This is a genomic window from Thalassospira sp. GB04J01, from assembly GCF_000751115.1.
GTDB lineage: Bacteria > Pseudomonadota > Alphaproteobacteria > Rhodospirillales > Thalassospiraceae > Thalassospira > Thalassospira lucentensis.
Genome location: NZ_CCDX020000009.1, coordinates 57672 through 114996 on the forward strand (window position 1 = coordinate 57672; position 57325 = coordinate 114996).

At 51.6% G+C, this 57325-nt stretch carries 58 protein-coding genes, 1 tRNA gene and 1 pseudogene (2 of these 60 only partly in view); 45 read left to right on the forward strand and 15 right to left on the reverse strand.

Annotated elements, in window-relative coordinates; translation table 11 throughout:
- Window positions 1-832 carry the 5' portion of a polysaccharide deacetylase family protein gene (locus AMM48_RS07455; RefSeq protein ID WP_102783552.1) on the reverse strand. The gene continues 380 nt to the left of window position 1, outside the view, so only the first 832 of its 1212 coding nucleotides appear in the window; its start codon is at window positions 830-832; the stop codon falls past the left edge of the window.
- A gap of 247 nt (window positions 833-1079) precedes the next feature.
- Here AMM48_RS07455 and AMM48_RS07460 point away from each other — a divergent pair, with 247 nt between their 5' ends.
- A complete protein-coding gene (locus AMM48_RS07460; protein ID WP_101301344.1) occupies window positions 1080-1661 on the forward strand; it encodes a malonic semialdehyde reductase in 582 nt (193 codons plus the stop codon).
- Window positions 1662-1878: 217 nt separating this feature from the next.
- On the forward strand, window positions 1879-3288 hold the full coding sequence (locus tag AMM48_RS07465) for an ATP-binding protein (protein WP_102783553.1): 1410 nt from the start codon (window positions 1879-1881) through the stop codon (window positions 3286-3288).
- A 71-nt stretch (window positions 3289-3359) separates the two neighbouring features.
- On the opposite strand, the gene hslU is transcribed toward AMM48_RS07465, so the two are convergent.
- Both hslU and hslV read right to left on the reverse strand, forming a co-directional pair.
- Window positions 3360-4670, reverse strand: a complete 1311-nt coding sequence (hslU, locus tag AMM48_RS07470; protein WP_022733708.1) for an ATP-dependent protease ATPase subunit HslU — start codon at window positions 4668-4670, stop codon at window positions 3360-3362.
- A gap of 61 nt (window positions 4671-4731) precedes the next feature.
- Window positions 4732-5286, reverse strand: coding sequence for an ATP-dependent protease subunit HslV (gene hslV / locus AMM48_RS07475; RefSeq protein WP_022733707.1), 555 nt, complete (start codon window positions 5284-5286; stop codon window positions 4732-4734).
- Between the two features lie 207 nt (window positions 5287-5493).
- Here hslV and ade point away from each other — a divergent pair, with 207 nt between their 5' ends.
- Window positions 5494-7224 carry an adenine deaminase gene (gene ade, locus AMM48_RS07480; protein ID WP_102783554.1) on the forward strand — a complete coding sequence of 577 codons (1731 nt, stop codon included), beginning with the start codon at window positions 5494-5496 and terminating at the stop codon, window positions 7222-7224.
- 39 nt (window positions 7225-7263) lie between these two features.
- On the opposite strand, the gene AMM48_RS07485 is transcribed toward ade, so the two are convergent.
- Window positions 7264-8397 carry an XRE family transcriptional regulator gene (locus tag AMM48_RS07485; protein WP_102783555.1) on the reverse strand — a complete coding sequence of 378 codons (1134 nt, stop codon included), beginning with the start codon at window positions 8395-8397 and terminating at the stop codon, window positions 7264-7266.
- Window positions 8351-9019, reverse strand: a complete 669-nt coding sequence (locus tag AMM48_RS07490) for a hypothetical protein (RefSeq protein WP_146030390.1) — start codon at window positions 9017-9019, stop codon at window positions 8351-8353. The genes AMM48_RS07485 and AMM48_RS07490 overlap by 47 nt, the downstream gene beginning before the upstream one ends.
- Window positions 9020-9266: 247 nt before the next feature.
- Here AMM48_RS07490 and hisB point away from each other — a divergent pair, with 247 nt between their 5' ends.
- The 9 genes from hisB to AMM48_RS07535 all read left to right on the forward strand — a co-directional run bounded on the left by hisB (window position 9267) and on the right by AMM48_RS07535 (window position 14583).
- Entirely contained in the window at window positions 9267-9866 is a 600-nt protein-coding gene (gene hisB / locus AMM48_RS07495) for an imidazoleglycerol-phosphate dehydratase HisB (protein ID WP_102783557.1), read from the forward strand.
- 81 nt (window positions 9867-9947) lie between these two features.
- On the forward strand, window positions 9948-10415 hold the full coding sequence (locus tag AMM48_RS07500; protein WP_102783558.1) for a DUF2628 domain-containing protein: 468 nt from the start codon (window positions 9948-9950) through the stop codon (window positions 10413-10415).
- Window positions 10412-11062, forward strand: coding sequence for an imidazole glycerol phosphate synthase subunit HisH (gene hisH / locus AMM48_RS07505; protein WP_102783559.1), 651 nt, complete (start codon window positions 10412-10414; stop codon window positions 11060-11062). The genes AMM48_RS07500 and hisH overlap by 4 nt, the downstream gene beginning before the upstream one ends.
- Window positions 11050-11613 (forward strand): GNAT family N-acetyltransferase, encoded by a 564-nt coding sequence (locus AMM48_RS07510; RefSeq protein ID WP_102783560.1) that lies wholly within the window; start codon window positions 11050-11052, stop codon window positions 11611-11613. Before hisH ends, AMM48_RS07510 begins: the two co-directional genes overlap by 13 nt.
- A complete protein-coding gene (gene hisA / locus AMM48_RS07515; protein WP_102783561.1) occupies window positions 11610-12338 on the forward strand; it encodes a 1-(5-phosphoribosyl)-5-[(5-phosphoribosylamino)methylideneamino]imidazole-4-carboxamide isomerase in 729 nt (242 codons plus the stop codon). Before AMM48_RS07510 ends, hisA begins: the two co-directional genes overlap by 4 nt.
- Before the next feature lie 22 nt (window positions 12339-12360).
- Window positions 12361-13122: an imidazole glycerol phosphate synthase subunit HisF gene (hisF, locus tag AMM48_RS07520; protein WP_102783562.1), complete on the forward strand. Its 762-nt coding sequence runs from the start codon at window positions 12361-12363 to the stop codon at window positions 13120-13122.
- Between the two features lie 3 nt (window positions 13123-13125).
- Window positions 13126-13461, forward strand: a complete 336-nt coding sequence (locus AMM48_RS07525; protein ID WP_102783563.1) for a phosphoribosyl-ATP diphosphatase — start codon at window positions 13126-13128, stop codon at window positions 13459-13461.
- A gap of 189 nt (window positions 13462-13650) precedes the next feature.
- Entirely contained in the window at window positions 13651-14022 is a 372-nt protein-coding gene (locus AMM48_RS07530) for a histidine triad nucleotide-binding protein (protein ID WP_102783564.1), read from the forward strand.
- A gap of 84 nt (window positions 14023-14106) precedes the next feature.
- Window positions 14107-14583 (forward strand): DUF6314 family protein, encoded by a 477-nt coding sequence (locus AMM48_RS07535; RefSeq protein WP_244271159.1) that lies wholly within the window; start codon window positions 14107-14109, stop codon window positions 14581-14583.
- Between the two features lie 31 nt (window positions 14584-14614).
- On the opposite strand, the gene AMM48_RS07540 is transcribed toward AMM48_RS07535, so the two are convergent.
- On the reverse strand, window positions 14615-15553 hold the full coding sequence (locus AMM48_RS07540; protein ID WP_102783565.1) for a LysR substrate-binding domain-containing protein: 939 nt from the start codon (window positions 15551-15553) through the stop codon (window positions 14615-14617).
- Window positions 15554-15663: 110 nt separating this feature from the next.
- On the opposite strand from AMM48_RS07540, the gene AMM48_RS07545 reads away from it, so the two are divergent.
- The 3 genes from AMM48_RS07545 (at window position 15664) to AMM48_RS07555 (ending at window position 17800) form a co-directional block, all read left to right on the forward strand.
- The gene (locus AMM48_RS07545) at window positions 15664-16083 is read left to right on the forward strand and encodes a VOC family protein (protein ID WP_022733694.1); all 420 of its coding nucleotides are present in this window, start codon (window positions 15664-15666) and stop codon (window positions 16081-16083) included.
- A gap of 172 nt (window positions 16084-16255) precedes the next feature.
- The gene (locus AMM48_RS07550; RefSeq protein WP_102783566.1) at window positions 16256-17203 is read left to right on the forward strand and encodes a glyoxylate/hydroxypyruvate reductase A; all 948 of its coding nucleotides are present in this window, start codon (window positions 16256-16258) and stop codon (window positions 17201-17203) included.
- 87 nt (window positions 17204-17290) lie between these two features.
- Entirely contained in the window at window positions 17291-17800 is a 510-nt protein-coding gene (locus AMM48_RS07555) for an SRPBCC domain-containing protein (RefSeq protein ID WP_102783567.1), read from the forward strand.
- 10 nt (window positions 17801-17810) lie between these two features.
- Here the strand turns inward: AMM48_RS07555 and AMM48_RS07560 are convergent, their stop codons facing one another.
- Window positions 17811-18710 (reverse strand): LysR family transcriptional regulator, encoded by a 900-nt coding sequence (locus AMM48_RS07560; protein WP_102783568.1) that lies wholly within the window; start codon window positions 18708-18710, stop codon window positions 17811-17813.
- A 124-nt stretch (window positions 18711-18834) separates the two neighbouring features.
- Between AMM48_RS07560 and AMM48_RS07565 the strand changes: the two genes are divergently transcribed.
- The 11 genes from AMM48_RS07565 (at window position 18835) to AMM48_RS07620 (ending at window position 28786) form a co-directional block, all read left to right on the forward strand.
- Window positions 18835-19575, forward strand: coding sequence for an SDR family oxidoreductase (locus AMM48_RS07565; protein ID WP_102783569.1), 741 nt, complete (start codon window positions 18835-18837; stop codon window positions 19573-19575).
- A gap of 281 nt (window positions 19576-19856) precedes the next feature.
- Window positions 19857-20360, forward strand: coding sequence for a GNAT family N-acetyltransferase (locus AMM48_RS07575; RefSeq protein ID WP_102783571.1), 504 nt, complete (start codon window positions 19857-19859; stop codon window positions 20358-20360).
- 110 nt (window positions 20361-20470) lie between these two features.
- Window positions 20471-20764, forward strand: a complete 294-nt coding sequence (locus AMM48_RS07580; protein ID WP_101301375.1) for a phosphoribosylpyrophosphate synthetase — start codon at window positions 20471-20473, stop codon at window positions 20762-20764.
- 68 nt (window positions 20765-20832) lie between these two features.
- A complete protein-coding gene (locus tag AMM48_RS07585) occupies window positions 20833-21138 on the forward strand; it encodes a phosphoribosylpyrophosphate synthetase (RefSeq protein ID WP_102783572.1) in 306 nt (101 codons plus the stop codon).
- Window positions 21139-21287: 149 nt separating this feature from the next.
- The gene (locus AMM48_RS07590; protein ID WP_102783573.1) at window positions 21288-21875 is read left to right on the forward strand and encodes an rRNA adenine N-6-methyltransferase family protein; all 588 of its coding nucleotides are present in this window, start codon (window positions 21288-21290) and stop codon (window positions 21873-21875) included.
- Window positions 21876-22051: 176 nt separating this feature from the next.
- Window positions 22052-23266: an ROK family transcriptional regulator gene (locus AMM48_RS07595; protein WP_102783574.1), complete on the forward strand. Its 1215-nt coding sequence runs from the start codon at window positions 22052-22054 to the stop codon at window positions 23264-23266.
- Window positions 23263-24537: a M20 family metallopeptidase gene (locus AMM48_RS07600; RefSeq protein ID WP_102783575.1), complete on the forward strand. Its 1275-nt coding sequence runs from the start codon at window positions 23263-23265 to the stop codon at window positions 24535-24537. Before AMM48_RS07595 ends, AMM48_RS07600 begins: the two co-directional genes overlap by 4 nt.
- 87 nt (window positions 24538-24624) lie before the next feature.
- Window positions 24625-25686: a substrate-binding domain-containing protein gene (locus AMM48_RS07605; RefSeq protein ID WP_102783576.1), complete on the forward strand. Its 1062-nt coding sequence runs from the start codon at window positions 24625-24627 to the stop codon at window positions 25684-25686.
- Between the two features lie 112 nt (window positions 25687-25798).
- Complete coding sequence (locus AMM48_RS07610; RefSeq protein ID WP_102783577.1) at window positions 25799-26800, forward strand: ABC transporter permease; 1002 nt, start codon at window positions 25799-25801, stop codon at window positions 26798-26800.
- A gap of 23 nt (window positions 26801-26823) precedes the next feature.
- On the forward strand, window positions 26824-28023 hold the full coding sequence (locus AMM48_RS07615) for an alanine racemase (RefSeq protein WP_102783578.1): 1200 nt from the start codon (window positions 26824-26826) through the stop codon (window positions 28021-28023).
- Window positions 28024-28033: 10 nt separating this feature from the next.
- Window positions 28034-28786: an ATP-binding cassette domain-containing protein gene (locus AMM48_RS07620; protein ID WP_102783579.1), complete on the forward strand. Its 753-nt coding sequence runs from the start codon at window positions 28034-28036 to the stop codon at window positions 28784-28786.
- A gap of 73 nt (window positions 28787-28859) precedes the next feature.
- Here the strand turns inward: AMM48_RS07620 and AMM48_RS07625 are convergent, their stop codons facing one another.
- Together AMM48_RS07625 and AMM48_RS07630 are read right to left on the reverse strand one after the other, a co-directional pair.
- Window positions 28860-29432: a putative glycolipid-binding domain-containing protein gene (locus tag AMM48_RS07625; RefSeq protein ID WP_102783580.1), complete on the reverse strand. Its 573-nt coding sequence runs from the start codon at window positions 29430-29432 to the stop codon at window positions 28860-28862.
- An 85-nt stretch (window positions 29433-29517) separates the two neighbouring features.
- Window positions 29518-30171 (reverse strand): annotated as a pseudogene (locus AMM48_RS07630) (ATP-binding protein); the annotation flags it as partial.
- A 30-nt stretch (window positions 30172-30201) separates the two neighbouring features.
- On the opposite strand from AMM48_RS07630, the gene AMM48_RS07635 reads away from it, so the two are divergent.
- The 3 genes from AMM48_RS07635 (at window position 30202) to AMM48_RS07645 (ending at window position 33772) form a co-directional block, all read left to right on the forward strand.
- Window positions 30202-31005: a TnsA endonuclease N-terminal domain-containing protein gene (locus AMM48_RS07635; protein ID WP_102783581.1), complete on the forward strand. Its 804-nt coding sequence runs from the start codon at window positions 30202-30204 to the stop codon at window positions 31003-31005.
- A 1022-nt stretch (window positions 31006-32027) separates the two neighbouring features.
- Window positions 32028-32867 carry a Mu transposase C-terminal domain-containing protein gene (locus AMM48_RS22360; RefSeq protein ID WP_244271160.1) on the forward strand — a complete coding sequence of 280 codons (840 nt, stop codon included), beginning with the start codon at window positions 32028-32030 and terminating at the stop codon, window positions 32865-32867.
- Window positions 32864-33772: a TniB family NTP-binding protein gene (locus AMM48_RS07645; RefSeq protein ID WP_071240281.1), complete on the forward strand. Its 909-nt coding sequence runs from the start codon at window positions 32864-32866 to the stop codon at window positions 33770-33772. The genes AMM48_RS22360 and AMM48_RS07645 overlap by 4 nt, the downstream gene beginning before the upstream one ends.
- Window positions 33773-36661: 2889 nt before the next feature.
- On the opposite strand, the gene AMM48_RS07660 is transcribed toward AMM48_RS07645, so the two are convergent.
- Window positions 36662-37411, reverse strand: a complete 750-nt coding sequence (locus tag AMM48_RS07660; protein ID WP_071240279.1) for a tyrosine-type recombinase/integrase — start codon at window positions 37409-37411, stop codon at window positions 36662-36664.
- A gap of 644 nt (window positions 37412-38055) precedes the next feature.
- Here AMM48_RS07660 and AMM48_RS07665 point away from each other — a divergent pair.
- Together AMM48_RS07665 and AMM48_RS22075 are read left to right on the forward strand one after the other, a co-directional pair.
- Window positions 38056-38409 (forward strand): DUF2513 domain-containing protein, encoded by a 354-nt coding sequence (locus AMM48_RS07665; protein ID WP_071240278.1) that lies wholly within the window; start codon window positions 38056-38058, stop codon window positions 38407-38409.
- Between the two features lie 16 nt (window positions 38410-38425).
- Window positions 38426-38605: a hypothetical protein gene (locus AMM48_RS22075; protein ID WP_139192125.1), complete on the forward strand. Its 180-nt coding sequence runs from the start codon at window positions 38426-38428 to the stop codon at window positions 38603-38605.
- 147 nt (window positions 38606-38752) lie between these two features.
- On the opposite strand, the gene AMM48_RS07670 is transcribed toward AMM48_RS22075, so the two are convergent.
- The 5 genes from AMM48_RS07670 to AMM48_RS07695 form a co-directional block, all read right to left on the reverse strand.
- A complete protein-coding gene (locus AMM48_RS07670) occupies window positions 38753-39340 on the reverse strand; it encodes a hypothetical protein (RefSeq protein ID WP_071240277.1) in 588 nt (195 codons plus the stop codon).
- 10 nt (window positions 39341-39350) lie between these two features.
- Window positions 39351-40091, reverse strand: coding sequence for a hypothetical protein (locus tag AMM48_RS07675; RefSeq protein WP_139192124.1), 741 nt, complete (start codon window positions 40089-40091; stop codon window positions 39351-39353).
- Window positions 40092-40524: 433 nt separating this feature from the next.
- Window positions 40525-41934 carry a ThiF family adenylyltransferase gene (locus AMM48_RS07685; RefSeq protein WP_071240275.1) on the reverse strand — a complete coding sequence of 470 codons (1410 nt, stop codon included), beginning with the start codon at window positions 41932-41934 and terminating at the stop codon, window positions 40525-40527.
- The gene (locus AMM48_RS07690; RefSeq protein WP_071240274.1) at window positions 41931-42311 is read right to left on the reverse strand and encodes an E2/UBC family protein; all 381 of its coding nucleotides are present in this window, start codon (window positions 42309-42311) and stop codon (window positions 41931-41933) included. Before AMM48_RS07690 ends, AMM48_RS07685 begins: the two co-directional genes overlap by 4 nt.
- Window positions 42311-42838 carry a multiubiquitin domain-containing protein gene (locus tag AMM48_RS07695; protein ID WP_083379368.1) on the reverse strand — a complete coding sequence of 176 codons (528 nt, stop codon included), beginning with the start codon at window positions 42836-42838 and terminating at the stop codon, window positions 42311-42313. Before AMM48_RS07695 ends, AMM48_RS07690 begins: the two co-directional genes overlap by 1 nt.
- Window positions 42839-42994: 156 nt before the next feature.
- On the opposite strand from AMM48_RS07695, the gene AMM48_RS07700 reads away from it, so the two are divergent.
- The 14 genes from AMM48_RS07700 to AMM48_RS07765 form a co-directional block, all read left to right on the forward strand.
- Entirely contained in the window at window positions 42995-43384 is a 390-nt protein-coding gene (locus AMM48_RS07700; RefSeq protein WP_071240273.1) for an antitoxin Xre/MbcA/ParS toxin-binding domain-containing protein, read from the forward strand.
- Complete coding sequence (locus AMM48_RS07705; RefSeq protein WP_071240272.1) at window positions 43365-44135, forward strand: RES family NAD+ phosphorylase; 771 nt, start codon at window positions 43365-43367, stop codon at window positions 44133-44135. The genes AMM48_RS07700 and AMM48_RS07705 overlap by 20 nt, the downstream gene beginning before the upstream one ends.
- Before the next feature lie 311 nt (window positions 44136-44446).
- The gene (locus tag AMM48_RS07710) at window positions 44447-44707 is read left to right on the forward strand and encodes a hypothetical protein (RefSeq protein ID WP_139192123.1); all 261 of its coding nucleotides are present in this window, start codon (window positions 44447-44449) and stop codon (window positions 44705-44707) included.
- A gap of 295 nt (window positions 44708-45002) precedes the next feature.
- The gene (locus tag AMM48_RS07715; protein ID WP_083379367.1) at window positions 45003-47258 is read left to right on the forward strand and encodes a DUF87 domain-containing protein; all 2256 of its coding nucleotides are present in this window, start codon (window positions 45003-45005) and stop codon (window positions 47256-47258) included.
- Window positions 47259-47362: 104 nt separating this feature from the next.
- Entirely contained in the window at window positions 47363-48619 is a 1257-nt protein-coding gene (locus AMM48_RS07720; protein WP_139192122.1) for an MBL fold metallo-hydrolase, read from the forward strand.
- Between the two features lie 911 nt (window positions 48620-49530).
- On the forward strand, window positions 49531-50166 hold the full coding sequence (locus tag AMM48_RS07725; RefSeq protein ID WP_102783582.1) for a TnsA endonuclease N-terminal domain-containing protein: 636 nt from the start codon (window positions 49531-49533) through the stop codon (window positions 50164-50166).
- Window positions 50163-52211 carry a Mu transposase C-terminal domain-containing protein gene (locus AMM48_RS07730; RefSeq protein ID WP_071240267.1) on the forward strand — a complete coding sequence of 683 codons (2049 nt, stop codon included), beginning with the start codon at window positions 50163-50165 and terminating at the stop codon, window positions 52209-52211. Before AMM48_RS07725 ends, AMM48_RS07730 begins: the two co-directional genes overlap by 4 nt.
- Window positions 52204-53166, forward strand: coding sequence for a TniB family NTP-binding protein (locus AMM48_RS07735; protein WP_071240266.1), 963 nt, complete (start codon window positions 52204-52206; stop codon window positions 53164-53166). Before AMM48_RS07730 ends, AMM48_RS07735 begins: the two co-directional genes overlap by 8 nt.
- A complete protein-coding gene (locus tag AMM48_RS07740) occupies window positions 53153-54754 on the forward strand; it encodes a TniQ family protein (RefSeq protein WP_083379365.1) in 1602 nt (533 codons plus the stop codon). Before AMM48_RS07735 ends, AMM48_RS07740 begins: the two co-directional genes overlap by 14 nt.
- 19 nt (window positions 54755-54773) lie before the next feature.
- Window positions 54774-55685 carry a hypothetical protein gene (locus AMM48_RS07745; RefSeq protein WP_139192121.1) on the forward strand — a complete coding sequence of 304 codons (912 nt, stop codon included), beginning with the start codon at window positions 54774-54776 and terminating at the stop codon, window positions 55683-55685.
- A gap of 78 nt (window positions 55686-55763) precedes the next feature.
- Window positions 55764-56123, forward strand: coding sequence for a hypothetical protein (locus AMM48_RS07750; protein ID WP_146030391.1), 360 nt, complete (start codon window positions 55764-55766; stop codon window positions 56121-56123).
- Window positions 56124-56361: 238 nt separating this feature from the next.
- Window positions 56362-56733 (forward strand): MbcA/ParS/Xre antitoxin family protein, encoded by a 372-nt coding sequence (locus AMM48_RS07755; RefSeq protein ID WP_083379364.1) that lies wholly within the window; start codon window positions 56362-56364, stop codon window positions 56731-56733.
- 146 nt (window positions 56734-56879) lie between these two features.
- Window positions 56880-56956, forward strand: a tRNA-Ile gene (locus AMM48_RS07760).
- Window positions 56957-57218: 262 nt separating this feature from the next.
- Window positions 57219-57325, forward strand: the beginning of a protein-coding gene (locus AMM48_RS07765) for a thiamine pyrophosphate-binding protein (RefSeq protein ID WP_071240262.1). Its footprint extends 1684 nt past the window's final position; the window shows 107 of its 1791 coding nt (coding positions 1-107); its start codon is at window positions 57219-57221; the stop codon falls past the right edge of the window.

Below are 57325 nucleotides of genomic sequence, written 5' to 3' on the forward strand. Positions count from 1 at the left end.
ACGCGGACTTGTACCCGGCGTCCGTGACCGCCTTGATCACGTCATCATTTGCCTCGCCGTAAGGATAAGCAAAGATTTCCGGGACAAAGCCGAGTTCTTCTTTAAATCGTTCTGCCGAATGGGCAAGTTCGGCTTTGACTTCATCAATCGGAAGGTCGGGCAGGTGGGAATGATGCTGGCTATGCCCGCCAATTGTCACCCCGTCGCGCACCATTTCGCGCACCATGTCCCAGGTCATATAATTGGAATAACCTGCGTCGATCTGCTCGCTTGAAACAAACACGGTAAATGGCATGTTGTTTTTACGAAAAACCGGCCATGCCAGCTCATAGACAGAACGATAGGCATCATCAATCGTGATCCCGATTGTCCGGTCGGGCAATCCGCCGCCGCCTTGAAGTGCGGCCACAATCTCGGGCACGCCCAGCACGGTGTAATTACCGTTGGTCAGTTCCTTGATCTGGGCATCGAACTGCTCGGTGGTGATGTTGGTCGACGGGTAATCATTTTCGCCAAAGCGATGATACATGAAAACCACGGCCGATTTCGCATCCCCGGTCGGTGTTCTGGCCGCCATTGCGTCATTGGTCGTTGTCGCCGCGGCATCATTTACATCGGCATTCGCCTGATCGGTGGTCACGGTGTCGGTTGGTACCGACTCCGTGCTAGAATTTGTTGTCTGATCGTCAGCTGATTGCGCCAGTACATGACCGGCACCAAATGTCAGTCCGACGGCGAATGAAAGACCAACTACCACACTGCGCAGCATGGACATGGAAGTCATCCGTGTCGACGCGGTGGCCAATGCGTGCCCTTTGGCGTCAAATGTCATTTCTATTTCCAGTATTCTGCGAACCACTCCTCGTGGCGGACACCTGGTTCATGGCACCTCGCCCCAACATTGTGACCTCCGGCCACAGGAAGCGTCCCGTTTTTCGAGATCATCTTTCATATGAAAATACCAGTGAACCACTTGTTTTTCCACATTTCATATGGATAGGGCATGCACGGTTGCGAATTGTCCCTGTATGCTTAACTTTATGAAAGAGTCCTAACCCCCATCCAAATTGAGAGGTTCCATGCTTGATTCCACTGCACTTGATCTTCTGTTTCACGGCGCGCGCACCCATACCCAATGGCTGGACCGCGATGTTGATACCGACCTTCTCAAACAGGCGTGGGATCTGGCCGTGATGGGACCAACCAGTGCCAATTGCGAACCGATGCGGATCAGTTTTGTAAAATCCCCCGACGCCAAGGCACGGCTTAAACCCTGCCTTGCTGCCGGTAATGTTGATAAAACCATGGCCGCACCGGTCACCGCCATCATTGCCCATGACATGGAATTTTATGAAAAACTGCCCGATCTGTTCCCCCATACCGATGCCCGGTCATGGTTTGCCGGAAAGGATGACGCGATTAAAACAACGGCGTTTCGCAATGGTTCGCTTCAGGCAGGCTATTTCATTCTGGCTCTGCGTGGTCTTGGGCTTGATTGCGGCCCCATGTCGGGCTTTGACAATGCAAAACTGGATACGGAATTTTTTGCCAATACCCCGGTTAAAAGCAATTTCCTGATCAATATCGGTTACGGCGATGCAGCCAAACTGCATGAGCGCAGCCCGCGTCTAAGCTTCGATCAGGGTGCTCGTATCCTTTAAGGACACAGCGACACGTCACATAGCGCAATCGTTGCCATCCGTTCCTGCGTCTGCGGTCTTTTTTCAGGATCGCAGACGTTTTTTTTCAATTGCTTCATGACCTTGAAAACTGTCATCAAACTTTTATTTGATCTTTACCAGCGTATAACCATTTTAGGTCCACTTTTAGACCTGCGTACAGTAACAGGTCATCATACCTTCTCAACAGGAGCGTCAATTGGGTTTTAGCCAATTGTTACTTACGGCTTTGGCCGTTGCCTTTCCAGCAGGCATTGTATTCGTCGTCCTTGCGGCGATGGAACTGCTTGGCTGGGGCACGGCGGTCGTCGCCGCGACGCTTTCCTGGTTGGGAATTGCTGCGATACTGCGCATCTATTTTGGCGATTTGCGCCGGGTTGCGCGCTACGCCACCGATCTGCGCGACCGGTTCCGGGGAACACCGCCACAGCATCTTTCCTTTAGCGCGGCGTCTGAACTCTCATCGCTTTATACCCAGATCGCCAGTGCGTTTCGCGAACGTATTTCACATCTGGAAACCCAGACCAGCACCGATGCCGAAATCCTTGATCACCTGCCCAATCCGGTGGTGATGGTCAACCGGCACCGGGTTGTCACCGGGTTCAATCAGGCTGCACGGGGATTGTTTCACAACCTTGAAACAGGGCGCGATCTGACGCGTTTTATCCGTGATCCGATCCTTCTGGACGCGTTTGATGATGTCGCCAACGAACGCGAAACCATGAAACATGCCGAGTTCATTCTCGCCAGCGATGCGCACCGTCATTTTGATGTGCTGACCGCACGCCTGCCCGCGGCAACCGGCGACCGAAACTTTGTTCTCAGCTTTTCCGATCTGACCGAGCTTCGCAAACTTGAACAGATGCGTGCCGATTTCGCCACCGATGCCGGTCATGAACTGCGCACCCCGCTTTCGGTACTGCTGGGCTTTATCGAAACGCTTGAAGGTCCGGCCAAAGATGATCCGGATGCGCTGGCACAATTCCTGCCGGTGATGCGCGATCAGGGACTGCGCATGCAGCATCTGATCGAAGACTTGCTGTCGCTGGCGCGGATTGAGTTGAACGAACATACCCCGCCGTCCGAGGATTGCGACGTTGGTAAAATCATTGGCAAGGTTGCTGAAACCTTGGCGATGAAGGCCGATGCCAAGGGCATGAAGATCCGCGTTGATCATGCGCTTGATAACACCGAAATCGTTGGCGACGAAAAGGAACTGACACAGGTGTTTATCAATCTGGTCGAAAACGCCATCAAATACGGTCATCCCGATACCGATGTCGAAGTTTCGATTACCTTGGCCAAAACGCCCCCCGGTGCGCTGGCCCGGTTCCGCCATGACCGTATCATGGCCGTCGCCATCCGCGACCATTCCGACGGCATCGCACGCGAACACCTGCCGCGCCTGACCGAACGGTTTTACCGGGTTGATACCGCTCGCTCACGCGCCGTTGGCGGAACGGGCCTTGGTCTGGCCATTGTTAAACATCTGGTACAACGCCACCGCGGCACCATGATCATCGACAGCGAACAGGGCGTTGGGTCGATCTTTACCGTCTATCTGCCCGCCAAGGCCGACAACAATATCCGCAAATTGCACAGCGCCTGACCCGTTCAGACAAAAAGGCCAGCACCGAAATGCTGGCCTTTTGGCAATCTGCGTCGAAGATATCGTTTCGGTTACAGAATAAATTTCGAAAGATCGGTATCTTTCGACAGCTCTTCGACCTGCTCACGAACATAGGCGCCATCGACTTTGAACGTCTCGCCCGCCCGGTCGGTTGCGGTAAAGCTGATGTCATCCAACAGCTTTTCCAGAACCGTATGCAGACGACGTGCGCCGATATTTTCGACCGCCTCATTCACACTGGCTGAAATGCGGGCAATTTCATCAATCGCATCATCGCTAAAGTCCAATGTGACATCTTCGGTCTTCATCAATGCAATATACTGCTTGATCAGGGAAGCTTCCGGCTCCATCAGAATGCGGCGGAAATCGCCTTCGGTAAGCGCTTTGAGCTCCACCCGGATCGGCAAACGGCCCTGCAATTCCGGCAGAAGGTCCGATGGTTTGGCCAGATGGAACGCGCCCGAACAGATAAACAGGATATGGTCAGTTTTGACCGTGCCGTGTTTGGTTGAAACGTTGGTTCCTTCGATCAGCGGCAGCAAATCACGTTGCACCCCTTCGCGCGATACATCGCCGCCACGTTCCGACCGCGCGGTGATTTTATCGATCTCGTCGAGGAACACGATGCCGTTCTGCTCGACATTATCAATCGCCTCGGCAGTAACCTTGTCATTATCAAGCAGCTTGTCGCCTTCTTCATCAATCAGGCGCTCAAAGGCTTCTGTGACAGTCATGCGTTTGGGCTTGGTATTGCCGCCAAAGGCTTTACCGAACATGTCATTTAAGTTCATCATGCCCATCTGGGCACCGGGCATGCCCGGAATATCGATGGTCGGCATCGAGGACGAACTGCTTTCCTGAACGTTGATTTCGATTTCCTTGTCCTGCAACTCGCCTTCACGCAGCATCTTGCGGAATTTCTGGCGAGTATCAGCCGATGCGTTTTCCCCTACCAGCCCATCAAGAATACGTTCCTCGGCCTGCATTTCAGCCTTGGCCCGGACCTTTTTGCGCATGGCCTCACGGGTCAGATCAAGCGACACCTCGACCAGATCACGCACGATCTGTTCAACATCACGCCCGACATAGCCGACTTCGGTGAATTTGGTGGCTTCGATCTTGATGAACGGCGCATCGGCAAGCTTTGCCAGACGGCGCGCAATTTCGGTTTTACCCACCCCGGTCGGGCCGATCATCAGGATGTTTTTGGGCAGAACTTCATTGCGCATGGTGTCGTCAAGCTGCTGACGACGCCAGCGATTGCGCATCGCAATGGCAACCGCGCGTTTGGCTTCTTTCTGACCGATAATGTGGCGATCCAGTTCGGAAACCGTCTCGCGCGGGCTGTAATTCTGGGTCATTTTGGTGTTCCGTTTTGTTATTGCGACGGATGCGTGATCAGGGCCCGAAACGGCACCCTGCCTATTTCGCATCCTCGATTTTTTCGAGCGTGACGCTGCCATTGGTATAGACGCAAATCTCACCGGCAATCTTCATGGCTTTGCGGGCGATTTCCTCGGCTGTCATGTCCTGATCCATCAGGGCACGGGCGGCAGACAAGGCATAATTTCCACCCGATCCGATGGCGATAATGCCGTCTTCAGGTTCCAGAACATCACCCTGACCAGTCAAAACCAGCGAAATGTCGCGATCAGCAACCGCCATCATGGCTTCAAGCTTGCGCAAATAGCGATCTGTGCGCCAATCCTTGGCCAGTTCAACACAGGCACGCATGGTTTGGCCCGGATGACGGTCCAGTTTGGCTTCAAGACGCTCAAGCAGGGTAAAGGCATCTGCCGTCGCCCCGGCGAAACCGACAATGATGTCACCTTTCTGGCCGATCCGGCGGACCTTGCGGGCATTGCCCTTGATCACGGTCTGGCCCAGCGACACCTGACCGTCACCAGCCACCACGACTTCATTCCCCTTGCGCACAGACAGGATCGTCGTGCCGTGCCAGCTTTGTTGTTCGCTCATGAATTATCCTTGAATATCATCCAATGCTTCGACCAAGAGTTAGCACGCACAACCGCCCGGTCAAGGGCCAAGGCCGATCATAGGGTTTTGTCGAATGGCAAATACTGTTTCAACGCCAAGACCCATAAAAAATTCAAAGCACATGCAGCCAACTTGCTTTACCCTTTACCCATAAAAGAATTTCAAAGAACCCAAGGACCAAACCCCATGAGCAGCACCGATCTGACCCAAACCCATCTTGGCAAATGCATCCTCGCCGGACAGGGCAAAATCAAAGCTGATCTGGTCCTGCGCAACATCGGGTTGCTCGATGTCATCACCGGTAACGTCACTGTGACCGACATCGCAATTGTCGGCGACCGCATCGTCGGTACCCATGACAGTTATGCTGGCGAGACCGAGATCGACTGCACCGGAAAATTCGCCGTTCCGGGCTTTATCGATACCCATCTGCATATCGAAAGCTCATTGGTCACCCCGCTTGAATTTGATCGCTGTGTCTTGCCCCACGGTGTGACCACGGTTCTGTGTGACCCGCACGAAATCGCCAATGTTCTGGGGGCAGACGGGATTAAGTACTTCCTTGAATGTGCTGAACAGTCGGTGATGGACATCCGGGTCAACCTGTCATCCTGCGTTCCGGCCACCGCCTTTGAAACTGCAGGCGCACGGCTTGAAATCGAAGACCTGTTGCCGTTTCGCGACCACCCCAAGGTCGTCGGTCTGGCGGAAATGATGAATTACCCCGGTGTGCTCAACCTTGATCCGGGCATCATGGCCAAGCTCGAAGCGTTTCAGGATGGGCATATTGACGGCCATGCGCCGCTGGTGCGCGGTCTTAATTTGAACGGCTATATGGCCGCTGGCATTCGCACCGACCATGAAGCCACCTCAGCTGACGAAGCCCGTGAAAAACTCGCCAAGGGCATGGCAATCCTGATCCGTGAAGGGTCCGTCTCCAAGGACCTCGAAGCACTGGCTGAGATTTTGGACGAAAACAGCTCAAGCTTCGTCGCCCTGTGCACCGATGACCGCAATCCGCTTGATATCGGCGAAGAAGGCCATCTTGATAGTCTGGTGCGCCGCCTGATCGGGCATCTGAAAGCCCGCAATTGCCCGATCCATCATGCCTATCGCGCGGCATCCCATTCCGCCGCGCGCATTTTTGGTCTGCGCGATCGCGGTTTGATCGGGCCGGGCTGGCGGGCCGATATCGCCATTCTCAATGATCTTGATACCTGCGATGTTAGCGCTGTCATCGCCGCGGGCCGCCTCGTCACCAACGATCTGTTTGCCAAGCGCAAAACCATAGACCCAGTCGGCCTGTCATCAATGAAGGCCACCCCGGTCGATGCCTCTGCCTTTGCCTGCGACCCCAAACCGGGCCAAAACCAGACCCCGGTGATTAAAGTCAAACCGGGCTTGATCCTGACCTTCCGCGACGAAGCCACCCTTGAAATTGGCGAAAATGGCCTCAAACCCGATCTGGATAACGATGTGATCAAGGTTGCTGTCGTCGAACGCCACGGCATCAATGGCAATATTGGCAGAAGTTTCGTGCGCGGCTTTGGCCTTAAACGCGGCGCGATTGCCTCCTCGGTCGGGCATGACAGCCACAACATCACTGTGGTCGGTGCAAATGATGCTGACATGGCGGCTGCGGTCAATCGCCTGATTGAAATGGGCGGCGGCTTTGCCGTTGCCGATAACGGCAAAGTCACGGCTGAACTGCCGTTGCCGGTCGCAGGCCTGATGAGCCTCGAGCCGTTTGAGACGGTTGAAAAAGACCTGATTACGCTGCGCGCCGCAGCAAAGGATCTGGGATGCGTTTTGCCCGAACCGTTCCTTCAGGTCGCGTTCCTGGCCCTTCCGGTCATTCCGCACCTGAAAATGACCGATCGCGGCCTATTTGATGTCGATAAGTTTGATTTTGTTTGAAAATATGTGGGGCCGAAACAGTTCTCGGCCCCACATATTTTAATTACTGCTCACGACTAAGCGGAGCTTCGGTTTCTTTGGTTCGCCAGGTTCAACCAACCCATGCATCCTTGCGAATTCTGCAGGAAGAGTCTTAAAAGCTTCCGCAAGTTCCTCAAGCGAGTACCCCAAGCTCTGCATATGCATTTCAATCAAATCCGCACGCAGTCTAGGCATACTAAACTCTATATCAAAATCTTCCGGTTCACGCGTACGATAACCATAGAAGCTCATCTTTTTCCAAAGTGAGACAGCCTCATCACCGGTCAAGGTTCCTAAACTTTTGCCTCTGTAAATCAAAGCAGACATGGCTGCTCCCCACTTCTGCTTGAGCGAGCCAAGGTATGGTAAGGTTAGCTTCTTTCTCAAATCTGGCAGAATTCCTGAGCGGGGCATCAAAAGCTCTGCAGCAAATTCATTTGCCTCTTTTTCCATTTCTTCTGAAGGATATGGATGCAAAATCACATGTCCATATTCATGGGCGAGACTAAACCGCAGACGATCAGCAGGACGGTTATTATTAAGTAAGATTACCGGTTGCATACCCACAGGACGTAACGTCATCCCATCAATATCAGCATCACCAAAATCGCTCAGGACAACAATTACACCCGTAGCCTCAACGTATTTGGCAAGCTCCATAATCGGTCCTGAACCAAGCTGCCAAGATTGACGTACTTTCTCTGCGGCTTCGGACGCACAACTGACCGCCTCGGCGAAATCTCCTGCACCGTTTCGATCACCTACGATCTCGAACTGCAGGAGTTTAAATTGCGGCTCAAGTTCAATTGCATCCAACATACGGCGCAGTTGCATAACATAATGGTTAGCCATTGCGACAACTGCGTCTTGATCCTTTACGGAAACAGAAGCTTTCTTTCTAAAAGCGGCACCATGTAAGCTAATTGGGCGACGATAGAGCGGCTCCTGCTCAAAGAAAAATGCGGTTGGGAATCCCAAAACACGCGCTATCGATTGGATTTCCTCCATTGACAGCGCGTCTCTTGTGCCATTTTCAATACGTGAAATCGCAGCTTGCGGTACACGTGCTTCATTGGCCAACTCGGTTTGGGTTATTCGCCTTCTCTTACGAGCTAGGAGCAGCATTCCTCCGTTTATTTGCTTTACGGGCATGTGTATTAGCCTCTCCCAAGGCGTGTTCTCTAATCCTTAAGGCAGCACCAACTTCTGGCAAAATTTGCGGCTGGATAGGTGCAGCTTTCCTGACATCAATTTCATCTGGTTTAAACAACTGAATGCTTCGGCGGTCAACACCATCTGAAAACACTAAATGCAAGCGCTCAACTGCGGTGCTAATGCCGTTCAAATGATAAGCAAGAAAGAGCAGCACTTTTTGTGGGGCAATAACATCAAAACCATCGAACCTCGGTTCATCCGTAACATCCTCTGACGCATATTGGTGTGTCTTTTTGCGAGTACCGCCTCGCGGACCAGCAAAGTGCAACTCCAAACACACTGAGTGCTCTTGACCTCCGACTTGGACCTTCGTCTCAATCTTGTTGCCTGGACCGACAACATCTTTGATCAAATTGAAGCCATCAAGCCCGAGCCCAGAGGCATCGAACGCACTCGGTAAAGCCGAATGAAGTGCATTGCCAACTGCAGCTCGATCATCGAGATCAAAATGTTCAGTTTGAGCCAATCCTCGCAATGTGCCCTTAAACTGCTCAACCAAACTCCAGAGCGGTACTTCAAGGCTTTCTGCAAGAATTCTAAGCGTGCTTTGTCGATCCACTACATCACCTAACACCATTAAATTCTGTACTGCGATTATTAACAAATAACTTAAGAATAAAAATATGTCAAATTTTATTCAAAAAATATTCAAAGGGTGGATATTGCTTCGTCACCCGAACAGGTCCAACACTCATCGTCCCTGATCTTGGAGAAAATAGACAACTTCCTAAAGCTGGTATTTACGCCACTTTATTGCTACATACGTCCCAACATATGCATCAATATCTGCAGGAAAGGAGCTTTGCATGCGCAAGGCCCGCGTTGAGCGTAATACAAACGAAACCCAGATCACGGTTGAGCTGAACCTTGACGGTACCGGCGTTTATGACGTCGAAACTGGCGTTGGCTTCCTTGATCACATGCTCGAACAGCTTTCACGCCACAGCCTGATGGACCTTAAGGTCCGGGCCAAGGGCGACCTGCATATTGATTTCCATCACACCACCGAAGATGCCGGGATCGCAATCGGCGAAGCCTTTGCCAAGGCACTTGGCGACAAAAAGGGCATCAACCGGTATGGCAGCTGCCTGTTGCCGATGGATGAGGCGCTGACCCGTGTCGCGCTTGATATTTCAAGCCGCCCGTATCTGATCTGGAATGTCGATTTTAACCGCGACAAGATCGGCGATATGGATACCGAGCTGTTCCGCGAATGGTTCCAGGGCTTTGCCCAGGCCGGCGGCATTACGCTGCATGTCGAGAACCTGTATGGCGAGAACAACCACCATATCATCGAAAGTGCCTTTAAGGCGCTGGCACGGTCGCTGCGTGTGGCGATTGAAATTGATCCGCGCAAATCCGATGCCATTCCGTCGACCAAGGGCACACTTGGTGGATCACTTTGATCTGACGTGATCTGATCACATAAAGATCGGGAGTATACCGGTGGGACATTGGTGCCACCGGGACCAGAAAATCGGTTTTCGATGCAGGTTTACACAGTCCATATCCATCCCGGCGATGCCGACCCGATGGAAAACGCCATCCTGATCCGCGAAGGGTTCAATTTCTGGGCCTTTCTGCTGTCGGGACTTTGGGCGTTGTATCATCGCCTTTGGCTTGGCTTTTTCGCAATTGTCGCGGTGTCGTTGGCGTCCGGCCTCTTGGTCCGGCTGTTTAACGGCGGGCCGGAAATGGACTTTGCGCTGGCCCTTCTGACCGGCATCGGCTTTGGCCTGATTGGCAATGACCTTAAGCGCCGCAAGCTTGCCGCCAAGGGCTGGAAAATGGTCGATATCGTGGCCGGTAAAACCTACTCTGATGCCGAATATCGCTGCTTTGCCAATCTTGGCAGCCAACGGATCAGAACAGCCCACCTTGGCACCACGCAATTGGCATCACCGCCGCAAACTGTTGTCTCCACCCCCTCAACCGGGAGCCCTTCCTACCCATGAGTGTTGCGATTATTGATTACGGCTCAGGCAATTTGCGTTCGGCTGCCAAGGCATTTGAGCGCGCCGCCCGTGAAACCGGATTTTCCGACGATATCATTGTCACCAATGACCCCGAAAAAGTCCGCAGCGCCAGCCATATCGTGCTTCCGGGTGTTGGCGCCTATGCCGACTGCCGGGCCGGGCTTGATGCGGTGACCGGCATGGTCGATGTGCTGAGCGAACAGGTGATTAAGGGCGGCAAGCCGTTCTTTGGCATCTGTGTTGGCATGCAGTTGATGTCGTCTGTCGGGCGCGAATTTGTCACCACCGATGGCCTTGACTGGATCAAGGGCGAAGTGGTTGCGATTGAGCCAAACGACCCGACCCTTAAAATCCCGCATATGGGCTGGAACGAGCTGGTGCTTGATCCGGCGGGCAAGGCACACCCGGTGATGAACGGCATTTCCGATGGCGATCATGCCTATTTCGTGCACAGCTATCACATGCATGTCGCCAACCCGGCCGAACGGCTGGCATCGGTATCTTATGGCGGCGACCTGACCGCAATGATTGGACGTGACAATATGGTCGGCACCCAGTTCCACCCGGAAAAAAGCCAGCAAACCGGGCTTACTATCATTGGGAATTTCCTGGGATGGAAACCATGATCGCACCAAGTGATACCATTCAGGATGGCGTCATGGCCGAACATGTCACCCAGCTTTCGGCGGGGGATCTGTCCGACATCGTTGATGCCTGCACGCAAGCAATCGTTGAAGGCGGCGGCTTTGGCTGGCTCACCCCACCAGATCGCCCGGATATGGAAAAATACTGGCGTGGCGTTTTGCTGATGCCCGGGCGCAACTTGTTTGTTTCGCGCGTTGATGGCGTGATTTCCGGCGCGGCACAACTGATCGAAACCCCGGCCAACCTCGAAGCACAACGCCATTCTGCCCAGATTTCCGGCCATTTCGTTGCCCCATGGGCACGCGGGCGCGGCAATGGTAAGGCGATTGTGCGCGGCATCGAATATTTCGCCCGCGAAGCAGGCTATAGTGTGCTGAAACTTGACCTTCGCGAAACCCAGACTGCCGCCATCGCACTTTATAATGGGCTGGGATACGTCCGTTGGGGGATCAATCCCTATTACGCGATGATCGACGGCAAGATGGTCGAAGGCTATTACTACACCAAGAAAATACAGGACACCGAGCAGTGAATCTTTATCCCGCAATTGACCTCAAAGACGGTGCCTGTGTTCGCCTTTTGCGCGGCGACATGGACAACGCGACCGTGTTTAACGATAACCCCGGTGCACAGGCCGGTGAATTTGTCGCCGCCGGGTGTCACTGGGTCCATATTGTTGATCTGAACGGCGCCTTTGCCGGGGAGCCGGTCAATGGCGCAGCAGTTGATTCGATCTTGGCCGCCGTTGATGGCAAAGCCCAAACCCAGTTGGGTGGGGGTATCCGCACCATGGAAACCGTTGATTACTGGCTGAACAAGGGCATTACCCGCGTTATCCTTGGCACCGTGGCGCTCCGCAATCCTGATTTCGTCAAGCAAGCCTGTGCCAAATGGCCGGGCCGGGTGGCTGTCGGCATTGATGCGCGCGATGGCTATGTCGCGGTCGAAGGCTGGGCTGAAACATCCGAAGTCACCGCCCTTGAACTGGCGCAAAAGTTTGAAGATTGCGGTGTTGCCGCCATCATCTTTACCGACATCGACCGCGATGGTGCGATGGGCGGCCCGAACATTGAGTCCACCGTGGCATTGGCATCGGCCATCTCGACCCCGGTGATTGTGTCGGGCGGGGTATCGTCGCTTGATGATTTGATTGCGGTCAAGGCCCATACCGATGCCGGTATTGATGGCGCGATTTCCGGACGTGCCCTTTATGATGGGCGCATTAACCTTACCGCGGCCATTGCGGCCTTGTCCTAACGATACACACAGGAAACCGACCATGCTGAAAACCCGTGTCATTCCCTGTCTTGATGTTAAGGACGGCCGCGTTGTCAAAGGTGTCAATTTCGTTGATCTGATTGATGCCGGCGATCCGGTCGAACAGGCGCGTATTTACGATGCCGAGGGTGCCGACGAGCTGTGCTTCCTTGATATCACCGCATCAAGTGACAACCGCGACACCATTTTTGACGTGGTCGCGCGCACCGCAGAAGCCTGCTTTATGCCCGTCACCGTCGGCGGCGGGGTACGGTCGCTTGACGATATTCGCAAATTGCTTCTGGCCGGGGCCGATAAAGTTTCGATCAATACAGCAGCGGTCAAAAACCCCGATTTCGTGCGCGAAGCGGCGCGCAAGTTCGGATCGCAATGCATTGTCGTTTCGATTGATGCCAAATCAACTGGCCCGGACAAATTTGAAATCTTTACCCATGGCGGGCGCGAACCAACCGGGATCGACGCCGTTTCGTTTGCAAAACAAATGACCGAATATGGCGCGGGCGAACTTCTGGTCACCTCGATGGACCGCGATGGCACCCAGTCGGGCTTTAACATTCCGCTGACCAAAACCATTGCCGATTCTGTCCATGTGCCGGTGATTGCATCGGGCGGGGTCGGGACCCTTGATCATATGGTCGAAGGGGTTCGTGACGCCCACGCATCGGCGGTTTTGGCCGCCTCGATCTTCCATTTTGGCACCTATCGCATCCGCGAGGTCAAAGACCACATGAAGGCGGCGGGCATCCCCGTGCGTGAGGAGTAGAAAATGCCAAACCCGCAAGATCAACACATCCTTGATGCGCTTTATGCCACCGTGGCCGCGCGCAAGGGTGCCGATCCCGACACCAGCTACACCGCCAAGCTGTTTGCCAAGGGCACGGCCAAAATTGCGCAGAAAGTCGGTGAAGAAGGCGTTGAAACCGTGATCGCCGCCTTGGCCGAAACCCCGGAAAAAGTCGCGTCCGAAAGTGCCGATCTTCTCTATCACCTGATGGTGCTCTGGGCCGATCAGGGTGTGAAACCGCAAGATGTCTGGAACATTCTGGCCGAACGTCAGGGCATCTCGGGTATTGCCGAGAAAGCCGCACGCGCCGACGACTAAACGTAGTCAACAGAACCCGTCATGCCCGCGCAGGCGGGCATCCACAGCCTACCGCACAATGGATTTCGGGCCGCCCGAAACGATGGGCATGGGAAAATGGTCGTACTTTCTGAAAATCCAAATTGCACCCAAAGCAAAGCCTGTTCAATATGGCAGCCATAACCCAAATCTAGCGATCAGGAGCCCCAAATGGCCGTCAAACCCTATGACCCGGAAAACATCTTTGCCAAAATCCTGCGCGGCGACATCCCGTGCAGCAAGGTCTTTGAAGACGACCATGTGCTGGCGTTCAACGACATCGCGCCACAGGCCCCAACCCATGTTCTGGTAATCCCCAAAGGCGCATACACGTCCTATGATGATTTTGCCACCAATGCATCGGATGCCGAAATCATCGCCTATACCCGCGCGATTGGTAAAATCTCGGCCGCGGCCGGTGTGGTTGAGGACGGCTACCGCCTGATTGCCAACACCCGCGAACACGGCCGCCAGGACGTCCCGCACCTGCATGTCCATATCCTTGGCGGCGAAAAATTACCCCTGATGCTGCCCAAAGCATAAACACCTGAAAAATCATGTAAAAGGCAGGGCACCGCTGCGCGACCCTGCCTTTTTTATCCCTGCAACAAAACGTATTTTCCAACCATGACCGCATCCACCCCGACAGCATCTGAAATCTTTGCTGCCCTGACCGGCGGCTGGACGCTTGAGCGCGATCTGGGGGATGTCGGCCGGTTTGTCGGGGATGTTACCTTCCATATGGCCGAGCCGGGTAAACCCAATGTCCTGCGCTATCGCGAGGAAGGGTTTCTGACGCGCACCGATGGTCAGCGGTTTGATGGCTACCGCGAATATGATTTCGTGCTACACAAAGACCCGGCCGCGATTGAGCTTCTGTTTCGCGACCCGATTGGATTTGGCAATCGCTATGTGATGCTGCACTTTGGCGAAGATGCCGACGAAGGACTTTGCGCACGCGACATTCATCCGTGCGGGGATGATTTTTATCATCACTGCATGATCTGGCTTGATGCCAATCATTTCGAAACAAAAATAAAAATCACAGGCCCGAAGAAAGACCATTTGCTGCACAGCATCTATCGCCGTAAATCTGGCACCTGATCTCGCAATAAATGCACCTATTCCCAATTGGTTAGGGCGATCCGAGGGCACCGGCCCCCATCGCAGCTTCGCGCAAGACCCAATCGCGAAAGGCCCTGACTTCTGGCCGGTCGGTCCGGTTTTCCGGCGTGATCAGGTAGTAGGCACCATCACTTTGCAAGGTCGCGTGACAGACGATTTCAAGCCCACCCTCGGCAAGCGGCCCTTCGATCAGGACACGCGGCAAAAGCGCCAAGCCCATGCCCGCCTTGGCGGCCTCAATCAGCATAAAGAAATGCTCAAACCCCGGTCCTGGCGCCCCGGTGATGGCAACCCGATGCGCCAATCCCCAATCGTGCCACGCCTTGGGCCGGGTGGTATGGACCAACCGTGGATGATCGGCAATCAGGGCTGTAAGGTCGTCTTTCCGATCCGGCGCGACATATCCCGGTTTGGCGACAACCACCTGAATTTCATCAAGAATCTTGTCGGATTTCAGCCCCGGCCACGTCCCATTGCCAAAATACAGCCCAACATCCAAAAGCCGACTGCCAAGTTCGGGACTGCGGTCAGGGGTGGCGAAATTAAGCGCCAGGGTTTCGATCACCGGGCGAATATCCGGATATTCGTTTTGAAAGCGGTTTAATCGCGGGATCAGCCATGCACTGGCAATGGTATGCAGCGCGCCGATCACCAATTTACGTTCCCCCGTCCCATGGGTGACCAGATCAAGGGTCGCGGCCTCAATCTCATCCAGCGCCCTTCGCAATGTCGGTAAATAGGCCCGTCCGGCGTCGCGCAAAGTAAGTTTCGGCCCATTACGATCAAACAGCGCCATGCCAAGGCTGGCTTCAAGGTTGGCAACCTGTTGGCTGACCGCCCCGGCTGTCACCGATAATTCATGCGCCGCCCGGGCAAAACTGCCCAACCGGGCAGCAGCCTCAAACGCGCGCAGCGCATTAAGTGGCGGGGTGGTCGGGCGCAGCGCCATAGCAATAGATTTCCTGATGCTAAATGCAGAACTTCTGATTTTACCGGCAGTATTATGCTGGTTTAGACTGGTTCAAACAACACAGCATTAGATAATCTTAGGAGAACCCCATGTCCTTACCCCCGTTCCATCTGGCCTTCCCGATCAAATCCATCGCCGACACCCGCGCATTTTACATTGATATACTGGGCTGTGACGAAGGTCGCTCGACCGAGGCGTGGATTGATTTTGATTTCTTTGGTCATCAGCTGTCCGCCCATGTCCGGTCTGAGGCCGGGCAAAACGCCGGGTCGGGCACGGTCGATGGCGATGCGGTACCAATCCCGCATTTTGGCGCGGTTCTGGAATGGGACGTCTGGCATGGTCTGGCCGAACGCCTGAAAAATGCCGGGGTGACATTCCTGCTGGAACCGAAAATCCGTTTTGCCGGTGAACCGGGCGAGCAGGGGACGTTTTTTGTTGAGGACCCGGCTGGAAATGGCGTGGAATTCAAGACATTCCGCGATCCGGCAATGATCTTTGCCCATTGATCGGGGCTTTAGGGGCAATCTCCCCACGTCCAAAGATTGACCAATGGCCTTCACTGCTGCCATCAATAGACGCGCCAGAAAATGCACAGGAACGCTTTGCGATCTGGCGCGTTTATACTGATGGACCCATAAACCGGCACCCTCATTTGTCACCGCATCAGGAGAAAGCCCTATGCCAACCAATACTGCCGCGCCCAATATCCTTATTTCCGCCGCGGGCGAAGACGCCGATTGGAAAAAGGCGCTGGTTGAACGGCTGCCTGATGCCAATATCGTCACGGGCGACGACAATTACGATCCCGCAACGATTGACTTTGCCCTGTTCTGGAAACAGCCACAGGGACTGATCAAAAACCTGACCAACCTTAAAGCGATCTTTTCGCTGGGGGCCGGGGTCGATCATGTTGTGTCATCGCCCAGCCTGCCGGAAAACATCCCGGTCATCCGGCTTGAAGATGCGGGGATGGCCGATCAGATGGTGCAATATCATCTGTATGCAGCCCTTCATTTCATGCGTGATTTTGATGTCTATAGCGCCCAGCAGGCCACAGCCATCTGGAAACAGCATGACGTCGCACGTATTTCAAAATGCCAGGTTGGTGTCATGGGGCTGGGCGCCCTGGGTGCGGCCGTTGCCACCGCGCTTTCCAACCTTGGCTTTACCGTTTCAGGTTGGAGCCGCTCGATGAAGGCGATCGAGGGCATCACCACCTTTGCCGGTGAGGATGCCTTTGACGAATTTCTGGGCGAGGCCGATATTCTGATCTGCCTTCTGCCGCGCACGCCTGAAACCGAAGGGTTGCTTAACAGCGAAACCCTGTCGCATCTGCCAAAGGGGGCTGCGATCATTAATGCCGCACGCGGTGCGATGATCAATGAGGCCGACTTGCTGCGTGCGATTGATACCGGGCATCTGCGCGGTGCGTTTTTGGATGTTGCCGTTACCGAACCGCTGCCCGAAAGTCACCCGTTCTGGGATCATCCGAAAATCCGTATCACCCCGCATATTGCCGCGGCCACCCGGGTTGAGGAATCGGCCGATCAGATTGCGCAAAACATTGATCGCATGGCACGTGGTGAAACGCCAACCGGCCTTGTCGATCGTCAAAGCGGCTACTAAACGCGCGGATAGATGAATTGACTTGCCGGGCGGTGTGCTTTCTGGGAAGAAACAGCACTCCGCCCGTTTTGTTTAATAGGACACCCCATGTCGGCCAAAACCTTTGTCGCCCTTCGTGTTGATTGCGATGCCCAGACGGCTTTTGACATGTTCACCAACGACATTGATCTTTGGTGGAAGCAAGGCCCGCGCAACCGGCTGATTGGCAATCGCCCCGGCGTCATGCAATTTGACGAACGCGATAATGGCACGCGGTTTTTACAGGAAGTCGATAAACGTCGCCCCGATTTCGTGGTCGAGGCGGGCAAAGTGATCCATTGGGACCCGGCCAAACGGCTGGCATTTGAATGGCGATGGCCAACAGCAGACCGCAAAGAGCCCGTCACCCATGTTGATATCCGCTTTGCGCAATCTGGTGACGCTACACGCCTGACCCTGACCCATAGCGGGCTTGAGGCATTATCCGCGGCCCACCCGGCGCGCAATGGCCTGAATGACAACCGATTCAAACCGATGATGACCCATTACTGGCAAGCCCATCTGGTTTCATTGCGAAACCGGATCAAACAGCTTTCCATCGATAAAGACCCGGCGTAATCTTTGTGGGTTAGATATCCGCCTCGGCCAGAATATTGGCCACCCAATCGACAAACACCCGCACTCTGACTGAAAGCTGACGGTTTTGCGGATACAGGATGCTGACCGGCATCGGGTCAGGCGGAAATTCGGGCAGGATATCCACCAACCGCCCGACTTTAAGGTCATCAGCAACCCGATAGCGCGGCACCTGAACCAAACCAAGCCCGGCATAGGCGCATGCCGCATAGCTATCCGCGCCGGTCACCGAAATGCTGGCCGGAAGCATGATCTGGCGCACCGTGCCATTGACTGTGAAATCAAGCGGGATCGGCTTGTCATCGGCCCCCGACAGGAAGCTCACCATCGTATGGCCTTGGGTTTTCAAGTCTTCAAGCGTTTCGGGCATGCCTGTGCGGGCGATATAGTCCGGGCTGGCAACAGTTGCCTCACGCAAGATGGCGAGCCGTCGCGCAATCATTGACGAATCTGACAATCCGCCACTGCGCACCACGCAATCAAACCCCTCATGCACCAGATCGACAAACCGGTCACCGTCACTAATCATCAGATCGATACAGGGATAGCGTTCCAGAAACTCCGGCAGACGCGGAATGATAAATTTGCGCGCCAGCGTGCCTTGTAAATTGACCCGCAAAAGCCCGCGCGGATCCGTCCGGCGAAAGATACCATCGGCTTCTTCAAGCTCGGCCAGAATATCGACACACCGCCGGTAATAGGCCTCGCCATCGAGTGTCGGCACCACGGTGCGCGTCGTACGGTCAAGCAACCGGGTCCGCAGACGCGCTTCAAGCCGCTGGATAGAATTGGTCATGGTCGCACGCGGGATCATCAAATCCCCTGCCGCCTTGGTAAAGCTTTTGCGCTCCACCACCCGGACGAAATTGCGCATTTCCTCAAACCGGTCCATCGCCATGTCTCATTGTTATCAAAATTCGAACAGTCAATTCGAATATAGCGCAATTATCCCAAATGTCATCTCGGTCATAGTGAGCCCATCGCGCTTACATGCACATACACCAAGGAGAAATTTCATGTCTGCCATGGAAAACAGAACCGCCATCATCACCGGCGCATCACGCGGCATTGGTGTCGCCCTTGCCAAACGATTGGCCGCAGATGGCTTTGCTGTCGTGATCAATTACGCCAATTCTGCCGCCGCTGCCGAAGAATTGGCCGAAAGCCTGAAATCCGACGGACGCAAGGCAATCGCGGTGAAGGCCGATATCGCCCGCCCCGATGCGGTCACCGCCCTGTTTGACAAAACCATTGCCGAATTTGGCGGGGTGGATGTCATTGTCAATAATGCTGGTGTGATGACCACACAGCCGATTGCCGAGATGGAGGATGCCACCTTTGATGCGATGATGGACATCAATGTCCGCGGCACATTCAACATGCTGCGCGAAGGGGCGAAACACCTGCGCGATCATGGCCGGGTGATCAATTTTTCGACAACGGCCCTTCATCTGAAATTGCCGGGCTATGCGGTCTATAACGCCACCAAGGCGGCGGTTGAGGCCATGACAGCGGTCTATGCCAAGGAACTGCGCGGCCGTCAGATCACGGTCAATGCCGTGGCCCCGGGCCCGGTTGCAACCGAACTGTTCATGAATGGCAAAACCGATGAGCAAATCGCCCAGTTTTCCAAAATGCCACCGCTTGAACGTCTGGGGCAGCCCGACGATATCGCCGGGGTGGTTTCCTTCCTGGCTGGGACGGACTCTGGCTGGGTTGATGGCCAAACCCTGCGCGCCAATGGTGGGTTGGCGTAACCCAAACATCGCCCACTCCTGAAACCGGTCTGGCATCAGGCTATCGCAGGTGATTTCCCCCACCCCCGCACCTGCGTTTGGTCTGATGCCCGATTTGGTGGAATGCTGGGCCGTTATGATGCCGCCGCGTGGTTTCACCGGCGGCATCATTGCTGTTTTGACCAAGCCCCGATCGCGAAAAACGATATCAAATATCCTGTTGTATCTGTCCATTGACCGGGTTTTGCAGCATGATGGCCCGCAAACACCCACACCAAACGCCACCACCCAAGAGAACCCCGATGATCAACAGCCCCACGCCGACCGAAATCACTTTCCGACCGGCCACCCGCGATGATCTGCCCGCCATCGTTGCCCTACTGGCCGATGACGAAAAGGGCAAAACCCGCGAAGAATGCACCGATCCTTTGCCCGATGCCTATTACGCCGCCTTTGACGCCATGACATCGCAATCGACCGCAGCCCTGCCCAATCAGTATCTTCTGGCCTGCCAAGGCGATGATATTGTCGGATGTCTGCAGTTAACCCTGATTGCCGGATTGTCACGCCGCGGGCAATTGCGTGCCCAGATCGAAGGGGTGCGGGTATCAAGCCGCCATCGCGGCCAAAAAATCGGTGAAAAGCTGATTTTAGAATCTATTTCGATATCGAAATTACTTGGCGCTGTCCTGATACAGTTCACCACCGATAAAACCCGCAAGGATGCCCATCGGTTTTATGAACGGCTTGGCTTTGTTGCCAGCCACGAAGGCATGAAAATGGCGCTCGACCCGGTCTCATCATAAAAATATCATCGTAAAATCGGCCGGTTTTGCCTTTGTCCAACCATGTTGTTGGTCAAATCTGGTAGTCTGACCATGACGATCTTGGCAAAACACACAGACGGAGGTTCACCATGAATTTATCCGACTTGCAGGAAATGGCCCGTAATCGCGGATTTTCCCATGTTTTCAGTGCATCGGGCGCCCTTGTGACATGTGACGGGAAACAGGCGAAGTATCATGCCGATGACCTGACCATCATCGATTCCAGATCCGTCGATGCCGGTACAGATCCCGGCGATGATGCCACCCTTTACATGATCGAGGCCAATGACGGCACACGCGGCATGCTGATTGTCCCTGACAGCTTTCATACCGATGCCGACAAGGCGGATCTGATCGATCATTTACGGCGCAAGCATTCCTGATTTCTGGAACAAGTTGTCTGGTCCGGCGTTTTCCCTATATCGAGCAAATTGCGTTTCAGGAGGACCAAATGACCTTGGCTGATCTTCAGGCAAATGCCAAAGAACACGGTTTCGAACATCATTTCATGTGTGAAGACGATGGTGCACGCAGCGACGGCACCGGCCATCTTTATCAGCCTCATGAATTACGTCTGGTGCATTCCACCAGCACCGACAACGGCACCGATCCCGGCGATGACGCCACCCTTTACATGATCGAGGCCAATGACGGCACCAAAGGGGTAATGATCATCCCCAACAGCTTCCACGCCGATCCGCAAGAAGCCCGTTTGATTGATGTTCTGCGTAAAAATCGACAGGAAAACGCCTCGTAACCTTTAGAATTGGTCACAAGGCTCACGATCTTGTGTCACCGCGACAGCGTGCAATTTCGCAAAATGAACACAAATAAACACCTGTCGCGACATAAAAGGTCAATAGCTTAGACTAACCATAAACACACCGTATCGAGGCAGACACGCACATGTCGGATCTTTTGCCGTTTTTTCGGGCCTGGGTAACCGATCCCAGACGGGTTTCGGCCATTTCGCCATCCAGCCCCGCACTGGCGCAGTTGATCACATCCGAAGTCGTCCCCGGTCAAGGCCCGGTTCTTGAACTGGGGCCGGGCACCGGGGTCTTTACCCGTGAACTGCTTAAACGCGGACTACTCGAAAATGATCTGACCCTGATCGAAGCGGGACCGTATTTTTCCCGTCTGTTGTCAGACCGTCATCCCGATGCGCGCATCTTACAAATGGATGCCACCCGGCTGGCAAAGGCCGGCCTTTATGCCCCTAGCACGCTTGCCACCGTTATTAGCGGCCTGCCGCTTTTGTCGATGAAACCGCGCCAGATCATGGGAATCCTGACCGGCACTTTTGGCTATTTGCGCGATGATGGTGCGTTTTACCAGTTCACTTATGGCCCGCGCTGTCCCGTCCCCTCGGCCATTCTCGGCCGTCTTGGTTTGCGCGCCACGCGCATTGGAACCACCGTGCGCAACATGCCGCCCTCATCAGTTTACAAGATTGAACGGCTTCAGCGCGCCCGCGCCTTGCAATCTGCATAAGCGTTATATTTCAATTACTTAACAATCAAAAATGCCCCAGAACCCAACGGGTTTAACATCGGGTGGCGCATTTTGCGCGCATATCACCCTTGACAGAGCTTCTTCTGATATAGATAGTTCGGTAACTGAACGAATTAAATAAACCAAACAATAATCAGATCAATCAGGAGAGGTCGGTGAGCGAATCCTTGCGCATTTCCCGGAAGTTTTCCCAACGTGCCGTGATGGAGGTCATCGTCCAGAATGGCCCGATTTCACGCGCATCCATCGCCAAACAAACCGGGCTTTCCAAACAAACGATTTCGGAAATCGTCCGTCAGCTTGAAGAAGCCGGCTGGGTACAGGAGACCGGGCGCACCACCGGCCATGTCGGACGCACTGCCGTTACCTATGAATTGATCCCCGATGCCGCCTTTATCGCCGCTGTGGACCTTGGCGGGACAAAGGTTCAGGTCGCCATTGCCGATCTCGCCTGTCAGGTTTTTGCCGAACAAGTCGCCCCAACCGATCCGCGTGGAGGCCAGCATCTGATTGATCAGATTACCGAGCTATGCTGGCAGGCCGCCGATTCCCAGAAGATCGATCGCAACCGCATTCGCCTTGCGGTCATTGGCGTGCCAGGTGCCCCCGACCCCAAGAGTGGCAAGGTGTTGCTCGCCCCCAATATTGCCGGATTTGAGGACATGGATGTCTTTAGCGCCTTTGAAAAGGCGTTCGGCTTTGATGTCATGCTTGAAAATGACGTCAATCTGGCGGTTCTTGGTGAAAACTGGCTCGGCGAAGGTCAAGGGATTGATAACCTGGCCTTTATCGCGCTTGGCACCGGTATTGGCAGTGGCCTGATGGTCAACGGTGAACTGGTACGCGGGGCCGGAAACGCCGCCGGTGAACTGGGTTTCCTGCCATTTGGCGCCGATCCGTTCGATACGGAATCCATTCGGGCGGGGGCCTATGAACGCATTGTTGCCTCTGTCGGCATGATGCAGCGTTACACGGCCCTGACCGGGCGCGATGTCAAAGTCCCGGCGATCTTTGATGCCGCCAATGACGGCGAAGATGCTGCCAATCAGGTTCTTGATGAAACGGCGCGCTACCTTGCATTCGGGGTCGGTGCGATCACAGCCATCGCCAACCCGGAAAAAATCATCATTGGCGGATCAATTGGCAACCGCCCGGAAATGATTGCCCGCACGCAAAAATTCCTGCCGCAAATCATGCCCCAACCCATCACAATCGTGCCCAGCAGCCTGCATCAGCGTGCGGCCATCGTCGGTGCCGCCGCCATCGGGCTTGGTCATCTGCATAATACCTTTTTCGGGGCGGATGCCCCCGATGGGCGCATTTCCCTGCCGCCTGCCAGCAGTGTTTCCCTTAAGGGGGCAAGCACATGACCAAAACCAACGATCTGCACAGCAAACTGGCAGCTTTGCTGGACCGCGAAGATGCACTCGATCTGTTTCGCGGCGCCATTGGTGCGCAAAGCATTACCGGCAACGAAGCCAATTTCGTCGCCTATCTGTCCAAACAGATGACCAACCGCGGGGTTGAAGCCATCACCACCGCCGAATTTGAACCCGGTCGCCCAAACATCTGGGGCGAACGCAAAGGTGTTGGCGAAGGAAACACTTCGAAATCGAAACGACTTTTGTTCATCGGCCATACCGATACGGTTCATGTCGATGGCTGGCGCGATCATTGGAAGGGGACCGAGCGCGAAGATCCCTTTGGTGCGCCGTTGATTGATGGCGAAATCTGGGGCCGGGGATCGGGCGACCTTAAGGCCGGGATTTGCGCATCGCTTGCCGCACTCAGTCTGCTGGATGCCGCGGGTATCAAACTTAAAAACGATCTGGCCTTTGCCTATGTCGGCGATGAAGAAAGCGGCCAGCCCGGATCGGGTATTTCCGCCGGGATCAAGGATTACACTCACCGCATTGCCGCAGGTGAAATCGCCAAGCCCGACTTTACCGTTTATGTCGAACCAACCCGTCTGGCGGTCTATCCGGCCCAGATCGGCTTTTACATTGCCGACATCAAAATCACCGGTAAATCGGCTTATTTTGGTGTACCAGAGCTGGGCAAGGACGCACTCAAAGCCGCCCATTCCGTGATGTCCGCCCTTTGGAACCATTCCGATGATCTAAAATCACGCGGCCATCATGACCTGATCGGCGAAGGCTTCCTTCTGATCACCGGATTGACCGGCGGCGGTTTCATTGCGGTACCGGAAGAATGCAAACTTTCGCTAATCCGTAAATTGCTGCCCGGCGAAAGCCTTGATGACGCAGCGCGTGAAATGGAACAGGTCATTCGCGGCGCGATTGCTGATCCGGAAATTCAGGTGTCGATCAGCTATCCGGCGGGCCGCGACCATGCGCTGGGCGGATCGGCGGCTGAAATTGACCCGAACTTGCCTGAAGTCCGCGAATTGTCAAACGCCGTTGCCACCGCCATGGCCAGGCGCGGCAAGATCGAAGGTGCGCCGTTTTGGTCGGAAACTCCGTTCTTTGTCAATGAGTTGGGTACCCCGGCAGTCTATTGCGCGCCGGGTGATATCCGAAACTGCCACACATTCGAAGAACGCGTCGATATCGAAGAATATTTTGCAGGCATCGTCGCCTTTGCCTGCTTTATGGCCCGTTATTGCGGGATCGCAGACTAACCGTCCGGCGACACAAGACACGTTAAAGCCAAGACAAAACAACGAAACCACAAAACAAAAACACACCATCTATCAGAGGAATGGCTCATGTTGATTAAGGGATTGCTTCAAATCGGTCTTATTGCCGGATTCATGATGAGCAGCACTGCTGCCTTTGCACAAACCGTTGGTCCGAACGGCGAAACCGCCACCCCCAGTGCAGAAATCACCCTTTCGGATGCCGAACTTTCCAGCTTAAAGGAAAAAGGCCTTAAGGCGGCCTTGCTGTGGCATACATCATCGGATTTCATCAATGCGGTATCTGCTGGTGCAACCGATGAATTCGCCAAAGCCGGTGTCAAGATTGCTGTCACCACCGACGCCGGTTTTGATGCCGCACGTCAGCGCAGCGACATCGAAACGGCCCTGACTGCAGAACCTGATATCATTCTGGCCCTGCCGCTTGATCCGGTGACATCTGCTGCAGCTTTCCGCGAAGCAGTTGAAAACGATACCAAACTGGTGTTCCTGTCCAACCTGCCGTCTGACTATAAACATGGTACCGATTATGCCGCCATCGTCACCGATGACCTGTTTGCCATGGGCAAACAAGCGGCTGATGCGCTGGCCACAGAAATCGGTGGCAAGGGCAAGGTCGGCTGGATTTTCCATGACGCGACCTATTACGTCACCAACCAGCGTGACAATGCGTTCAAAACCACGATTGAAAATGACTATCCGGGCATCGAAATCGTCGCTGAGCAGGGCATCACCGACCCGGCCCGCGCCGAAGAACTGGCAAATGCCATGCTGCTTCAGAACCCCGATCTTGATGGCATCTATGTCACATGGGCCGAACCGGCTGATGGCGTTTTGGCGGCCCTACGTGCCAATGGCAACAAACACACAAAAATCGTCACCCTTGATCTATCCGAACCGGTCGCAATTGACATGGTCCGTGATGGAAATGTGACGGCAATTGTCGCCGACAAGGCCTATGAGTTGGGCCGTGCCATGGCGGCAACCGGCCTTAAGGCTATTTTGGGCGAAGAAACACCGCCCTTTATCGTTGCCCCGGCCTTAACGGTGAAAAAAGAAAACGTTCTGGATGGCTGGAAAGAGTCGCTTAACCGCGATGCACCGGACTCCATCATCAAAATGATGAACTGATCACCTGTTTACCGGGCGGTACCTCATCGCCCGGTAAACGGACATCGATAATGGTTTCTGACCATCCATGACACCCTTTGCTTTGCCGTTCCGCCCAAGGAAGTGACCGATCATGTCCCAATCAAAACCCGGCAACCCGACATCTGCCAACGCCGCCGCCAGCAGATCACTGCGCCAGATTGTTGGCCGGATCAATCTGCAGCAATATGTCGTTTATTTTGGCTTTCTTGCCATCTTCCTGTTCTTTGCCATCACACTGGGCAACAACGGGTTTTTAAGCATCCGCAACCTGTCAAACATCGTGCTGCAAACTGCCCCGGCGACCATCCTTGCGATTGGTCTGGTGTTTGTGTTGTCGGCGGGTGAAATCGACCTGTCGTTTGGCTCCATCGTTGCCGTTTCCGCATTGGCCGCCGCCGTGGTCATGAATGAATACGGGATAGTGGCTGGCATTGCTGCTGGCATGGGGGCTGGTCTGCTGGCCGGGGCAATCAACGGAACGGTTGTCGCCTTTGTCCGTCTGCCATCATTTCTAGTGACCTTGGCAACCATGGGATTGTTTGCCGGGATTGCCCGATCAATGACCAATCTGCGCTCCATCCCGGTTCTGGATGGCGATTTTGCCGGTTTCTTTGGATCGGGCAGCTTTTTAGGCATTCCTTCGTTGATCTGGTGGACGGTTCTGGCCGTTGCAGTTGGTCATTTCATTTATCGCGAAACCCGATTTGGCGCCCATGTCCTTGCCACCGGTGACAACCCGCAGGCTGCCAGTGTGTCGGGCATCAAGGTTGCGCGCATTCGGCTTTATGTCCTGATGCTGTCGGGCGGATTGGCCGGGCTTGCCGGGTTGCTCTATGCCGGGCGTTTGCAGGCGGCCAAATACACGCTTGGCGAATCTGATCTGATGACCGTGATTGCGGCTGTCATCGTCGGTGGAACCCTTTTGCATGGGGGGCGGGGAACGATCATCGGGGCGCTGATTGGATCGCTGATGATGGGGATGCTCAATAATGGGCTGATCCTGATGGGGCTTTCGGTGTCCGATCAAATGATCGTCCGGGGCCTGATCATTCTGGCCGCCGTTGCCGTCTCGTTGCGCGAAAAAGCGCGATAAGCCCAAAAAGCAGGAGAAAAACCATGTTTCTTGATGTCTTACGCCGTCGCAATCCGAAATTCGTCGAGGCCGCCATGGCCCTTCACCGTGACGGCAAAGTACCCGCCAATGCCTATATCCTTGATCTTGATGCGGTTGAGGCCAATGCACGCACCTTGAAAACCGAGGCCGACAAACACGGTCTGAAAATATTTGCCATGACCAAGCAGGTCGGACGCGCCAGTTCGTTCTCGCATGCGGTGATGCGTGGCGGCATTGACCGGTCGGTCGCGGTCGATATGGCCTGCGCGCGCGCCACTCATAACGCCGGGCTGCGCGTTGGGCATCTGGGCCATCTTCAACAGATCGCCAAATTCGAAGCAAACGCAGCCGCCAAACGCTTCCGCCCCGATTATTGGACTGTCTTTAACGATACCAAGGCGACCGAGGCCGCCACCGCCGCCCACAAGGCCGGGTATGTTCAGGATATTCTGGCCCGCATCCACGCCGAAGGCGACACCTTCTATCGCGGCCATGAAGGCGGGTTTAGCGCCGATAACATCACAAATGTTGCTGATTTCATTGACGATTTGGCGGGCGGACGCTTTGCCGGAATTACAACATTCCCCGCCTTACTGTTTGAACATGACAGCCGCAAGGTCCTGCCAACGCAGAATTTAACCACGCTTACCAAGGCCGCCGAACGTCTGGCAAAACATGGCCGTTCTGATATCGAAATAAATGCGCCGGGCACCACGTCCTCGGTTCTTTTGGCTGGTCTGGCCGAAGCGGGCGCAACTCAATGCGAACCAGGCAACGGCATTCACGGCACCACCGCCCTTCATGTGGTTGAAGATCTGCCGGAACTGCCTGCTGTGCTGTATCTGTCCGAGGTGTCCCACCTGTCGGGTGGTAAGGCTTATTGCTTTGGCGGCGGGTTCTATATTGATCCGATTTTCCCCGATTATGACGTCCAAGCCATCGTTGGCGATGAGCCAACCACCGCAGAAACAGCCCTTCGTTCAGTCGAAGTACCACCGCCCTCGATGATTGACTATTACGCCATGATCGATGCCACCGGGCCAAAGGCCCCGAAACCGGGCGATACCGCCATCTTTGGTTTCCGCGGGCAGGCCTTTGTCACCCGTGCCTATGTGGTTGGGGTATCGGGTATTTCGACCGGAAATCCGGTTGTTGAAACCATTGAAAACAGCTTTGGCGAAACCGCCGCATGGCCGGTTTAGGAGACATCTTATGAGCAATACAAAACCGGTCCTGAGCCTCAAAGACATTCAGAAGCATTTTGGCGCGGTCACCGCGATTGAAAACTTCTCCCTTGATATCCATCCCGGGGAAATTGTTGCCCTTGTCGGCGATAATGGCGCGGGCAAATCGACCCTGATCAAGATCATCTCGGGCGTTTATGCGCCCAGTTCCGGCACCATCACGATTGAAGATGAAACGGTGTCAATGGCCAGTGCCGAAATTGCGCGGTCGCATGGGATTGAGGTCGTCTATCAGGACCTCGCCCTTGCCGATCAGCAAAGCGTGTATATGAACATGTTTCTGGGCCGTGAAATCACAAACAAAATTGGCATGCTTGATCGCAAAACCATGATTTCCGAAACGCAGAAACTGGTTGATGAACTGGATGTCCGTATTCCAAGCCCGCATGCCACCATCCGTGATCTTTCGGGCGGTCAACGCCAGGGGGTTGCGATTGCGCGCGCCACACGTTGGGCGAAAAAGGTCATCTTGCTCGATGAACCGACGGCGGCCCTGGGTGTTGCTGAAACCGCCAAGGTCGAGGAAATCGTTGAATCACTGAAACAGCGCAATATCGGCGTTCTGATCATCAGCCACAGCCTTGATCAGGTTTTCCGTCTGGCTGATCGCGTATGTGTGCTCCGCCGCGGTCAGCAAATCGGCATTCGTGAAACAGCCAAAACCGATAAAAACGAAATCATCGGCATGATCACCGGCTTACAACAAAGTGATGCGGCGTAACCCCGACATCCATTGGAACCACCACCTCCAGCCGAGACTGCTTGGCTGGGGGAATACCCCATCAGATATCATCCTAACTGGTTTCCTCAACCCGCCGGAAGGTATCAGGATAATCCATCACCAAGCCAAACCGGTCCAGTTCCAGCTCGGCCTTGAATGACCGGAATAATCCTTCGTAGCGATACCGCCGATCCGCAATCAAACAGGTATAGCGCTGCTGTGCCGGGACAGGCAGGAACGCCCCCTCGATCTGGCTTGGCAGCGGGACATAGGCTGCGACAATGTCTTGGCGTGCCTTTGGCGCCAGCCCAAGCCGCTTGATCGCCAAGGTATTGGTGGCCGGGGTCACACCAATATCAACATCAAAGCACCCATCAAGCGACGGCACCGGCCGGTCGCCAAGGATGTCATGCCAATGACCGTCCCCATCGGCCACAACATGCAACGTCTGACCGCCGATATATTTGACCAGTACTTCACGTGTCCGACATTGCGCGTCCGCGCGCACCGAATAATAGGCACCATATTTGCCCCCGCGCGTGCCTGAAACCACTCCTTCAAGGATCAAATGCTCGTCATCCTGAACAAGCGTGCAGCGTTCAAGCCCCTGTCCCTGCCAGTTGGTCCAACACACCGATGTCCGCATTCAATCCTCTCCTCTGTGCAAAATGTCGTCAAACTCCGTCGCCACCGCATGTTGGCGATTTGGGCAGGCAATAACGGAAAATTTCTTACCGCCGATACATCATCTGCCGGTAATTAAGCGCCTCGGCAATATGCGGGCGTTTAACAACACCACTGCCCGCCAGATCGGCAATCGTGCGCGCCACCCGCAAAATCCGGTGATATCCACGCGCCGAAAGCTTCATGCGCCGGGTGGCATCCTGCAACAGTTCCCGCCCGGCATCATCGGGGGCGGCCGCAGTTTGCAGGACTTCGCCATCCGCCAAGGCGTTGGTTGAGATATGTTCGTTTTTATATCGTAACATTTGAAGTTCACGCGCCAGAAACACCCGTTCGCGCACGGTGGCACTGGTTTCGCCATTGGCGGGCAAATCAAGTTCTTCAGGCTTCACGGCGGGCACATCAATCTGAATATCAAACCGGTCCAAAAGCGGGCCTGAAAGCCGCGCCTGATAATCCTCGCCACAGCGTGGTGCCCGACTGCATGCAAGGTCATTATCGCCCAGATACCCACAACGACACGGGTTCATCGCCGCCACCAGCTGCACCCGGGCCGGATAGGTCACATGCGCATTGGCGCGCGCCACCGACACCTGCCCGGTTTCAAGTGGCTGACGCAGCGCATCGAGTACATTTCGCTGAAATTCCGGCAGTTCGTCCAAAAACAAAACCCCGTTATGGGCTAGCGACATTTCACCGGGTGGAAAAGTTTTCTAAATGTGAGATTCGCTATGGCCAATGATATCAACGACCAATGGACTGACTGGTTCTCTAAATATGAGACTCAGCACGATAACCTGAGACTCGCTAAAATTTCCTCGGAATCTGACGCTTTATTCGAAGTACTTTCAGCAGCCTCCCAAACCACCATCAGTCAGCGCGAAATTCCGCCGAGCAGGATTTCATCAACTGGAAACATCATTATCGATAGCACAGGTGGCTTCGTAAAGTTTGAAAGCCGCCTTGAGCGAGACTTCATTACAATCATGGCTCTGAGAAGAGGTGTGCGTGTTATCGATGCACAACCCATAAAGATTGGTTATTTTGACGAAGACTTTCGCCTCAGGTCTTACACCCCAGATTTCCATATCGTGCGACGTGTCTACCATAACAACATACCAACTCATCTTGAAAGCATCTTTGTCGAGGTCAAATTCACCTCTGAGCTTAACGGCCCAAAATCGCCGGATCTCATAGGAAAATTCAAGCACGCTCAACGTTGGGCAAAACGGCGCGGCTGGAGATTTGCTGTCTATAGCGAAGACGAAATCAGAACGCCGGAACTGCATCGAGCCGAACAGCTAATGCCATTTCGCCGCAATCCCGAAAATACGAAGCTGGAAACAGCCATTGCATCACTTCTTCGGACAGGCGGACCTAAACTGATTCAAAACGTTCAACAAGAATTGGGAAACTTCCCAAGTAACCTCGTATTTTCTGAAGTTCTAAGGATGCTGGCAAACCGCCAAATCGCATCTGATCCGATGTCGCTCGTAACTGAAAATAGCCTTGTCAGTATGTGGCAAGATTTCTAAGTAAAGTGGTGGTCGATATGGCACCTGCTGACGACTGAGCCATTATGTGGTATGTTTCGGGTCCGAATCGAAATAGAACGCAGGTTGACGCCATGATGCAACAAGGTCATCCCCCAGTTGCCAGCGATAACAAGCGGGATAAGGTTTCCGACGAAGAATGGAAAAGGGCGTGCCAATTTCGCACTAGTGTCGAACGGTGGCTAGATACCAAGCAGAAGACCAGAGCCCAAGCTGAAGCACATGCAGAAGAATTGCATGTCTCACCTGCTACGTTCTACAGACTGGTCCAACGATATATCAAGAAGCCAAACACCTCGTGTTTTTTGCATTCGAGCAAGAAGACCATGCCTAGAACTGGACGGCTCACTAAGGATCAAGAGGCCTTGATGACGTCCACGATCGATACACATTACCTAAACAAACGAAGACCAACGCTAGCCTCTGCGTACAACGAGTTACGTGTAGATTGCCAACTAAAGAATATCCCGTTGCCTTCAATATCCGCATTTCGGAAACGGATTCTTTCGGTGGCGCCCAAAACCGTATGCAGCAAACGGTTTTCAGTAAAGCACGCGAACGAAAAATATAAACTGGAACAAGGGCACTTTCCGTACGCAGAGTATCCGCTGCAATGCATTCAAATTGATCATACACCAACCGACAGACATCTCGTCGATCCAGAAAACAGATGCGTAATCGGAAGAGCCTTTTTAACGACCGCTATTGATTGTTATAGCCGAGCATGTCTCGGATACTATGTGAGCTTTGCACACCCCAGCACTCTTTCCGTTGCGATGTGTCTGACACACGCTGTCCTAAGGAAGGACAAATGGTTACTTAAACGCCGTATTAGCGCTCCATGGCCAATGCACGGACTACCCGGCATAATTCATACCGATAATGCCAAAGAGTTCAGGAGAAATCTGTTTGTCAGAGATTGCCAAGAATATGGAATATCCGTTCTGTTCAGACCCTTAGGACAACCGAATTTTGGGGGCACAGTAGAAAGCTGGATCAGAAACATGAACCGGCAAAATCATGGGCAACCAGGTTCGACAAGAAGCCCTCCAAACAAGAATTCCGACTACAACCCGGAAAAAGATGCATGCCTGACTTTAAGCGAATTAGATCGAAGGTGGGCTCTTTTCATTACTGGCGTCTACCATAACAAAGTGCATACCGAAATCGGCATGCCCCCGATGGCAAAGTTCGAACAAGGTTTACAGATAATGTACGAAAAATATGGCAAGACAAGCAGAGAACCTGAAGACCCAGATCGCTTTTTGTTGGATTTCCTACCGCAGGTTACGAGAACGGTTCAGAAGTACGGCGTTCGCTTCAATCACATTGAGTATGATGGTGAAATCCTGGATCACCTCCTCAATATGGGCGAGAAGAGAAGCTACACGGTTCGCTATGACCCACGCGATATCTCCAAACTGTTCATCTATGTGCCTAGCGAACAGAAGTATTACCCGCTCGTCTACAGGGATAAATCCCTGCCACCAATGAGCCAATATGAATACAACATCATTACTCGTGAAGCAGAGCGTGCAGGAAGGGCTTTAGAGAACGAGACTCAGATTGTGGAAAGCCTGCTTGAAATGCGTCGGGACACCGAGAAAGCTCTCAAAGAAACGAAGCACCACAAGCGCAAGAGACGGCAAAAGGCACTCCAGCCTAGCAACAACCCTTCTACAGTTCCAGCCATCAATAACGGCGAAAGAGCCAAACACGTTGATGGTAATAAGCTCGCCACTACACGGGAAGCGGATAGAGACAAAGGCGGACGCTCGGAAGGGCGTAAAGCAGTTTATGAGTTCGATCCAAAGATTTTGCAGACAGGGATTGATCTCGAATGACATCTCACCTGCACCCAAGAACCCTCCAGCTACTCGCGGAAAATGCGGAAAAGAAAACCCTTTGGATGAAGGAACCAAAGTGGACTTCCTACGAATATGCTGATCGTTTGTTGAGAGAGATTTCTCTCACAGTAAAACAACCTCCGTGTCATCGGATGCCTTCAATGTTGCTGATTGGAAAGAGCAACAACGGAAAAACGATGATTCTGGAAAGAGCGCTTAAAGCTCATCCGCCGATCACGGATATCGAAGCTGAATCCAACAATGTTCCCGTTATATTTATAACCATGCCCCCCAGACCCGATTTGCGACGTTTTTATTCCATGATGCTAAAACGTCTGGGGGCACTCTTTAAAGAGTCAGCCGCGACTTCTGTTCTTGAGATCCAAACTCTTACTTTATGCGAAAGTCTCGGTCTTCGTTCAATCATCATTGACGAGTTTCACAATGTCGCCCGCTGCAGTGTTCGGTCTCAGCACGAGTTTTTGAACATGCTGCGATTTTTAAGCAATGAGTTACGCATCTCTTTTGTTGCTGCTGGCATAGACTCTGCAGCACGGGTCATTGCATCTGACCCCCAATTAGCCAGCCGATTTCGCCCCTATAGTTTGCCTCTATGGAAAGACGGCGAGGAGTACCGAAAACTTCTCTATATGATCGAATCCTTGATTCCGTTACCCGAACCTTCATTCCTTTATAAGAACGAGGAAATTGCACAGATGATCCTCACTGTAGGTGAGGGCAATTTGGGAGATATGATCGATTTTCTGAAAGAAGCAACTTACATTGCATTTGATGATGGCTCCCCAAGCCTTACAGTTGCTCACTTCAGGGATACTGGCTTTGTTCCAAAGTCCGTTCAGGCAGCAAGGCTACGTGATTTGGCCAAGCAGTCTCATGGCTAGGAGCTATTTACCAGTCCGTCCACGGCCAAAATGCGGTGAAAGCCTATCGAGCTGGGTTGTCCGAACGGCGCATTTGAATGGGCTTTATCTACAAACATTTTGTGATCTGGTCTGGCCCCTCTATCCGATATGGAACAGGGATACTGATCGCCTGGGAGACTCAAACATTCTCCGTCAGATGGCGATACTGACGGGCACTTCGCCAGCAAAAGCACTCGCAACCACCTTTCCATTTTACGAAAAGCTTTTGCTACCGGAAACTTCAGGCTCAGGGTTGCAGCAAGAGATCACCGTCCTTGGGATATTTCACAGACTTCATAAGAAGTTCGGCCAAACCTATTGTCCACAGTGCCTAAAGGAAGAGGGCTACTATCAGCTGTTTTGGCGCCTAAATTGCGTTACGGTTTGTACAAAACATCGCCAACGTCTGCTTGATCGCTGTTGGAATTGCGAAGCACCCGTCTGCCTGCATCGCGGCGAGATCCACAAGTGCGACAAATGCGGCATGGACCGGCGTGACGCAAAGACGAATTTTCACATTGATTCCTATGCCTTCCGACTACAACAGAGGATAGATCAAGCAATAACAACGGGGACAATTTTCTGGGACACCCCATCGGATACGCCGAAAGCATTGCTTCGATTGATCTCAGAACTTATGCGTTGCTGCACAGGGCAAGGGCACAGAGCACCTGAGCTACGGAATACTGTCCATAAATTGATGGGTGGAGATTATGAGAGGCTCAACATGCCAGGCGAAAAACCCAACATTGGCGTTCTCGATTGCGAAACTCGACATCAACTAATGGCACTCGTGGGTCGGCTCATTTTCAACTGGCCCTGGAGCCTTATCGCGTGCGGCACGAATGCCAAGTGTTGGCGATCCTACTTCTTACGTCCGATTGATGACCCATGTCACGAATTACGTGAGGGTACAGCACTGCTCAATTATGACCTCAATAATCCAGTTTATTAATTGCACGCAAAAGATCGTCTCCTACCCCTTCTCGGCTCTTAGCTTTTCTTCTGACAGGGTATGAATAGCATCCGGCTACTTCTACGAGTTCTTCCGTTCGAGGCCAACCGCCATTACTTGACCGAACGCCAGTGTAAAGAATATCCAAGAGAACATCCTGACCAAGCCACATTTCTTCGTCCGGCTTGACCAAAAAGTTTCCAAGTCGCAACGGAGAATAATGGGGCGGCGATCGCCGCTCGACACAGAACAAATAGTAATTCGCGTTATGAAGGTACAACCTTGCCATTAGGACACAAAGTCGGCGTTTGCTATGGGGCTGTACGAGGATCGGGGTGCCCCACCACTCAGGTATTTCAACAAGTGAGATCGTCGGATATTCATGACTCATTGGAAGCCAATCGGCAGCCAATGTCCATACCTGCGCTGAAGTGGACTCAACCAGTGAGAAAAGTGCGGATGCGGTCGGGCTGATTGGAAAGCCAACCTTACTGCCCAACCAAGTAGTGAAGATAGCTCTGTTTCCATTTGGGCTAGATGGAAGGAGTTGAAATGTTCGGAAACGATAGTCGTAATGAGGAGCTTGACCCAAGATCGTCCGTATTCTTTTGAAAGGAACTTTTACCTTCTGATCAAATAGTGTCCTAGATACTCGAATTAGCTCTTCCGGCGTATTCACATTTCCAATCGACCTCTCTTTTGGATGATCCGTCGGGAGTCGATTGTAACTGGCTGGACGGAGGGGAGGGCCAACTTGCGCGGTTCTCAACGCAAGTTCGGGTGGCGGTGTCCACCTAAACGTTTTCCGCAGAATTGACTCACCAAAGAATCCAGAAACCGGGACATCAATTCGACCGTTTTTATTCGGTCTAAACCTCTTCGCAATTTTTTGCTTGCTTGAGAAATAAAGTCGCGTGACACAGTGTTTGGGTTCAATTGAAATAATCTGAACAGCTTGAATGGCCTGACGATTGATTAATTGCCCTTCAGCCGCCTCATCTAGAGGACGGTCCAGTTTTGGCTCTGAAGTCAACACACGACGCCCCAGAAACTCGATCATAAACGGTTCGGTAAACGGAAAGAGTAGGGGAAATTCGGAGAATGCGCGCCCGTCGCGAAACAAAATACCGACGAGCATCTGAGCTGTTTTACTGAGGTAGGCATTCGATCTTCCACCCGAAACCTGAAAGTTCGCCAAATTTATAGCCGCACGAATATAAGTCAGACTGTCACATTTATTCAGTACGGCCTCATACCTTAGGCCAACTTGTTTTGGTTGCCGCTGAAAAAATCGCGGCAATACGGGCTTCGTCGCTCCTTCCAGAAGATACTGGACCAAGAGAGGTGATTTGTGAAAATAGATCCAAAAAAGATCGCCGGGACTTAGAAGAATTTTTTCCTTAAACTCTGATCCATAGTGGCTACGATTACCAGACTGTCTCAAGATAGACGACACACGAAACCGAGGTGCAATCCACCCTTGATTAATTCTATTACTCTGTGATGAACGCGAGAGCAGAACATCATTCTTGGTTTCGCGATGGAGCCAAACATGTTCTATAGATTCTGGGTCAACCCACATCCTATAGGTCACCAAAGACTGTTCTTTGGGTAGGATCTGTCTGTGGTAGAAAAGAAGTTGACTCTCACGGACCTGCGAAAAATCCTTGATGGGAAACCGTCGCAGAACTGCTGTATGCGCGTTTGATCTGGCCCATCCGTAAAGATCGTGTTCGACTGTTAAAACTGATTCATTGATTTCCAAAATTCGAGCAATCAACCAAATCTGCTGAGAATCATAACCTTCCTCGACCGACAACATACTGTCATGTCCGACCCCCACAAAATCGAGCAGATATTGCGGGTGTTCAAATTCTCTCGCGACATACGCAGGAATGCTTTTAAGTTCGGCACTAGCCTCTTTCATCTTGATCGAAACCTGCTCCAAGACTTGCGATGACTTTCCGGTAAGCATTGCCATCGACGCCAGCAATGTATGGCATGAGACCCCTTTCGGTGCGATGGTGCGTGACATTGAGAATATCGCCGTTCACAACGCCGGCATGATGAGCTGCGGTAATAAACCCCCGCCGCAATGAATGAGCACCATACTCTTCGTGAGGAGCTCCAAGCTCGGCCATCAGATGCTTTATGAGGCGGTAAAGATATCGGTCGGAAACGTGCTGCATGGTGGGAGCATGAGCCGCAATTCGAGGAAAGCAGAATTGGCTACTGTCTGAGAGCTCACCACGTAATCCGCTTAGCACTGACCATGCACACAATGGTGAAGAAACTCTGGGAACAAAACAGCCATCAATCGCTTTACCTGATTTGCTCCAACCAGTGGTGATACAGAACCCCTCTTCCTCAAATCGGATGTTACTCCATTCCAAGCAGACCAACTCCGATCGACGCATCGCGCTAGCAAAACCAGTCAGTAACATCGCACGATCCCGTCGACCCTTCAGGGTTTGGGGAATAAGTTCCAACGCTCGGAGAAGCGTGTCAGGTTCGATTTTGCGTTTAGGTCGATTGATATTCTTTTTTGCGCGCCGACACCCTTTCAGGAGGCGAGCCAAAAGCTCGCGATCGTCCCTTACCGCGCACCCGGAAAGTCTTAGATGATGCCGGATCGCCGAGAGGTCTTGTGTCAGAGCCGACATGCCTACTATCCGGGAACGCTCTGTGAGAAACAGACCGATTGTCTTGGCCGAAGGAGCGCTCTGTACCAAGCCGTGCAACCTGCACCAATCCTGATATCGTTTCCAAGCAGCTTGGTATCTTCGACGCGTAGATGTTGCCAATGCAGTGTCGACAAGATCGCCGGCCGAGGCCGCCAGACTAAGAAGGTAGGACTGCTCTGTACTAGGCCGATTCATGGGACTGCTCCAAGGGAAGAAGCGAGCTGAATTCTGCCCTAGATTGAAGAATACCTCAAGATTTTGACGCATCAAGCTCCCAGGATGCACTCATCAAGTTTCACGCATTTCGGAAACCGCATGAAAATTCTGATTACATGAAAATTCTTCGAGAAAAAGTAGAAGTCCATTTTTTCAATGGTTTGGTATCCACTCCATTTTTTTCAATGAGACTCCCGTTTTCATCTTTGAGACTCGTTTTTTAATTTGAGATTCCCTTTTTCGTGGATGAGACTCATTAGTCGGGAAATACCTGCGGCATTTTGAGTCATGTCGTATGTTATGGATGGGCAGCAAAAAGGGTATAAGATTCTCGTAATGTAACGTCGTCGCATGCGCGTATTGCGTCCAGGATGGTGCTCAATTTGTTCGTTGGCAGGAGGGATTCCATGCATCGGGATGACAGCTACTTGCGTGATCTCCTAATGGAGATAGAGGACAGTCCAGATATTGTTTTTATTACACGCCGACCACTCAGCGCTTCGGCAGAGCTCAAGAAGCAAAACCATCACCTGGAATTACTTTGTGATTGCGGCTTTCTTGCACGGGTCAATGACAACGCCTATCGCCTGACTTCGGCAGGGCATGACTTCACACAAGCACTTCGCAATGAGACGATCTGGTCCAAGACCAGAAGCAAAGTGGCCGAGGCCGGTGGATATGTGACCTTGGAGATTCTCTCGACCATCGCCATTGGTTATCTGAAACAGGAGATATCAAAAGCGACAGGTCTCACACTCTAGGAAACACGAGGTAGACATGAACAATGAAGAGCGACGCCGTCGCGCCATTGCACACTTCGCGCGAGAGGCCGCAAGAGTGAACGCCAAACTTTCTGAAGAACAAGAAGATGGCCATTGTCGGATTGGCTTCAGGGCTGATGAAAAAGCGAGTTCCCGAGAATATTCTCAAAGAGCTGGCGCAGTTGAATTTGATTGAACGAAAACTCGGTGGGCCCGCACTGACCATCCTTGGAAAATTTGTCGCGCGATTAAATGGTGCACATACATAGCCCTCGTACCAGATCAGGCCATTGCTGAACGTTGGTGTGACCGGTTTAACAAAGCAACTTTGCTGCTGGGAACTTTAGTAAGGCTGAACATAATACACTTGATTGTCGGCACTACCATTCCTGTATATTTTTGTGCAGAGAAAGCGCTGACCTTCCTTCGTGCTACATGGCCGAACGCTGCTGTTCTCAACTAACTCCAGTAACTCAACATTCTGCGCCAGTTGTGCATATTCCGCCCGCTTGGCTTCCAAACCGAAGAGCGGACTAAAATAAAAATATCCTACCGTAATCAGAGTCAAGATTAGCACAATCAGCATCGCCTGAACGCCAAGGATCGGCCATAGGACTTTTCGCGCTTTTTGAGTCATGTTGGTAGTGACAGCTTCTGCACATTCCTTAGCTTTTTCCGCTTCTTTATACATTGCCGAGATATCGGATTTCACACTTGTCCCAATGTCACGGGCGATAGGTTTCATCGCGCGCTCTAGTGCTGCAATAGCTAAACTGGTTCGGGTTGTTTCTTCAAACCGCTCAACCGCTTTCCGCAAGTCATTTGCCGCTTTCAAAGAGATTTCCCGGTCATTTTCAGCCTTCTCCATCAAGCCGTAAAAAACCCGCAACGCTTCTTCGAACTCAGTTGAGCTCTTTGAGAATTCATTCATCTGCTAACCCCTACATACTTAAGCCGCGCGAAATTGTTCTATCTTGCGATCGCTCCCGTTCATTCACTCGTGAGCGAGTTTTGCTGGTATCAATCTTTTGATCCAGATCGCGACGTTGGTCTTGATGTAATCGCTGAAGCTCACGACCTGTCATTGCAAATTGTCGAATGTCAGGTAACGCCTGAAACTGAATCTCACCGGTTGACGCACCGCCAACAATTATAAAACCGCCGCTATCCCCAGCCGAACCACTAGCTTTGTACATTCCCTTGTATGCCTGCTGAACAAGCTCAAGATAATCGCAACACTCCTTGCCTGAAATTCGCAAGTCCGTCACTTGCACCCCGTCCAAAATCGTATTTGCGATCAAATCCAAGGTGGTTTTTTTGAGGCCTGTTACAAAGTCAAGGTATGGCGCACAGAATACTTCAAGGCTGCCACTGCGCAGATCGTTTTCGATATAAAGATGGGTTGCCCGCGAGATGTTACAGAAACGCCGATCATGGACGCTCAGATATCGTTCGAGGAAACGGCGTTTGTCCGTTTCCTTCTGACTTCTACTGGCCCTACGTTTGAATTCAATCAGATGGTAAACGTTTGGCATACCGATCAGAACATCTGCCAATGATTGGTCCATCGGAGTTTGCTGCAACAAATTAATATTCGTTGGTGGAGGTAGGGCTCTTCGACCTGCACAAAACCCGAGTGTATAAATGAAACCTCCAATAACAATATTTTCGTAAACGTCCACGCAATATCCTTTCGAGATTCAAGTTAAATTTTCTGATTCTGGTAAACTAAATTCAACTTCTAGATCTCAGCTCAGGCGCTATTTCCACTATCTCCGCACCAATCGATTTTTCCTTTCCGGACCCAAAAATGACTTTTGCACCCTGACGTCTGCCGCACAGACGGATTGACTGTTGGTCGTCTCAGCCAATCGCTTGAAACTCCCCACCGTGGTCGCTGTCTCGGATTGAGTGGCAATTTGATTATTTCTCCACATCCATCCGGGCAATGGAAGCACAACCATTTGTCGATCTTGTCTCGGACAATCAACATCTCACCGGATCTTATCTGTTCCGGGTTCGGGTGACGCGAAACAAAGCGTACTGTCACATCACTGCAAGTAACAAAGTGGAAGGCCTCCAGAAACTTGCGTACTAGATTGATTAAGATTCCCATCATCCGGTCCGATCAAGAAAAGGTTCAATATCTGCACGACCCCAAATTGTCGGATCCGCACATATGCCACAACCAGGTATCGCCTTTGCTCCTTGTACCCGTTCTGTTGCTCGGTCAAGTCGACGATATCTTTGCCACGCCCACCGACCCTCTGCGCGAAAGTCCACCAAGCCTTGCAATAATTCGTTCACTGCCATCGTTGCGGCTTCGGTCGTAAAAGTCACAACCGCAGGCGCCGGATTGCCACTTCCCCGAACATAGGCTTCGTTCTTTAAGGCCTCGTATTCTTCCGGAGAATGTCGACGAAGATCTTCTTCCCGTGCACGTGTGACATTCACTGTCTTACGACACACAAGACACGGTGCACTGGGCGCCAAAACAGAAACCCTAGCCGCCATTTCTTGTAACCCAGGCGCTCCCGACTCATTTGGCATTAAGACCAGTCCAGTATCGATGACCGGAATCAGATAGAACAGGGCAAAGCGGTTCAAAAACAAGCGCCCTGAATGATCATCAGTACATCCAAATATGACGTCACAAGATTTTAGTGCGTCACGCGCCTCAGGCGTATTCACCCAACCCCTGATTGAAGCGACCTGAACGCCCAATCCCATTCGGTTAACTTCGCGCACCATCACATCAACTTTTGGCGTCTTTTCGTTGGCGTCATCAATGGTTGCACCTTGTAACCTGTTGAGGTTGGTCGTCTCTACGATATCGTCATCGAGAACCACGATCCGACCCACCCCAAGACGGGCCAGAAGATGAACAACAGGACTGCCTGTCCCGCCACATCCGACTACACCCACTCTTAAATCCCTGAGCGCAGCGTTGACATCTTCACCAAATGCCAACGCCTGACGATCAAGAAACGCTTTCGGCCGATCTCGTTGTATCGTCGAGACTTCAATACCGGAACCAATGAAACTGATCCGTTGACAGTCGTCAGGCACGCTAGGACCGTTCCACACTCGGGCCCGGATCGTATCTTTGCCAACCTGCAGCACGCTAACCAACGGATGTTCACCGCCGTTACGATTGACCATCAACTGATAGAGATCACGTTCATTTTGATCATCTTGGTCTGAGAATGCGTCTGTGCAGGCTGGATGGTTGTGAGCAATAGCCACGACCAAACCGTCCTGTTTTGCACGCTGACAAAGCTTTACAAAGGAGTTGGTCTTCCAAGTGACATGCCTCCGACTTGCGGAAACATAGTCCTCTTCTGGAATTGGGATGACTTCATATGAGGTATAGCGAACCCGGCGGGTCAGTTGCCATGGGTCTTTAGCAATATCGCTGATACCAAACAGCATATATGCAGCCCGTTCTTCACCTTTCCTACTGGCCAACAGCTGGCAGAGCTGTTCTCGGTGAACTTGCTGAAAGATCAGGTCACAATTTGTCACGCTGCCACCTCCAGCGCTTGTTCAATGCGCTTTACCATTGTCCAAAGCCCATCGACCCCAGGTCGCCACTGGTCATTGTGTCGCGACCAGCGTTGCCAGCTTTTCCGATCAAAGTTAATGCGAACATTTGTGCAATTAGGTTGCCGGTGGCTCGCAACTAATTGCAGATGCGGAAATGCGTAGAACATATCAGGAGGAGCATCCGGATAGGCTGGCGGTAACATGATCAGGATATCAGCACTTGCTGTTTGGTATTTCCCTGCCGGCAGCAAGAAGTTTTCAAGAACCACTCCTTTCTTGTTTCCTTCCACAACTTCGTGGAAGGAAACGTCACGGTCCGCAAGATAACGACGATCTTTCGAAGGCAAGAAGGACATCAGTTTGATCCTTCCGTGGTATCTGAAACACCGGTGAAGAAACGTTCCAGTCCCGCGTGATCTAGGCGTACGAGATCATTGTCTGCAATCAAACGATCCTCTGCGCCCCGAATTTCCTGCCACACAGAGTATTTGGCAGGATCTACACCCGCGAGACGCTTGAGCACACGACCACTCACGACGGCCTGCCCCCATTCAAGGCGTTTGCCATCAAGATCAATTCGAAAAGACTCAGCGCTGGTGAAGATGAGAAACCGCTCAACCCCAGCCTCACGAAGATCGACGGTCTCTTCAAGTCGAAGCTCTTCAAGCTCACCATTCTTCAGAACCTGAAATACCAACCGTTCTTCGGCTTTACGCATACCGGTGGCCTCGATGACCTGACGACCCGTCGGAATCGGATCATCGAGAACGAACTGCCTAAAATTGAGGTCAGCATCGCCAACAAGGATTTCGTAGGACCCTTTATCTTTGGGTTTACGCCCTTTATCGGACCCTACGCGGACATCTTCAACAACAGCACTCATAATCAAACTCCTTCGCGTCATTCCTGAATCGGCGGATTTACTTGCAATTTACCTTTCATGGACTAGAATCATGAAAGCGTCTCGATATAGACCAGTATAGATCTGGACTAAATGGATTCGCAAGTCCAAATATAAACTATTTTTAGGAGCCTATGCATGACACGCTCTAACCCTGTGCGCGAAACGGATGCAGGGAGTGTTGATCGGTCGTCTGCAATCGACGCCTTTTCCAGCCTGGCCGAAACTTGGGAGCTCTCCACAGACGAACAGATCAAACTTCTGGGTTCGCCAGCCAGATCAACGTTTTTCAAGTGGAAGAAAGAAGGAGGCAATCTGCCAAACGACACCACGGAACGCATATCTCACTTGCTGAGCATCTATAAAGCGCTCGAAATTCTGCTGCCGGACCCGCAGGCTGCCGACAAGTGGATTAAAACCGAGAATGAATTTTTCGATGGCAACACTGCGCTTGAAGTAATGCTTGGTGGTCAAGTCATCGATATCTACAAAGTAAGAGAGTATGTAGATGCGCAGCGAGGTGGATGAGTTCCCCGTTCGAGACATCAACGAAACCGGTTATCTCCTGATTCCTTCCCGTTTTCCGCCCGTTCCAATTTACGGGCGGATTGCCAACGGCAATGACGAGCAATTCGTAAAGCTCGAAAGCATGACCAACCCGAGGCTCAAGGAACGGGAGAAGCTGATTTCGCTCAGCGGCCATTCACTCGACGAGACGTCTCCCAAACTCCAGAACTGGAACCACGCACCATTCGCTTATCCAAATCCAGAAGGAACCTGGCTATTTGATAAATCGATCAGGTGCTTGGAACTTTCCACCGACAGGCAGACTGCCCTTGCAGTTTCCGTCAAGAAGCGGGAAATTTTTCTTGGACGCACGTCGGAGAAGCCGATTGGCCTAGACATGCGGATGCTGGGAAGACCTGTGATCGGGCGCTTTCTGGATGCCCGCATGCTGTCACTCAATCTGGCTAGATCAGAACGTCGCAATATTGGCGCAAGTATCCTTCAACGATTGCGAGATATGGAAAAGAGCGAAGAGGCAAATGTTCATGGGGTTCTGTTCCACTCGCCGGAACGACCAACAGGCACAAGGTTGGTCGTGCTACAGAGGGATGCTGTTGCTGATCGGGCGACACAGATGGAGCATTATCGGTTTTCATGGAACGGACAGAAGATCACGAGTTTGTATGCTTTTGACAGCAAACGTACAGACCAAGAAAACAAACTCGACCCTGATGATCTAAAACGTGAAGAACCTATCCCTCAGGTTGCGTGATGGCATTAAACGGGCTTCTTTGGGCCGGACCTTCGATTAGGGTCTAATATGCTCTGGTGAAATGCGTAGATAATGACTCACCGGATCAAATGATCCATCCTTACGCTCCGAGACAAACTTGAGAATGGCGTCCGCTACAAGCTGGGCGCCATTCTTTTTATTGCACGCCTTTGGACTTCGTTCCCATTCATCCTAGATTTTTTCTGGATATCCCTTGTGCAAACAAGGATCTTGCAAGATATGGAACCATATCGGGATAAAATTTGTCCTGATGATTACCGATATATCAAGAACCAAACATGGAGCTTTACATGCAAGAAGAAAACGAAGAATACATACCCAGCCCCCAAAACCTGGAGGTTTCTTGGGACATCATCACGGACGCCAAGCAAAAGATGTATGAAGCGCGGGATGCGGTTCGTGTTGCTGAGGCAGAGTTGTGGCAAATTAGGGAGGCAGCCTGTGCCAGCATCGAAAACGATGGCATGCAGATGCATATTGTAACGGTTGACGGCCGAGTGGCGAAAATCATTACCACAATGGATGAGTTTGACGCTTACATGGCATGTTGATACGCCAAAATAGCCACTGCGAGCCGAAACCAACACCATGTTCGCATTGGATCCTTCTTTGAAGTTCGCCCAAAGATCGCAGGGTACGACCACCAAGAGATGATCACCACAGCAGCTTTTGTGATCGACACAGACAGAGCTATGGTCAGGTCTCGGACTTCAATAAGTACCTGATTACTGCTCTTGCGAGCAGGATACCTATGCAAACGCGAAATCATCCTAAGCTCTCTGGATAATCTTGACGCCCAAGTTCTTATGGCCGTCTAATATTCAACAGTTTTGGGGGATTTAGAGAATGGCAGAAGCAACTCGGCGCAAAACACGAAATCGGGTCTTCAGCCTTATTCTATACGGCGCGTTTCTCGCATATTTACAGCATCTGTTTATTTCAACCGGCTTTACCCCCAATCAGAATGCCATTTGGCTCTATAGCGGCTTTGCCAGTCTGCTATTTGGCAGCCGTCTGCTCAATCCGCACTTCACACCACCTGCCGATGCAGCAACCAATGCTTTTATGGCAGGAGCAGCTTTATTTGCGGGATCTCTTGTCGTTGAACAGGACAGCCTTGATGCAACGCTACTAACATCGACTATCGCGCTATGCGTTGTCATTTTTATCACCTCTGTAGGAGTGCTGCTCCTCAGACCTTCCAGCGGATCAGAAAACCGCCCCTGGGTGCGGATGCTCGACAACGCTGTGCGCAGTTTGGGAAGCCCGGTTGTCCTCTTCACGATTGTCATTCTGATCTGCGTCTGGATTTTCCACCGTTCGCAACCTTATGAAGCACCAATCATTCTGACTGCCTGGGCGGTGATCGTGGTGCTGAGGCCGGTTGAGTCGGTTTTGGATTTTTGTGATTGGACTGCTCAGCAATGGCACGTTCTGACAACCAATGATGTTGTTGGCGAAATTGCAGCCTATCAGTCCCCCAACATCGTTCTGATACGTCAAAGCGGAGACACCAGAGTTTCTCGTGGCACACCCATGATTATCGCCGACAATAATGGACCCTGGATGCTGGGCGTTGCCTTGAACTATGTCGGGCGTGACGAAGGAATTTTGCTTAGATCTCTGACGGTAGAACTGCCCAAAGGCCTCCAAAACAACCTGAAAAATCTGACGAAAAACCACACTTCAGGCACAGCACTTGCTGTTTCTGCTGCACCTGACGCGCTAGCTGACATCGATGAAATCGCACAGATTGAACGACTTTGCGGCATCGTCGTAAGCGATGCCAATCTCGAGTACCTTCTGTTTGAAGTCATCGAAGACACTGATCTTGCCGAAGGGCGACTGGTTGAGTCAAAAATTGGCAACCATAGCGTCATTTTTCAGATCATTGACGGTTTGACGCGCGAAGACATTGTTCAGCAGAAAAACACTTATGGCTATGCCCGTGCCAAGGCCCGCAAGATTGGTCGATGGGATAGTGATGCCGGCAAATTCATACCGGTAAAATGGCTGCCACGGATCAATGCGCCGGTCTTTCTGCTGGAAACCACGGACCAAAACATCTCTCCAAACGTGGTCGGACATTTTCCCGACACCAATTTTGGCGTTGGCGTAAACATCTCCGAAGCCGTCACCCACAACACTGCCATTCTCGGTATCCTCGGCATCGGCAAGAGCTATCTATCGATCGAACTGGTCGAGCGCATGATTGCCGACGGCATCAAGGTCATTTGCTTAGACTTGACCAACCAATATGCGACATTGCTGTCGGAATTTATTGATGCGACCTACGAAGGTCAGCAACATCAAGAACTGATGAACGCAGGGCGCGGCGGCGTAGCTCACCAGAATCAAGAGCAAGGCGGAAGCCATCCCGCATTTCGAGCAAAGGTTACAGAGCAACTACGCGAATTCCTTCTGCCGGAAAACCCAAGGAGTTTACGTGTTCTCAATCCGGCACAATTTGAAGTTACTCGGCAAGCTGGCCGCATGTATCAGGGCGATGCAAACTGGGCCACGCTGACACCAACTGAAATTACCGCGATTTTTTCGGATGCCGCTCTTGAAGTGTGCCAGGAACTGGGAATGGCTGACCAAGGTCGGCTTTGTCTGGTTTACGAGGAAGCACACTCGCTTGTCCCGGAATGGAATTCGGTCGTAGCTGAGGGTGACAAGGCGGCAACGGCGCGAAGTGCTCGCGCAATTCTGCAGGGACGAAAATACGGCCTTGGATGTCTGCTCATCACCCAGCGTACCGCCAACGTAACCAAAACCATTCTCAATCAATGCAACACAATCTTCGCGATGCGCACATTTGACGATACCGGCAAGGAGTTTCTCTCCAACTATATCGGCCGTGATTATGCCGGTATATTACCTAGTCTTGAAGCCCGTCATGCCGTGATTTTTGGCAAAGCTTCGTCTTGTGAAAATCCCGTTCTTGTTCGACTGAATGACCGTCAACCCTTCCTCGATTCTTTCCGGGCCCAGAATCCAGTGCCCCAATTGCCTGCAATCGAAACTCCAAATGAGGGACCACAGTCCGCAACAGGACAAAAAGCAATTGTTGATGACTTGGATGATGAGATTCCTTTCTGATCATCCCAGACATAAGCGCTACGTGACAGCCAGCGCCTAAAGTTGAAATAAACCTCTTACACCGGAGTGTAATTTCTTCTGTATATTTTTAGTGGGAGGCACAATTGCCAACTCAGGTTATCCGATGCCAACACCCTGTTGGTCAGGGCGGTTTTCATACTTCTGAAATCAGAATCCGCAGTTCAAGAACGGAAAAGTTCACCATCGTGTATGATTGCGGAGCAACACAGAATGACGCTCTCCAGCAATCTATAGATTGGTATGTAAATAATTACGAAAAAATTGATCTTCTTGTCCTCTCGCACTTGGATAATGATCATGTGCAGGGACTGGATCAATTACTGACACATATAAGTGTCGATACCGTCTTAATTCCCTATATTGATCAGCAAGTAAACCTCGCTGATATTTTTCGTATTGAGGCTGAAACTGGTACCAACCTAAATCACATTGAGGCATGCCTTGAACCAGATGTTTGGTTTGGCAAACGTGGAGTTGGCCGCGTAATTCGTGCCAGAGGCAACAGCGATGATGATATGCGAGCACCTGAAGAACCGCCGCGTGACGCTGGGGAGAGAGATGAACTAGGCTTCAGCTTAAAAGTCGATAAAAACAAGCTGAAACAAGTACGAAAACAAAAATCTGCCCAAGCGGAGCTCTCCGATCTCGCACCAGGTTCCTGTCTTGGAATTTCACATCCAAGTTCTTCCATTGACTGGGTATTGATTCCCTACGTCTCAAGTGAACCTTCTGTCAAACTGGCAGACTTTCAGCGTGAGGTTCGAGCGATTCTTTTTGGCAGCAAAACGACAAAGAGGCGCATACGTTCCGAAGACCTTGCCACTAGCCTGAAAGATCGCCGTCAACGCATGAGGCTCAAAAGAGCTTATGGTCGATTTAAGCCGAGCAGAGCAAGAAGCACCCACAACCATGTGTCAATGTCCCTGTATTCTGGACCAATGTCACCGTTCAATCCTGCAACTCCAAAGTTTCAAACCTTCCTACTCACTCACTGGCCACATTCTAATCTGGATGCGTGCCCTGTGGGGTGGTTAGCTACTGGTGACGCACCTTTCAGAAACGAAGCATATCGAACCAAGTGGATGCATTATTATCACCGATATCTTCAGAATATTTCCACTTTGGTTTTATCCCATCACGGCTCACGCCTAGACTTTCATCGAGATTTGGTTTGCGCGACAAGTGCGTATAACTTCGTCGCAAATGCCAGTGATCCCCCCCAATATCGGGGACATGCGAGCGACGAGATACATGACTACGTGGAATCTCACGGCGCGAATTTCATTCATGTTTCCCAATATCCAGAATCAGAATTCCTGGAGATTATCCAAAAGCTTTAACTACAACCTTTTGTCCGGAAACCTCAATTAACGGACAAAATCACTCCCGAAACGATTGCCGTAATCTCACCATGTCACGTGCCACAAAAGTTGTCATTCGTGCCACAAAAGCTGTCATTTGTGCCAAGAAGTTGACAACGATTTCGCACTACGGCGGCAGCTTCTTCTTACCTATGTCTAGAGCATCATCGAAACAGCAATTAGCTGGTTTGTTGTTCACGCCGACCAGGAATTCGCGCCTGGAGTTTGACCTGGTCGGCCATATGTTGCCCCAGCCCGAGCATAAATTAAGAAAACAGCCCCGAGTCTTATAAGTTACTCAATCGGCATCAGGTTTTTTCCAGGCTGGCTTAGCCTGCAACAGGCTACTTTGACCACTTCATTTCAAATCGAAATTAAATTTAAGGTTGAATTATTTGTTATGAAAATGGATACAGAATTTGGATTTGTATTTCGGAAATACATAAAATTGTCAGTTGTTTGTTGAAGGGCGTACCATTGTTAGAGGACTTCCAGAGAACTGATATAATCCTAATTTTAATACAAAAAAATGAGTCTGTACTAAGGAGAATTCTGTAAAACGGATTTGGAAAATACAGAATCGACGTGGATGGGTAATGCAGAATCGGCAGTATTTACAAAAAATACTATGCAACCATTGGTATGTTTTCTGCTTTGAGGGCAAGTTGACAAAAATGCCTGTGGCAGGATTATGAAGCTCGAAATAAATCCGTAAAGGGAGGCCCCAAAACGCAAAAAACCGATCCAGAGAACTGAACCGGTCAATTACGTCGCTAAAGCGAGCTAGTTTGCACCTCCTCCTTTAGCACGTTGCCAAATCCAAGGCAAGCACTGCGTGTCAGCACGCCACGGGTGAGCTTTGCCTGCATCATGCGAAGGAGAAACTTATTATGAAACCGGTACGCCAAGTTGTAAGCCGCAGCAAAGGGCGAGTGCACGGTCTTTACTACAGCCGTAAGGTCAAACGTCTACTTCCCTGGGAATCTCAGCTTGAGAGAGATGCCCTCATCATTCTCGATCTCATTCCCGAAGTTGATGATATTGCGGTGCAGCCATTCAAATTGAACTACCAGTTTGATGGTCGGGAGAGAGTGTATTTTCCGGACATCTTGATCACTGGTGACTTCGGTCGGACAGTGATTCAGGTCAAGCCCAAGCGCGATCTTGGGAAGCCGGAGAATTTGAAACGGTTTCCGGTTATCGAAACGGTATTAGCCGAAAAAGGCTATCAGTTCGAGATTTGGACGGAAGATGACATTCGGCGGGAACCAAGAAGTTCGAACGTCAGGTCCCTTAGTCCTCACCGCTTGAGTGCTTCCCCAGAGTTCGATGCGAGTAGGTTCAGGTCCTATTCCGAGAGCGCAGGAAGTTTCCTGATTCAGGATGTGGTGGAAATCATGGGTGAAGAGGCGACCCTTGATGACGCTTTGACACTGGTCGCAACGGGACAACTTAAGCTCAATCTGGATGAAAAGATCGGGAGGATGTCCTCTGTCGAACTCGTGGACGAGGGAGGAAGGAAATGACAAGAATTCATCTTCCTGAAGGCTCTCGCCTAGCGTTTCAAGGTGCGCAGTATAAGGTCGTGACTTTGACCGAAAACCAAGACGTTCATCTCAGTAGTCTGGATACGGGCGAGCCGCTGCTGATACCGTCTAAAGAGATTGCACAGGCAGTATTTGACGGTGAAGCGGAGATTTTGAGCGACTTTACCAATTATGCTCAGCATCAGTTGGTCTCATTTGACTCTTTTAGTGATCAGGAGCGAACAGAAGCTCGAGCCAGACTCGCATTTGTCAGGCAGGTGGATGGGGCGTCAGGTGCAAGCAATCTTAATCAGGCAGTTAGCTGTGTAGTTCGGCGTTGCGATCAAGACGGTTGTGAAAACATTCCCTCCAAACGGACCCTAATGCGCTGGTACAAATCCTGGATTTCCGGCGGGAAGGATATTCGTGCCTTGTTGCCTAGAAATTGCTTCAAGGGCCCGGACAAGATGCGTTTTGACAACCGACTTGAAAGTATCGTTTGGGAAATTGTGCATGAACGGTATTTGAAGCCGGAATACAGTACCGGAACGGAGATTTATCGGGCTATCTGTCGACGAATAAAAAGGGAAAATCAGACTGCGTCGGTTGGCATGAAGTTAAAAGCTCCCAGCCGTCGGACAATTTATAGGTACCTCAGCAAACTGGACCCCTATGAGGTGCTTGTAGCCCATCATGGCCAGCAGGTGGCAGAGCAAAAGTTTGGTCCTGTCGGTTCGGGAGTTATTACGAGTTATGCCTTGGAGAGGGTCGAGATAGATCACCACTTGGTAGACTTATTGGTTGTCTACCCAAACGGTGATGTGATGGGGCGCGTCTGGGTGACGCTAGCCTTAGACAGCTACAGCCGCATGGTGGTCGGGTTTGATATAAGCCCTGAACCACCCTCCTATCGCTCAATCATGAGGTGCTTGAGAAATGCGATAAGTCCTAAGGACAAGTTCATAAAAAGCGTTGTTGATGAATTCAATGCCCAAAGCGGCAATGAAATAGAAGCTGACATCGAACATGAGTGGCCTTGTTTGGGCATGATCGTTGTTTTGGTTGTCGACAATGGTTTGGAGTTCCACTCACAGAATTTGCTTGATGCCTTAAGTCAGCTTGGAATTTCTATTGAATACAACCCGAAACGAAAGCCACGCTATAAGGGGAAGGTCGAGCGGTTTTTTGAAACGCTCAATTCAAAACTGATCCATACGCTTGACGGGACGACGTTTTCCAACACTAAAGAGCGTGGCGATTATGAGTCCGAAAAGAACGCCAAGCTTACCATTCAAGATTTGATGTTGCTTGTGACAAAGTTTGTGGTCGATGAGTATCCAAACACCTATCACGAAGGGATCAGGGACTGTCCTATTAACAGGTGGACAAAAGGTACGGAAAAGCATCCCGTCCGCCTCCTAAGTAACCTCGAAGATTTAAGTGTTCTGACTTCGTGCGTTGAAACATGTACGTTGTCGCGTATCGGCGTGCGGTTGTTCAATCTGCAATTCCAATCAGAAGCTATCAAACTGCTTTACCGTCAGCTGATGACCGGAAGAATGAACTTGGGGCGCAACCCAAAAGTTCGCGTTAAATATGATCCAGAAAACCTGCTCATGGTTTATGTGGAGGATGCGCGGAACAGAATTTTCTTACCTGCAAGTTGCGTATATGCCTCATATGCTGACGGTTTGTCGGTTTGGCGTCACAAGTTGATCAGCAGGGTTGTTTCCAAGGAGACGGACGGTGCACGCAAGCACTCTGAGGAAAAGCTCCTCAATGCTCGTGTGACAACCTTCGAGCTCGCGCAGCAACTTAAGACTAGTAAGCGGAAGGTGCAGCGAAACAAGGCTCACAGATATGTTCGAGAAGAAGTCATAGCTGAGGTGGTGACTAATTTCGAGAATGCATCAGAGGATAAGCAAAGAGAAGATATTCCAGTTCAGGAATTTGATTTTTCATCTGATGAGATTGCAGCAGAGATCGAAAAAGCTCACTGGAAATCAACGTCTCCGTCCAGAGGAACGGGAGGCGATAATGCATAAAGAAATGATCCTGACCGATGCTCAAGCGGATGGTTTGGCAGCTTTTCAAAATCAGAGGATTCATCATAACCAGTTCCAACAGGCAACTGCTCGGATAACAAACTTTCACCGATCAGGTGCTCGGGCATATGCGCCAGGTATAATGACGTTGGTCGGAGAAACCGGAGCTGGAAAATCGTCTATCATTGAGAACTTTTGCACAGTCGCAAATAGTGAACACGATTGTAGTCGAGTTCTGTCCATTATCATTCCGCAAAGTTGCACGATCAAAAACCTGGCGTCCCGTATCCTTCATGCATTAGGGGATCCGTGCGCGAGTATGGGCACGCGAGAGTCTATGGAGCGACGGATCGCACGGTTTGCAGATCACGCCAGTGTTAGCATGCTGATCTTCGACGAATTTCAGCATTTGACCAACAAAGGTAGTCAAGCTCGTCGCTACGATACGGCCGATTGGTTGAAGACGCAGCTCGAAATTTTACGTAGGCCAGTGTTGTTTGTTGGACTTCCGGAGGTCAACGACATCTTTATGGTGAACCCTCAACTTGAAACGCGCCGGCGCGGGCGAATTGAGCTGCACCCATTTGATCCTTCGACGAAGGATGGTGCGAAAGAGCTCCTAATGTTGTTCCATTTCTTGAACAACGAACTGCCGTTGCCTGATCCGTCAAAGTCAGTTCTTAAAAGCAGTGAAGTCATGTTGAGGCTTGCTCGGTCGTGCAAAGGGCTAATTGGTTACATCACAAAGGTTATCTATCGAGCTGTTGAAATCGCGTTGTTAGCGCGGTGTCAGGCACTCACTGAACAACATCTTCTGGCTGCTCTTTCGGAGCTAAAGGAAGCGTCTGCTGAACTCGATACCAAGGCTATTCGGCCATCGCAACCGGGGCAGAGCAAAGCGGTAGGTAAGATGAAAACGGGGCAACGGAAAGGGGTATCTGATGTACCTTTCTGAAGTCGTACCAATTACTGCGCCGCCTATTCGAGACGAGAGCTTGATTGGATATCTGATACGAGTTTCTCATATCAATTTCTATGAACGTTCGTCGTGGATTCTGAAGCTCGCTGGTCTCGATTACTCAAGGATCAAAGCGTCAAAGTGGAACAACGCTCTGCCGAAACTTGCCGAAATCTTGGGGCAAGGTACCGGAAAACTTAGCCTTTTGGCTCCTTTGAACGCCCTCGAGGGAAACCACTCAAAGGTCGGAATACCAAATGGCGAGGTGATCTCTAGATATTTCCTTGAGTGGCCAACGAAAGCAATTTGCTCTCAATGTGCTCGGGAAAATGGATATCTTTCGAGTTTTTGGGATCTGAGGTTGGTGACGCATTGCCCCAAGCATCTTTGCAGATTACGAGAGGTGTGTTCAGATTGTGGTGAGAATTCCCGTTTTTATCGAACAACTGTCGACTTTTGCAGGTGTTCAATGCCCAACGAGAATGCAGATTCTGCCCTATCCAATGCGCATATTGGCTTGCTAAGGCTTTTGTCCAACAAGTATGTGGGGACTGATTTTGATTTGGAGCAGTACGGTTTTTCGAACCAACTAAAGAGTGCTTCCTTTCGAGAAATCATAGAGACAGTCGCAATACTTGGCTCTTCACTTCTCAGTTACGCTAATCTGGATGGAAGATGTTACCATCAGTTGAGTGTGGATAAGATAGTGAGCCACGTGGCAGTATCTGCCGATGCGCTCGCCAATTGGCCGAACGGTTTCATCTCTCACATAGGGAAGTTGTTCTTTCCCGCTGAGGACTATTCAGCACTGTCTTGCGTTGGATACAGTCTGGAAAAGTTGTATCAGTTTAGTCTAGATCATCAGGACCGTATCCCGGTCGTTTTTGCAGGTTTCGAGGCTTATCTGCACTCGGTGGCTGGCGAGGCACCAGTGGTGTCGCCGAAAACTATTACCCCTAGATCTGGGAGACACAAATGGCTTGTTTGTGCTGCTGACGCGCGCGAATGGCTTCGGGTCAGCCGGGAGCACTTCGATAGGTTGATCAAAGAGGGGCATCTGAAAACCGTCACGTTCCGTCGAGGGGGCACGGTAAATCGACTTCTTACTCACGAAAGTATCGATGCTTATCTGGACTTGAAGTCGAGATTGATAAGTATCGGTGCTGCAGCCAACATGTTGTCGATCTCCTTGCATACTCTGAAGACATTGGTCGATGCGGGCTTCTTGAGGCCGTTCCATTCTCCAGATCTGGATGGCAACCATTGCTGGCGCTTTGATGAAGAAGTTGTTGCCGGGTTCCTGCATGAATTGGAAGAGACTGCCAAAAAGTGCTCAATTCTTCCGGTGCAGTTAGTGGCAGCTGTGCAGAAGTACAACAAGCAGGGGCTGTCATATGTGAGAATGTTGAAGATGATCAAAAAGGGAGAAATTGAATTGTTGATGTACTCCCAAAAGGAACGTGGGTTTCTCAAGTTCGGGGTTGATCCAGAAGTTCTTCAAAAACTTTTCAGCGATGAAAGACAATTTTTGCAGCCTAAACCTGTCCCTGAGTGGCATCGCAGAACAGGTTTGTTCAATGGTTGACCGAAGCAGGTGGACCTTCTTGCGTGCACTGCTCTGGCAGGGAGACAAGCAAAGGCGCTTGAGTGAACAAGAAATGCTTAACGCCTATGAGCGGGGATGGAGGTTCAATGATATCCTTGCTGAGCCGACGGTAGATGAGCTCAAGTCCATCGAGGCACTGGCATCATCTCATGGCTCATGGCTTGAGGTTGAATGCAAGAAGCTGATTGCAAAGCGGTCTAAACATGAGCCTAAGAACGCTATTATTCACGGACACAAACCAGCAGATATAAAAACTGTTGTAAGCGCGCTTTCAGCGGACTTTATGCAAGATCGCAGTCTTGGATTGTCTGGTCGCACTTCATTGTTTGCCTCAGTAATTGGTTTTGGTGCTCCGGATGAAGTTCGCCTTACCCTTGTCAATCCGCTTGAAAACATCAAAGTATTCCGAGACGAGATTTCTAGGGCTGGGCCCGAGGTGTTGTTTGAGAGCCCCAAGATCGAACCATTCGTTTTTGGGCAATGCTACTTTGATCAGTCAGGTGGGTGGTTTAGCGTTAGACCTTCCGCGAAGGCACCAGGCATCAAGGTCTCCGTGCTTTATGATGAGAGGGGAAAAGCGCTTGAAGTTGGTTCGTACAAAGAGAACCTTGGTAAAACTCTTCCAAGCGTTGCACTGAATGACGAGCTTGCTTCGGGGCTTGTTGATCTTTCTGAGGGTGCATTTTCTGCGGAGTTAATGAAAGATGCCTTGGAGCAAGTCGTGCTCTTCACCGCGTGTCTTGGTGACCTCGAGCGCGTGATTGATCAGATCAAAGCTCAGGGTTTACATCGTGAGCAGATGGAAAGATTCTTGCCGCCGGCATTTGAAGAAACAGAGGGGCTTGAGAGCCTGGAGCTGCTTTACTCAAGAGGCGCGGCAAAGCTGAAAGCTCTACTTGAAAAGTTGTGAATGTAATGACCTTGGAGCGCTGTATAGCGAGCCGTCGATGATTAGCTTTGCTCTCACGGGCAGTTCTGATGGGTTGATTTGGCATTCAGCCCTTTCTCTGTCTGGTGCGAAGCTTCTCTGGATAATGGTGTGCCAATGCCTGCAAGAGATTTTGAAGATGATTTGTTGAAAAAATGCGTTGCCGTTGCCCGTGGCGAACGCGAGAGTGCAACCAGTCAGATTGAAGCAAATGTCTTTGAAGTTGCTGGATCGATTTTGCGGTCAAAGCTTCCGGTCACTGCGGAAAAGTTGATTGCCGCGGCTGAGAGTTACTTTGTTAACTGCCCAGATCAAAGACTGAAAGTCGTCGAGGTGGTGCGGAAGCAGTGGATCTATGAATTGTCGCGTTTCAGAAACCGGTTGATGCGTTTGCTAAATGAAAGGGGTGTTTCAAAGTGATGCGTCAGCGCATTCTCCGCAGGGTCTATAAATCACGGGATGAGGCACGTCAGGTTGTCTTCGATTACATAAAAATATTCTACATCCCGAAGAGCAAACATAGTGCCAACGGAATGGTGTTACCCGTCGAATTCGAAAGACGACAAATCTGATCAAACCGGGTTTCTTCAATTTCAGGGGCTATTCAGTGATATTGGTGAATTCTAGTTCTGGAGTGTGCTCCCGACTGGAGGTGAGAATGTCTAAAAAGCAGGTGGAGAACGTACTTACTCAGAAGGAATCTCAAGCATTGTGCCGCGCGGCATTCAGATTGTTGAAGAACTGGGAGCTCTCGGATGCCGAAGTGCAGGTTCTTCTTGGTGACAACGGGATAGCGTTTAGGAACGAGCAGCAAAGCCCTAGTGACGACATGTTGGTTCGGGCGCATTTGTTGTTAGGCATTCATAAACAGCTGAGGGTGCTTTTTGTCGACAAACGGCGAGGCTATCAGTGGGTGAAGAAGCCGAACCAAACCTTCGGTGGTCTGAGTGCCTTGGAGGTGATGGTGCAAAGAGGCGTTGAGGGTATTTTCCACGTCAAAGAATATCTCGAAGCTGAAAATGCTCATTAGGCTGAAATTAAAGTGTCTGAGACAAATTGCCCCAGCGATGTCGCTGTTAATGTCCATGAGCGTGAACTGAGTTTGCGCTTGACCTTGGGCCGAATATATCTAGTTTACGGCGGCGTATTGAGGATCCGCAAACTCTTACTCAATCGGGGCCTGTAGCTCAATTGGTTAGAGCCGACCGCTCATAACGGTCTGGTTGCGAGTTCGAGTCTCGCCGGGCCCACCACCTCTGTTAGACTTCTAAAAATTACTGATAGATTGTCGAGTTATTGGCAATTCAAAACTTATCTATCTTCCACCTGATGTGACCTCGGGCACATGTGTAGGGCTTTAAGGGTCACCCTAAGTCAGCAAAAAAGATGACCGTTGTTCAATAGTAGCCCAAGTGTATGTAGAAATCCCGTTTGACATAATGTTAGATATCGAAGTATTTAAAAAGAAAACTTCTAATTTGCTTTGATAAAAGACGGAAAAGTCCGGGAGGAAAAATGGAAAAGGTCGAGAATCCTGTTGCGTCAGGATCAGAAGGGCTGTGGGGCAGTGACCTTATTGCTGAGATATTACGTGCCCTTGATGTTGAATTTGTCGCTCTTAA

What these genes read in the sequence shown, in the direction of transcription:
- AMM48_RS07735 (WP_071240266.1), top strand. Translation starts at nt 52,204, where the DNA reads ATGCATAAAGAAATGATCCTGACCGATGCTCAAGCGGATGGTTTGGCA.
- AMM48_RS07635 (WP_102783581.1), top strand. Translation starts at nt 30,202, where the DNA reads ATGGCCAATGATATCAACGACCAATGGACTGACTGGTTCTCTAAATAT.
- AMM48_RS07755 (WP_083379364.1), top strand. Translation starts at nt 56,362, where the DNA reads ATGTCTAAAAAGCAGGTGGAGAACGTACTTACTCAGAAGGAATCTCAA.
- AMM48_RS07730 (WP_071240267.1), top strand. Translation starts at nt 50,163, where the DNA reads ATGACAAGAATTCATCTTCCTGAAGGCTCTCGCCTAGCGTTTCAAGGT.
- AMM48_RS07540 (WP_102783565.1), bottom strand. Translation starts at nt 15,553, where the DNA reads ATGGCGCTGCGCCCGACCACCCCGCCACTTAATGCGCTGCGCGCGTTT.
- AMM48_RS07615 (WP_102783578.1), top strand. Translation starts at nt 26,824, where the DNA reads ATGTTTCTTGATGTCTTACGCCGTCGCAATCCGAAATTCGTCGAGGCC.
- AMM48_RS07550 (WP_102783566.1), top strand. Translation starts at nt 16,256, where the DNA reads ATGCCAACCAATACTGCCGCGCCCAATATCCTTATTTCCGCCGCGGGC.
- hslV (WP_022733707.1), bottom strand. Translation starts at nt 5,286, where the DNA reads ATGAGCGAACAACAAAGCTGGCACGGCACGACGATCCTGTCTGTGCGC.
- AMM48_RS07695 (WP_083379368.1), bottom strand. Translation starts at nt 42,838, where the DNA reads ATGAGTGCTGTTGTTGAAGATGTCCGCGTAGGGTCCGATAAAGGGCGT.
- AMM48_RS07715 (WP_083379367.1), top strand. Translation starts at nt 45,003, where the DNA reads ATGGCAGAAGCAACTCGGCGCAAAACACGAAATCGGGTCTTCAGCCTT.
- AMM48_RS07510 (WP_102783560.1), top strand. Translation starts at nt 11,050, where the DNA reads ATGGAAACCATGATCGCACCAAGTGATACCATTCAGGATGGCGTCATG.
- AMM48_RS07485 (WP_102783555.1), bottom strand. Translation starts at nt 8,397, where the DNA reads ATGCCCGTAAAGCAAATAAACGGAGGAATGCTGCTCCTAGCTCGTAAG.
- AMM48_RS07670 (WP_071240277.1), bottom strand. Translation starts at nt 39,340, where the DNA reads ATGAATGAATTCTCAAAGAGCTCAACTGAGTTCGAAGAAGCGTTGCGG.
- AMM48_RS07600 (WP_102783575.1), top strand. Translation starts at nt 23,263, where the DNA reads ATGACCAAAACCAACGATCTGCACAGCAAACTGGCAGCTTTGCTGGAC.
- AMM48_RS07725 (WP_102783582.1), top strand. Translation starts at nt 49,531, where the DNA reads ATGAAACCGGTACGCCAAGTTGTAAGCCGCAGCAAAGGGCGAGTGCAC.
- hslU (WP_022733708.1), bottom strand. Translation starts at nt 4,670, where the DNA reads ATGACCCAGAATTACAGCCCGCGCGAGACGGTTTCCGAACTGGATCGC.
- AMM48_RS07565 (WP_102783569.1), top strand. Translation starts at nt 18,835, where the DNA reads ATGTCTGCCATGGAAAACAGAACCGCCATCATCACCGGCGCATCACGC.
- AMM48_RS07555 (WP_102783567.1), top strand. Translation starts at nt 17,291, where the DNA reads ATGTCGGCCAAAACCTTTGTCGCCCTTCGTGTTGATTGCGATGCCCAG.
- AMM48_RS07575 (WP_102783571.1), top strand. Translation starts at nt 19,857, where the DNA reads ATGATCAACAGCCCCACGCCGACCGAAATCACTTTCCGACCGGCCACC.
- AMM48_RS07625 (WP_102783580.1), bottom strand. Translation starts at nt 29,432, where the DNA reads ATGCGGACATCGGTGTGTTGGACCAACTGGCAGGGACAGGGGCTTGAA.
- AMM48_RS07610 (WP_102783577.1), top strand. Translation starts at nt 25,799, where the DNA reads ATGTCCCAATCAAAACCCGGCAACCCGACATCTGCCAACGCCGCCGCC.
- AMM48_RS07590 (WP_102783573.1), top strand. Translation starts at nt 21,288, where the DNA reads ATGTCGGATCTTTTGCCGTTTTTTCGGGCCTGGGTAACCGATCCCAGA.
- AMM48_RS07690 (WP_071240274.1), bottom strand. Translation starts at nt 42,311, where the DNA reads ATGTCCTTCTTGCCTTCGAAAGATCGTCGTTATCTTGCGGACCGTGAC.
- AMM48_RS07660 (WP_071240279.1), bottom strand. Translation starts at nt 37,411, where the DNA reads ATGTCGGCTCTGACACAAGACCTCTCGGCGATCCGGCATCATCTAAGA.
- AMM48_RS07665 (WP_071240278.1), top strand. Translation starts at nt 38,056, where the DNA reads ATGCATCGGGATGACAGCTACTTGCGTGATCTCCTAATGGAGATAGAG.
- AMM48_RS07500 (WP_102783558.1), top strand. Translation starts at nt 9,948, where the DNA reads ATGCAGGTTTACACAGTCCATATCCATCCCGGCGATGCCGACCCGATG.
- AMM48_RS07580 (WP_101301375.1), top strand. Translation starts at nt 20,471, where the DNA reads ATGAATTTATCCGACTTGCAGGAAATGGCCCGTAATCGCGGATTTTCC.
- AMM48_RS07740 (WP_083379365.1), top strand. Translation starts at nt 53,153, where the DNA reads ATGTACCTTTCTGAAGTCGTACCAATTACTGCGCCGCCTATTCGAGAC.
- AMM48_RS07545 (WP_022733694.1), top strand. Translation starts at nt 15,664, where the DNA reads ATGTCCTTACCCCCGTTCCATCTGGCCTTCCCGATCAAATCCATCGCC.
- AMM48_RS07710 (WP_139192123.1), top strand. Translation starts at nt 44,447, where the DNA reads ATGCAAGAAGAAAACGAAGAATACATACCCAGCCCCCAAAACCTGGAG.
- AMM48_RS07605 (WP_102783576.1), top strand. Translation starts at nt 24,625, where the DNA reads ATGTTGATTAAGGGATTGCTTCAAATCGGTCTTATTGCCGGATTCATG.
- AMM48_RS07525 (WP_102783563.1), top strand. Translation starts at nt 13,126, where the DNA reads ATGCCAAACCCGCAAGATCAACACATCCTTGATGCGCTTTATGCCACC.
- AMM48_RS07560 (WP_102783568.1), bottom strand. Translation starts at nt 18,710, where the DNA reads ATGGACCGGTTTGAGGAAATGCGCAATTTCGTCCGGGTGGTGGAGCGC.
- hisB (WP_102783557.1), top strand. Translation starts at nt 9,267, where the DNA reads ATGCGCAAGGCCCGCGTTGAGCGTAATACAAACGAAACCCAGATCACG.
- hisH (WP_102783559.1), top strand. Translation starts at nt 10,412, where the DNA reads ATGAGTGTTGCGATTATTGATTACGGCTCAGGCAATTTGCGTTCGGCT.
- AMM48_RS22075 (WP_139192125.1), top strand. Translation starts at nt 38,426, where the DNA reads ATGAACAATGAAGAGCGACGCCGTCGCGCCATTGCACACTTCGCGCGA.
- AMM48_RS07530 (WP_102783564.1), top strand. Translation starts at nt 13,651, where the DNA reads ATGGCCGTCAAACCCTATGACCCGGAAAACATCTTTGCCAAAATCCTG.
- AMM48_RS22360 (WP_244271160.1), top strand. Translation starts at nt 32,028, where the DNA reads ATGAACCGGCAAAATCATGGGCAACCAGGTTCGACAAGAAGCCCTCCA.
- hisF (WP_102783562.1), top strand. Translation starts at nt 12,361, where the DNA reads ATGCTGAAAACCCGTGTCATTCCCTGTCTTGATGTTAAGGACGGCCGC.
- AMM48_RS07645 (WP_071240281.1), top strand. Translation starts at nt 32,864, where the DNA reads ATGACATCTCACCTGCACCCAAGAACCCTCCAGCTACTCGCGGAAAAT.
- AMM48_RS07620 (WP_102783579.1), top strand. Translation starts at nt 28,034, where the DNA reads ATGAGCAATACAAAACCGGTCCTGAGCCTCAAAGACATTCAGAAGCAT.
- AMM48_RS07585 (WP_102783572.1), top strand. Translation starts at nt 20,833, where the DNA reads ATGACCTTGGCTGATCTTCAGGCAAATGCCAAAGAACACGGTTTCGAA.
- AMM48_RS07460 (WP_101301344.1), top strand. Translation starts at nt 1,080, where the DNA reads ATGCTTGATTCCACTGCACTTGATCTTCTGTTTCACGGCGCGCGCACC.
- ade (WP_102783554.1), top strand. Translation starts at nt 5,494, where the DNA reads ATGAGCAGCACCGATCTGACCCAAACCCATCTTGGCAAATGCATCCTC.
- AMM48_RS07535 (WP_244271159.1), top strand. Translation starts at nt 14,107, where the DNA reads ATGACCGCATCCACCCCGACAGCATCTGAAATCTTTGCTGCCCTGACC.
- AMM48_RS07700 (WP_071240273.1), top strand. Translation starts at nt 42,995, where the DNA reads ATGACACGCTCTAACCCTGTGCGCGAAACGGATGCAGGGAGTGTTGAT.
- AMM48_RS07705 (WP_071240272.1), top strand. Translation starts at nt 43,365, where the DNA reads ATGCGCAGCGAGGTGGATGAGTTCCCCGTTCGAGACATCAACGAAACC.